This is a genomic window from Arthrobacter sp. NPDC058192, from assembly GCF_042883665.1.
Lineage (GTDB): Bacteria > Actinomycetota > Actinomycetes > Actinomycetales > Micrococcaceae > Arthrobacter.
In genome coordinates this window covers 57,243-112,496 of sequence record NZ_JBHVVJ010000016.1, presented here as the reverse complement: position 1 = coordinate 112,496, position 55,254 = coordinate 57,243, and the positions used below count along the sequence as shown (strand labels likewise).

60 protein-coding genes and 1 tRNA gene (2 of these 61 running past the window's edge) are annotated in these 55,254 nt (G+C 65.0%); 49 read left to right on the top strand and 12 right to left on the bottom strand.

Features of this window, described 5'->3' with window-relative positions:
- The 3 genes from ACFVVK_RS16320 to ACFVVK_RS16310 form a co-directional block, all read right to left on the bottom strand.
- A protein-coding gene (locus ACFVVK_RS16320; RefSeq protein ID WP_390269060.1) for an RNA degradosome polyphosphate kinase crosses the window boundary here: on the bottom strand, positions 1-177 show its 5' portion. The gene continues 2,088 nt to the left of window position 1, outside the view; 177 of the gene's 2,265 nt are visible here — the first part of the coding sequence; its start codon is at positions 175-177; its stop codon lies beyond the left edge, outside the window.
- A gap of 136 nt (positions 178-313) precedes the next feature.
- On the bottom strand, positions 314-1,285 hold the full coding sequence (mshD, locus tag ACFVVK_RS16315) for a mycothiol synthase (protein WP_390269057.1): 972 nt from the start codon (positions 1,283-1,285) through the stop codon (positions 314-316).
- Positions 1,286-1,514: 229 nt separating this feature from the next.
- A complete protein-coding gene (locus ACFVVK_RS16310; protein ID WP_390269054.1) occupies positions 1,515-2,213 on the bottom strand; it encodes a winged-helix domain-containing protein in 699 nt (232 codons plus the stop codon).
- Between the two features lie 243 nt (positions 2,214-2,456).
- On the opposite strand from ACFVVK_RS16310, the gene ACFVVK_RS16305 reads away from it, so the two are divergent.
- From ACFVVK_RS16305 to ACFVVK_RS16275, 7 genes are all read left to right on the top strand, one after another.
- Positions 2,457-3,191, top strand: coding sequence for a permease (locus ACFVVK_RS16305; protein WP_390269051.1), 735 nt, complete (start codon positions 2,457-2,459; stop codon positions 3,189-3,191).
- Positions 3,192-3,363: 172 nt separating this feature from the next.
- The gene (locus tag ACFVVK_RS16300) at positions 3,364-3,978 is read left to right on the top strand and encodes an FABP family protein (RefSeq protein ID WP_390269048.1); all 615 of its coding nucleotides are present in this window, start codon (positions 3,364-3,366) and stop codon (positions 3,976-3,978) included.
- Positions 3,979-4,076: 98 nt separating this feature from the next.
- Positions 4,077-4,805, top strand: a complete 729-nt coding sequence (locus ACFVVK_RS16295; protein WP_390269137.1) for a flavodoxin family protein — start codon at positions 4,077-4,079, stop codon at positions 4,803-4,805.
- Between the two features lie 90 nt (positions 4,806-4,895).
- Complete coding sequence (locus ACFVVK_RS16290; protein WP_390269045.1) at positions 4,896-5,978, top strand: YgfZ/GcvT domain-containing protein; 1,083 nt, start codon at positions 4,896-4,898, stop codon at positions 5,976-5,978.
- A complete protein-coding gene (locus tag ACFVVK_RS16285; RefSeq protein ID WP_390269042.1) occupies positions 5,975-6,403 on the top strand; it encodes an ankyrin repeat domain-containing protein in 429 nt (142 codons plus the stop codon). The genes ACFVVK_RS16290 and ACFVVK_RS16285 overlap by 4 nt, the downstream gene beginning before the upstream one ends.
- A gap of 111 nt (positions 6,404-6,514) precedes the next feature.
- Entirely contained in the window at positions 6,515-7,078 is a 564-nt protein-coding gene (locus ACFVVK_RS16280) for a PadR family transcriptional regulator (protein ID WP_390269039.1), read from the top strand.
- A gap of 92 nt (positions 7,079-7,170) precedes the next feature.
- Positions 7,171-8,715 (top strand): DHA2 family efflux MFS transporter permease subunit, encoded by a 1,545-nt coding sequence (locus ACFVVK_RS16275; RefSeq protein WP_390269036.1) that lies wholly within the window; start codon positions 7,171-7,173, stop codon positions 8,713-8,715.
- A gap of 60 nt (positions 8,716-8,775) precedes the next feature.
- Here the strand turns inward: ACFVVK_RS16275 and ACFVVK_RS16270 are convergent, their stop codons facing one another.
- From ACFVVK_RS16270 to ACFVVK_RS16250, 5 genes are all read right to left on the bottom strand, one after another.
- Positions 8,776-9,486 (bottom strand): GNAT family N-acetyltransferase, encoded by a 711-nt coding sequence (locus tag ACFVVK_RS16270; protein ID WP_390269034.1) that lies wholly within the window; start codon positions 9,484-9,486, stop codon positions 8,776-8,778.
- A 63-nt stretch (positions 9,487-9,549) separates the two neighbouring features.
- Positions 9,550-10,575: a 6-phosphofructokinase gene (locus tag ACFVVK_RS16265; RefSeq protein WP_390269031.1), complete on the bottom strand. Its 1,026-nt coding sequence runs from the start codon at positions 10,573-10,575 to the stop codon at positions 9,550-9,552.
- A gap of 220 nt (positions 10,576-10,795) precedes the next feature.
- Positions 10,796-11,050 (bottom strand): PspC domain-containing protein, encoded by a 255-nt coding sequence (locus ACFVVK_RS16260; protein ID WP_390269028.1) that lies wholly within the window; start codon positions 11,048-11,050, stop codon positions 10,796-10,798.
- A gap of 3 nt (positions 11,051-11,053) precedes the next feature.
- Positions 11,054-11,317: a hypothetical protein gene (locus ACFVVK_RS16255; RefSeq protein ID WP_390269025.1), complete on the bottom strand. Its 264-nt coding sequence runs from the start codon at positions 11,315-11,317 to the stop codon at positions 11,054-11,056.
- Position 11,318: 1 nt separating this feature from the next.
- A complete protein-coding gene (locus ACFVVK_RS16250) occupies positions 11,319-12,998 on the bottom strand; it encodes a PspC domain-containing protein (protein WP_390269022.1) in 1,680 nt (559 codons plus the stop codon).
- 124 nt (positions 12,999-13,122) lie between these two features.
- On the opposite strand from ACFVVK_RS16250, the gene ACFVVK_RS16245 reads away from it, so the two are divergent.
- Together ACFVVK_RS16245 and ACFVVK_RS16240 are read left to right on the top strand one after the other, a co-directional pair.
- Entirely contained in the window at positions 13,123-14,547 is a 1,425-nt protein-coding gene (locus ACFVVK_RS16245) for a PspC domain-containing protein (protein WP_390269019.1), read from the top strand.
- Positions 14,548-14,609: 62 nt separating this feature from the next.
- A complete protein-coding gene (locus ACFVVK_RS16240) occupies positions 14,610-15,242 on the top strand; it encodes a LuxR C-terminal-related transcriptional regulator (RefSeq protein ID WP_390269134.1) in 633 nt (210 codons plus the stop codon).
- Between the two features lie 385 nt (positions 15,243-15,627).
- Here the strand turns inward: ACFVVK_RS16240 and ACFVVK_RS16235 are convergent, their stop codons facing one another.
- Entirely contained in the window at positions 15,628-16,845 is a 1,218-nt protein-coding gene (locus ACFVVK_RS16235) for a pyridoxal phosphate-dependent aminotransferase (protein ID WP_390269016.1), read from the bottom strand.
- A 277-nt stretch (positions 16,846-17,122) separates the two neighbouring features.
- Here ACFVVK_RS16235 and ACFVVK_RS16230 point away from each other — a divergent pair.
- The 9 genes from ACFVVK_RS16230 (at position 17,123) to rplL (ending at position 23,921) form a co-directional block, all read left to right on the top strand.
- Positions 17,123-17,195 (top strand) — tRNA-Trp (locus tag ACFVVK_RS16230).
- Between the two features lie 79 nt (positions 17,196-17,274).
- On the top strand, positions 17,275-17,559 hold the full coding sequence (gene secE, locus ACFVVK_RS16225) for a preprotein translocase subunit SecE (RefSeq protein WP_390269013.1): 285 nt from the start codon (positions 17,275-17,277) through the stop codon (positions 17,557-17,559).
- A gap of 113 nt (positions 17,560-17,672) precedes the next feature.
- A complete protein-coding gene (gene nusG, locus ACFVVK_RS16220; protein WP_390269010.1) occupies positions 17,673-18,512 on the top strand; it encodes a transcription termination/antitermination protein NusG in 840 nt (279 codons plus the stop codon).
- Positions 18,513-18,641: 129 nt separating this feature from the next.
- The gene (gene rplK / locus ACFVVK_RS16215; protein ID WP_043483056.1) at positions 18,642-19,070 is read left to right on the top strand and encodes a 50S ribosomal protein L11; all 429 of its coding nucleotides are present in this window, start codon (positions 18,642-18,644) and stop codon (positions 19,068-19,070) included.
- A gap of 235 nt (positions 19,071-19,305) precedes the next feature.
- Complete coding sequence (rplA, locus tag ACFVVK_RS16210) at positions 19,306-20,013, top strand: 50S ribosomal protein L1 (RefSeq protein ID WP_390269007.1); 708 nt, start codon at positions 19,306-19,308, stop codon at positions 20,011-20,013.
- Positions 20,014-20,240: 227 nt separating this feature from the next.
- Positions 20,241-21,347: a GNAT family N-acetyltransferase gene (locus tag ACFVVK_RS16205; protein ID WP_390269004.1), complete on the top strand. Its 1,107-nt coding sequence runs from the start codon at positions 20,241-20,243 to the stop codon at positions 21,345-21,347.
- A 93-nt stretch (positions 21,348-21,440) separates the two neighbouring features.
- Entirely contained in the window at positions 21,441-22,550 is a 1,110-nt protein-coding gene (locus ACFVVK_RS16200; protein ID WP_390269001.1) for a GNAT family N-acetyltransferase, read from the top strand.
- Positions 22,551-22,872: 322 nt separating this feature from the next.
- Complete coding sequence (gene rplJ / locus ACFVVK_RS16195; protein WP_208749506.1) at positions 22,873-23,466, top strand: 50S ribosomal protein L10; 594 nt, start codon at positions 22,873-22,875, stop codon at positions 23,464-23,466.
- Positions 23,467-23,543: 77 nt separating this feature from the next.
- A complete protein-coding gene (rplL, locus tag ACFVVK_RS16190; RefSeq protein ID WP_102973696.1) occupies positions 23,544-23,921 on the top strand; it encodes a 50S ribosomal protein L7/L12 in 378 nt (125 codons plus the stop codon).
- A gap of 114 nt (positions 23,922-24,035) precedes the next feature.
- Here rplL and ACFVVK_RS16185 read toward each other — a convergent pair whose 3' ends face one another.
- The gene (locus tag ACFVVK_RS16185; protein ID WP_390268996.1) at positions 24,036-24,524 is read right to left on the bottom strand and encodes an aminoacyl-tRNA deacylase; all 489 of its coding nucleotides are present in this window, start codon (positions 24,522-24,524) and stop codon (positions 24,036-24,038) included.
- Positions 24,525-24,601: 77 nt separating this feature from the next.
- Entirely contained in the window at positions 24,602-25,801 is a 1,200-nt protein-coding gene (locus ACFVVK_RS16180; RefSeq protein WP_390268993.1) for an acetyl-CoA C-acetyltransferase, read from the bottom strand.
- Positions 25,802-26,261: 460 nt separating this feature from the next.
- Between ACFVVK_RS16180 and rpoB the strand changes: the two genes are divergently transcribed.
- The 7 genes from rpoB (at position 26,262) to ACFVVK_RS16145 (ending at position 38,949) form a co-directional block, all read left to right on the top strand.
- The gene (rpoB, locus tag ACFVVK_RS16175) at positions 26,262-29,777 is read left to right on the top strand and encodes a DNA-directed RNA polymerase subunit beta (RefSeq protein WP_390268990.1); all 3,516 of its coding nucleotides are present in this window, start codon (positions 26,262-26,264) and stop codon (positions 29,775-29,777) included.
- Positions 29,778-29,897: 120 nt separating this feature from the next.
- Entirely contained in the window at positions 29,898-33,797 is a 3,900-nt protein-coding gene (locus tag ACFVVK_RS16170) for a DNA-directed RNA polymerase subunit beta' (RefSeq protein ID WP_390268987.1), read from the top strand.
- Positions 33,798-34,205: 408 nt separating this feature from the next.
- A complete protein-coding gene (gene rpsL, locus ACFVVK_RS16165; RefSeq protein WP_003803830.1) occupies positions 34,206-34,580 on the top strand; it encodes a 30S ribosomal protein S12 in 375 nt (124 codons plus the stop codon).
- Position 34,581: 1 nt separating this feature from the next.
- On the top strand, positions 34,582-35,052 hold the full coding sequence (gene rpsG / locus ACFVVK_RS16160) for a 30S ribosomal protein S7 (protein WP_026531948.1): 471 nt from the start codon (positions 34,582-34,584) through the stop codon (positions 35,050-35,052).
- Between the two features lie 69 nt (positions 35,053-35,121).
- Positions 35,122-37,236, top strand: coding sequence for an elongation factor G (gene fusA, locus ACFVVK_RS16155; RefSeq protein ID WP_390268983.1), 2,115 nt, complete (start codon positions 35,122-35,124; stop codon positions 37,234-37,236).
- A 265-nt stretch (positions 37,237-37,501) separates the two neighbouring features.
- On the top strand, positions 37,502-38,692 hold the full coding sequence (gene tuf / locus ACFVVK_RS16150) for an elongation factor Tu (RefSeq protein WP_018773660.1): 1,191 nt from the start codon (positions 37,502-37,504) through the stop codon (positions 38,690-38,692).
- 131 nt (positions 38,693-38,823) lie between these two features.
- Positions 38,824-38,949 carry a hypothetical protein gene (locus tag ACFVVK_RS16145; protein ID WP_390268980.1) on the top strand — a complete coding sequence of 42 codons (126 nt, stop codon included), beginning with the start codon at positions 38,824-38,826 and terminating at the stop codon, positions 38,947-38,949.
- 30 nt (positions 38,950-38,979) lie between these two features.
- Here the strand turns inward: ACFVVK_RS16145 and ACFVVK_RS16140 are convergent, their stop codons facing one another.
- Positions 38,980-40,413 carry a GH1 family beta-glucosidase gene (locus ACFVVK_RS16140; protein ID WP_390268977.1) on the bottom strand — a complete coding sequence of 478 codons (1,434 nt, stop codon included), beginning with the start codon at positions 40,411-40,413 and terminating at the stop codon, positions 38,980-38,982.
- A 399-nt stretch (positions 40,414-40,812) separates the two neighbouring features.
- Between ACFVVK_RS16140 and rpsJ the strand changes: the two genes are divergently transcribed.
- The 24 genes from rpsJ to ACFVVK_RS16020 form a co-directional block, all read left to right on the top strand.
- Positions 40,813-41,121: a 30S ribosomal protein S10 gene (gene rpsJ, locus ACFVVK_RS16135; RefSeq protein WP_003803825.1), complete on the top strand. Its 309-nt coding sequence runs from the start codon at positions 40,813-40,815 to the stop codon at positions 41,119-41,121.
- A gap of 17 nt (positions 41,122-41,138) precedes the next feature.
- Positions 41,139-41,789, top strand: coding sequence for a 50S ribosomal protein L3 (gene rplC / locus ACFVVK_RS16130; RefSeq protein WP_024366134.1), 651 nt, complete (start codon positions 41,139-41,141; stop codon positions 41,787-41,789).
- A 4-nt stretch (positions 41,790-41,793) separates the two neighbouring features.
- A complete protein-coding gene (gene rplD / locus ACFVVK_RS16125; protein WP_390268974.1) occupies positions 41,794-42,414 on the top strand; it encodes a 50S ribosomal protein L4 in 621 nt (206 codons plus the stop codon).
- Positions 42,411-42,716, top strand: coding sequence for a 50S ribosomal protein L23 (gene rplW / locus ACFVVK_RS16120; protein ID WP_090950936.1), 306 nt, complete (start codon positions 42,411-42,413; stop codon positions 42,714-42,716). Before rplD ends, rplW begins: the two co-directional genes overlap by 4 nt.
- Positions 42,717-42,746: 30 nt before the next feature.
- Positions 42,747-43,586 (top strand): 50S ribosomal protein L2, encoded by an 840-nt coding sequence (rplB, locus tag ACFVVK_RS16115; RefSeq protein WP_090950934.1) that lies wholly within the window; start codon positions 42,747-42,749, stop codon positions 43,584-43,586.
- Positions 43,587-43,598: 12 nt separating this feature from the next.
- The gene (rpsS, locus tag ACFVVK_RS16110; protein WP_018773666.1) at positions 43,599-43,880 is read left to right on the top strand and encodes a 30S ribosomal protein S19; all 282 of its coding nucleotides are present in this window, start codon (positions 43,599-43,601) and stop codon (positions 43,878-43,880) included.
- 38 nt (positions 43,881-43,918) lie between these two features.
- A complete protein-coding gene (gene rplV, locus ACFVVK_RS16105) occupies positions 43,919-44,284 on the top strand; it encodes a 50S ribosomal protein L22 (RefSeq protein WP_003803798.1) in 366 nt (121 codons plus the stop codon).
- On the top strand, positions 44,285-45,130 hold the full coding sequence (gene rpsC, locus ACFVVK_RS16100; RefSeq protein WP_390268969.1) for a 30S ribosomal protein S3: 846 nt from the start codon (positions 44,285-44,287) through the stop codon (positions 45,128-45,130).
- Positions 45,131-45,547: a 50S ribosomal protein L16 gene (gene rplP, locus ACFVVK_RS16095; protein ID WP_018773668.1), complete on the top strand. Its 417-nt coding sequence runs from the start codon at positions 45,131-45,133 to the stop codon at positions 45,545-45,547.
- A gap of 2 nt (positions 45,548-45,549) precedes the next feature.
- Positions 45,550-45,879 (top strand): 50S ribosomal protein L29, encoded by a 330-nt coding sequence (gene rpmC, locus ACFVVK_RS16090; RefSeq protein ID WP_390268966.1) that lies wholly within the window; start codon positions 45,550-45,552, stop codon positions 45,877-45,879.
- Positions 45,876-46,184 carry a 30S ribosomal protein S17 gene (rpsQ, locus tag ACFVVK_RS16085; RefSeq protein WP_090950925.1) on the top strand — a complete coding sequence of 103 codons (309 nt, stop codon included), beginning with the start codon at positions 45,876-45,878 and terminating at the stop codon, positions 46,182-46,184. Before rpmC ends, rpsQ begins: the two co-directional genes overlap by 4 nt.
- Positions 46,185-46,862: 678 nt before the next feature.
- Entirely contained in the window at positions 46,863-47,231 is a 369-nt protein-coding gene (gene rplN, locus ACFVVK_RS16080; RefSeq protein ID WP_003803789.1) for a 50S ribosomal protein L14, read from the top strand.
- 3 nt (positions 47,232-47,234) lie between these two features.
- The gene (rplX, locus tag ACFVVK_RS16075; protein WP_066436866.1) at positions 47,235-47,594 is read left to right on the top strand and encodes a 50S ribosomal protein L24; all 360 of its coding nucleotides are present in this window, start codon (positions 47,235-47,237) and stop codon (positions 47,592-47,594) included.
- A complete protein-coding gene (rplE, locus tag ACFVVK_RS16070; RefSeq protein WP_208749469.1) occupies positions 47,594-48,175 on the top strand; it encodes a 50S ribosomal protein L5 in 582 nt (193 codons plus the stop codon). Before rplX ends, rplE begins: the two co-directional genes overlap by 1 nt.
- Positions 48,176-48,269: 94 nt before the next feature.
- Positions 48,270-48,668 (top strand): 30S ribosomal protein S8, encoded by a 399-nt coding sequence (gene rpsH / locus ACFVVK_RS16065; protein ID WP_090950922.1) that lies wholly within the window; start codon positions 48,270-48,272, stop codon positions 48,666-48,668.
- 18 nt (positions 48,669-48,686) lie between these two features.
- A complete protein-coding gene (gene rplF, locus ACFVVK_RS16060; protein ID WP_390268960.1) occupies positions 48,687-49,223 on the top strand; it encodes a 50S ribosomal protein L6 in 537 nt (178 codons plus the stop codon).
- A 2-nt stretch (positions 49,224-49,225) separates the two neighbouring features.
- Positions 49,226-49,609: a 50S ribosomal protein L18 gene (gene rplR / locus ACFVVK_RS16055; RefSeq protein ID WP_018773674.1), complete on the top strand. Its 384-nt coding sequence runs from the start codon at positions 49,226-49,228 to the stop codon at positions 49,607-49,609.
- A gap of 26 nt (positions 49,610-49,635) precedes the next feature.
- On the top strand, positions 49,636-50,316 hold the full coding sequence (gene rpsE, locus ACFVVK_RS16050; protein WP_390268957.1) for a 30S ribosomal protein S5: 681 nt from the start codon (positions 49,636-49,638) through the stop codon (positions 50,314-50,316).
- Positions 50,317-50,319: 3 nt separating this feature from the next.
- On the top strand, positions 50,320-50,526 hold the full coding sequence (gene rpmD / locus ACFVVK_RS16045) for a 50S ribosomal protein L30 (protein WP_056626615.1): 207 nt from the start codon (positions 50,320-50,322) through the stop codon (positions 50,524-50,526).
- Positions 50,527-51,018: a 50S ribosomal protein L15 gene (rplO, locus tag ACFVVK_RS16040; protein ID WP_090950911.1), complete on the top strand. Its 492-nt coding sequence runs from the start codon at positions 50,527-50,529 to the stop codon at positions 51,016-51,018.
- 187 nt (positions 51,019-51,205) lie between these two features.
- Positions 51,206-52,516 (top strand): preprotein translocase subunit SecY, encoded by a 1,311-nt coding sequence (secY, locus tag ACFVVK_RS16035; protein ID WP_390268954.1) that lies wholly within the window; start codon positions 51,206-51,208, stop codon positions 52,514-52,516.
- A gap of 5 nt (positions 52,517-52,521) precedes the next feature.
- Positions 52,522-53,091, top strand: coding sequence for an adenylate kinase (locus tag ACFVVK_RS16030; protein WP_390269131.1), 570 nt, complete (start codon positions 52,522-52,524; stop codon positions 53,089-53,091).
- Between the two features lie 220 nt (positions 53,092-53,311).
- Positions 53,312-54,139, top strand: a complete 828-nt coding sequence (gene map, locus ACFVVK_RS16025; RefSeq protein WP_390268951.1) for a type I methionyl aminopeptidase — start codon at positions 53,312-53,314, stop codon at positions 54,137-54,139.
- Between the two features lie 36 nt (positions 54,140-54,175).
- Positions 54,176-55,254, top strand: the 5' portion of a protein-coding gene (locus ACFVVK_RS16020) for a P1 family peptidase (RefSeq protein ID WP_390268948.1). The gene runs 40 nt beyond the window's last position; only the first 1,079 of its 1,119 coding nucleotides appear in the window; it begins with the start codon at positions 54,176-54,178; the stop codon falls past the right edge of the window.

The following is a 55,254-nucleotide window of genomic DNA, read 5'->3' as shown; positions in this document are numbered from 1 at the left end:
CGGGCTGATGTCGCCTTCCGGTTCCAGGTTCGGCGCGAACTCGGGTATGTCGATGCGGTCCTGCGTGGCGCGTGAGGCCGGAACTTCGGAGGAACCAAAGCGGGCCCGTACCGGGCGCGCCCCCTTATCCGGACTAGCGTGTTCGGATGTTGATGTCCGGGCAGTGTCCCGTGGCATGGTGTCTCCTCAATGCTGGCGCGATGTAGCCTCAACCTTACAAGCAATACGGCCCGATGACCCCAGATTTCGGCCCGTACGGGCCCGGGGGTCCCGGGCTGGGCGACGCCCGTCCGCGGGCCGGAACGGGCTCGGGTCAGCCGCGGGGGAGCGGGGCGTACATGACATCGACGTCCCAGCGGGTGAAGCCGAGGCGGCGGTAGAGCGAGAGGGCCGGGACGTTGTCGGCGTCGACGTACAGCATCACCGCACGGAGCCCGAGGCCCTGCAGATGCCTGATGCCGGCGACGGTGAGGGCCTTGCCGAGCCCGGAGCCCTGGGCCTCCGGGGTCACACCCACCACATAGACCTCGCCCATCATCGGGTGGTCGCCGCGCCGGGGGTGCACCTTGGTCCAATGGAAGCCGAGAATCCGGTCCTCGGCGTCCACGGCCAGCAGGAAGCCTGCCGGATCAAACCACGGCTCGGCCATCCGGGCGTCCAGGTCTGCGCGGGTCATGTTGCCCTGTTCCGGGTGGTGGGCGAAGGCGGCCTTGTTGGCGGCGAGCCAGGCGTCCTCGTCCCGGCCCGGCACGAAGGCTCGAATTTGTACGTCCACAGGGAGTTCGACCTCCGGCAGTGCTGCCGACGCCGTCATGAGCCGCATTTTCCACAGTTCGCGCACCGCGCCGTAGCCGTAGCGTGCCGCGAGGTCCGCCGCGGCCTCGTGGTTGCCGTGGGACCAGGCGTTCAGGCCGGTGAAGCCGCGGATGCCTTTCAGTTCCCCCACCAGGCGGTCGCCCACGCCCTGGTTGCGGTAGCTGGGGTGGACGGCGATCTCCAGGATTCCGGTTCCGTCGGGTTCGCCAATGACGACGGCGACGCCGGCCAGGTCCTGTGCCGTCGCAGGATCCGAGTCCTCGTCCGGGGCGTACAAGGCCAGTGCCAAGACCGAATGATCGCCGGAATCGGCGGCGCGTAGCGTGACGAGGGTCTGTTCGGACAACGGCGGATTGCCGTCGGACTCTTCAGCCGCGACGACCAAGGCAGTGATGTCCCGCAGCAGTCCGCCCTCCACGGTTCCCTTGAGGGCAAGTACGGGCCAGTTTTCCGGGTGCGCAGGACTCATGGCCCAAGGCTATCAGCGGCCGATTTGGTTCAACTCCGGCCGCCGCGTATAGTCGTTATCTCATCCGGCGTTACACCGGATGCGAGGGGGATCCACCACTGGGGTGGCCTCGATACGTTCGACCCGTATGTCCTCCACTGAAGAACGAAGGCCCCCTACTCTGAATTCAGAGTAAGGGGCCTTCGGCGTTCAGGTGTTGGCGTTTCAGAGCGCGGCCGTGCCGGCCCGCTCAGGCTTCGCTGAGTTCGTCCTCGGGCTGCCGGACCAGGGTCAGGCGGTAGCCGACGTTGCGGACGGTGCTGATCAGGTTCTCGTGGTCGGCGCCCAGCTTGGCCCGGAGCCGCCGGACGTGGACATCGACCGTGCGGGTGCCGCCGTAGTAGTCGTAGCCCCAGACCTCGGTCAGCAGCTGCTGGCGGGTGAAAACCCGGCCCGGGTGCTGGGCCAGGTATTTCAGAAGTTCGAATTCCTTGAAGGTCAGGTTGAGCGCCGCGCCGTTGACCCGCGCCGTGTAGCTGGCCTCGTCAATCACGACGCCGGCGGCGCGGATTTCGCTCGGAGCTTCGTCCTGGTCGGGAACGGCGCGCGCAACGCCGAGGCGGATCCGGGCTTCGACCTCTGCCGGGCCCGCGGATTCCAGGAGGATATCGTCCACGGACCACGCCGAGGAGACTGCCGCCATGCCGCCCTCGGTAAGGATGAGCATCAACGGGGCGCTGAGGCCGGTGGCTTTGAGCAGCTGGGTAAGGGAACGTGCGCCGACCAGGTCCTTGCGGGCGTCCAGCAGCACAATGTCGCAAGGGTCGGTCTCGAGCAAGGCAGTGGGCTCGGCCGGCAGGATGTGCACCCGGTGGTTCAGCAGCTCAAGAGCAGGCAGGACGTCCACGGATGTTCCGGTGCTGTTAGTCAAAAGCAGGATGTGCGACATTGTTCCTCCAAGGGGTGTCCGCGCATCGTTGGGCGTCGGTGGTGCTGACCTTGAGTATACCTAAAGGCCCCTTTCCGGCCATGGTCCCGTCACGTTCGCCCAGTCCCTTTGCGACACATACGGTTCACATAAGGCAGGATTGAATCGTCAGGGCCGCGGCCCGTCGAAATTTAGCCGAGTCGAATTGGGGTCCGCAGTGAGCGAAGGTATGACCATGGCGGGTCTGCCGGCGGTGAGGCAACAATGAAGCCGTGGAGCGTCGGGATTGTCGGCCTGGCCGGTCTCGCAGCCATTGTCGCCGGCGCCTACTCCTCGCCCGAGGTCCTTTTGGCCGTCGCTGCCCTCACCGCCGCCGGCATCGGCATAGGCTGGCCCCATTTCCTTGGCATCCCTGCCAAGAAGACTCTCGCAGCACTGATCGGCCTGCCGGGCGTGGGCTCCGCGGTGGCCGCAACCTATCTTCCGGCTCCCGCCTTCCTGGACTGGACGCCGTCGTTCTTGGCGGTCGGCGTCATGGCGATCTTCGTCATGCAGCTCATCCGGGGCACCGGCCAGGCCCAGCGCCTCGAATCCACGCTGGGCTCGTGCGCGGGCGTCCTCCTGTCCTGCCTGGGCGCTGGGTGGATTGCGAGTTCGCGCTTCAACGGGGTCCGCGAAATGCTCCTCGTGGCAGCCGTCAGCGCTGCGATCGCCCTGATGGCAGGACTGATCCGGTGGCCTGACCGGATCGTCGCGCCGCTGGGCATCGTCAGTGCCGCGCTCGCCGGGCCGCTGGCGGGCCTGGTGTTCTCCGATATTGCCGTGTTGCCCGCCGCCCTCGCTGGCGCCGTCGTGGGCGCGGTGCTGGTGAGCTTCCGCCGTCTCGTGATCCTCAGCGGTGAAGGCCTGACCGTTTTGGCGGCCGTGGGCATGGGGCTGGGCCCAGTGTCGGCGGTCGGGTCCCTGGCCTACTTCATAGACAAATTACTCATCTACTAGGCGTTAGGATGGCATCATGTCCGTACTTGCATATGAGATCTTCTTCCTTGTCCTGCTCGGCGTGGCCGGCCTGTCCATGGCGTGGTTTGCCGGCTTTGTCGTCTACCGCCTCTTCAGAGGCCAGAAGTAACCGGTACTTTCCAAGACCCCGTAGTTTCCAGAGGTAGTTGCTGTGCCGATTGAAATTCCTACTGATCTGACCCCCGAAATCGTCCCGCTGTCCTGGCTCATTGGTGAGTGGGAGGGCCGCGGCCGGCTGGGAGCCGGGGATGAGGATTCGGAGCACTTCCTGCAGCACGTGTCGTTTACGCACAACGGCCTGCCGTACCTGCAGTACCGTGCCGAGAGCTGGCTGACCGACGACGAGGGCACCAGGCTGCGTCCGCTGACGGTCGAGACCGGCTTCTGGGCGCTGGAGCGCAAGCAGCGTGAGGAAGACGGCGGGCCCGGCCTGATTCCGGCGGACATCGTCCCGGTGCTCAAGAGCGCCGACGAGGTCGAGGCCCTGCGCAACAGCGACGGCGGTTTCGACATCTCGGTCTCCATCGCCCATCCCGGCGGTATCTCCGAGCTCTACTACGGCCAGATCAAGGGACCCCAGATCCAGCTCAGCACCGACATGGTGATGCGCGGCAGCCACTCCAAGGAGTACACGGCGGCCACCCGGATCTTCGGTCTTGTGGAAGGAAACCTGTTGTGGCGCTGGGATGTGGCCACGGGCAAAGCCTCGACGTCCGGCGGCGGTTTGGAAGCCCACGCCTCGGCGATCCTCGCCAAGGTACGCTAAGCGCACGGTCTCACTGATTTTTCCGTTGTCCGCACCGACCAGGGAGAAAAGCCGTGAACGACCCAGCCTTTGGCAATGACACCGCCAACGAGACAGGCATTGACACCGCCAGCGACACAGGTAAGTCCGGCTACGCCGACCTTAAAGCCGTGTATTTCAACGGCACCCTCAAGAGGTCCCCGGAGTCGTCCAACACCCAGGGCCTGATCGACGTGAGCCGCCGGATCATGGAAAAGCAGGGCGTCACCACCCGCGTGATCCGTACCGTGGACCACGACGTCGCCAGCGGGGTCTACCCCGATATGCGCGACCATGGCTGGGCCACCGACGAATGGCCGGAACTCTACCCGGCCGTTAAGGAAGCGGACATCGTCGTCGTCGCCGGGCCCATCTGGCTCGGGGACAACTCCTCGCAGACCAAGAAGCTCATCGAACGGCTCTACGCCCACTCCGGGCAGCTGAACGCCAAAGGCCAGTGGGCGTTCTATCCAAAAGTGGGCGGCTGCCTCATCACGGGCAACGAGGACGGCATCAAGCACTGCTCGATGAATGTCCTGTACAGCCTCCAGCACATCGGCTTCACGATCCCGCCCCAGGCTGACGCGGGGTGGATCGGTCCCGTGGGGCCGGGGCCAAGCTACCTGGACGAGGGGTCCGGCGGCCCGGAGAGCGATTTCACCAACCGCAACACCACCTTCATGACCTGGAACATGCTGCACCTGGCACGGATGCTCAAGAATGCCGGCGGCATTCCCGCTTACGGGAATCTCCCCGAGGCCTGGAAATCAGGCACCCGCTTCGACTTTGAAAACCCCGAATACCGCTAGGACGGGCTGGCAATTCGAACGGGCAGGGCAGGGCCGGCTCGTCGAACCGCGGACCGGAATACGCACAGAGTTAAGGACGTTCCTTTCAATATGACTATCAAAAGCCCGCTGTTGTCGCGCCCGGCTGCCGTTGAGGGCGCCGGTGCCGACGCCGGCGTCGCCGCCCACTACGGCGAGCCGCTGCGGGAGCAGCGCGCCCTCGCCGCCGGCGCCGCCGTCGTCGATCTCTCCAGTCGCGGCGTCGTGACGGTCAGCGGGCCCGACCGGCTCAGCTGGCTCAACACCCTCTCGTCCCAGCAGCTCACCGGCCTGGCCCCCGGCCAGTCCACCGAACTGCTGCTGCTGAGCGTCCAGGGCCGGATTGAATTCGATGCCCGCGTGGTGGACGACGGCGAGACCACCTGGCTGATCGTCGAGGCGGCCGAGGCCGCGCCCCTCGCCGAATGGCTGACCAGGATGAAGTTCATGCTCCGGGTCGAGGTCGCCGACGTTTCCGCCGACTGGGCCGTGCTGGGATCCACCCGCCGGATTCCGGAGTGGACGCAGCTGCTGGTCTGGGAGGACCCGTGGCCGCACGTGGGTGCGGGCGGCTACTCCTACGCAGTGGTGGGCGAGGACGCCCATCCCGGACTGGAACGGCCCTGGTTCGAGTACCTCGTGCCCGCGGCCGAGCTGGCCGCCACGGTGGGGGAGCGGGCCCTCGCCGGCACCATGGCGGCGGAGGCGCTGCGGGTCGCCGCCTGGCGGCCCCGGTGGGGCGCGGAAACCGACGACAAGACCATCCCGCACGAGCTCGACCTCTTGCGCACCGCCGTGCACCTGGCCAAGGGCTGCTACAAGGGCCAAGAGACGATCGCCCGCGTCCATAACCTGGGGCATCCGCCGCGGCGGCTCGTCTTCCTCCAGCTCGACGGGTCGCAGCACACCCTGCCGGCCGTCGGCAGTGAAGTCCGCGTCGGTGACCGCAAAGTGGGCACTGTGACCTCGGTGGCGCAGCACTACGAGATGGGCCCGGTGGCACTGGCCGTCATTAAGCGCTCGGCCGCCCCGGACGAGGACCTGACCGTCGTCGACGGCGACGAGATCTACGCCGCCGCCCAGGAACCCATTGTGGCGCCCGACGCCGGGCAAGTCGTGGGCCGCCAGACCGGTTTCCTGCGGGGCCCCCGATGAGCGCCGGGTCCCCGCTGAGCGGGTCAGTACCCGACAACTCGGGAGCCGCGCCGGATGAGGACACGCTGGCGCTGGCCCATGCGCTCCTGGATGCGGCCCGCGAAGGCAACTCGGCACTGCTGGGCAGCTATCTGGCCGCCGGAGCGCCCGCCACGCTGACCACTTCCTCCGGCGACTCGCTCCTCATGCTGGCGGCCTACCACGGTCACGCCGGCACGGTCCGGCTCATTCTGGCCCATGGCGGGGACGCCAACACCCCCAATGATCGTGGCCAGACGCCGCTGGCCGGGGCCGTCTTCAAGGGCTACACGGACGTGGTCCGCGAGCTTCTGGACGCCGGGGCAGACCCCGACGCCGGCGCCCCCTCCGCTCGGGCCGCCGCGCAGATGTTCGCCCGGACGGACATCCTGGCCCTGCTCGGCTGACGGGCCCCGGGCCGGGGCCGACTGGTTCGGGGTGCGGTTGCCGCCAATTATTCCGCGTGGAATAATCGGTGCGGAGTAATCACCCCACCGCACCCGAGGAGGACACGGCCGATGGCCCGGGCAACCCCATTGACACCGCTGGGCGTCGCCGCCCTCTCCCTGCTCGTGGAAGAGCCGATGCATCCCTACGAGATGTACCAGCTCCTGGTTTCCCGGCACGAGGACCGGCTGGTCAAGGTCCGGCCCGGAACGCTGTATCACGCCGTCGGCCGGCTCGAAGACCAGGGCCTCGTCGCGGTCACAGGAACGGACCGGGGAGGCAACCGCCCGGAGCGCACCACGTACGAGATCTCAGCGGCCGGCCGTGAAGCGTTCACGAAGTGGCTGCAGGAAATGCTTGCCGCCCCAGTCAACGAGTACCCGTCCTTTCCGCTGGCGATCTCGGAGGCCTACAACCTGCCGGCGGCCGTCGTCGTCGAACTCCTGGACCGGCGGCTCCAGGCGTTGCAGGAGCAGCTCGAGCGCCTGGCCTCGGGCGACGAACTGCTCCGAAAAAAGGGCGTGGAACGGAAGTACTGGATCGATGTCCGGTACCAGCAGAGCATGCTGCAGGCGGAAATCGCCTGGATCCGCGGTTTGCAGGACCAGCTCCGCTCCGGCGACCTGCCGTGGTGACACCTTGCCCGGCCCCGGCCTTAACCCGGCCGCCCACAACTTCGACCACGCAACAACATTGACGTCCCAGCACCCAGACCCTAAGGAACCCCATGGAAAACGTAGCCCGGCCATGGCCGGCACTCTGGTCCCTGGTGATCGGCTTCTTCATGATCCTGATCGACACCACCATCGTCTCAGTGGCCAATCCGAGCATCATGGAAGGCCTCAACACTGACATCAACTCGGTCATCTGGGTCACCAGCGCCTACCTGCTCGCCTACGCCGTGCCGCTGCTGATCACCGGCCGGCTGGGTGACCGCTTCGGACCAAAGAAGCTCTACCTGTCCGGACTCGTCGTCTTCACCCTGGCCTCGCTGTGGTGCGGCCTCTCGGGGGACGTGCAGACCCTCATCGCGGCACGCGTGGTCCAGGGGCTTGGGGCGGCCATGATGACACCGCAGACCATGGCTGTCATCACCCGGATCTTCGCGCCGGACCGCCGCGGAGCGGCCATGGGCATCTGGGGCGCCACGGCCGGCGTCGCGACGCTGGTGGGCCCGATCCTTGGTGGCGTCCTGGTGGACGGCCTCGGCTGGGAATGGATCTTCTTCATTAACATTCCCGTCGGCATTGTCGGCTTCATCCTTGCCCTGCGCTACGTCCCGACGCTCAGCACCCACCCGCACAGGTTCGATATCCCCGGCGTGCTGCTCAGCGCCCTCGGGCTCTTCCTCGTGGTCTTCGGCATCCAGGAGGGCGAGACGTATGACTGGGGCACCATCGCCGGACCTATCACGGTCTGGGGCCTGATCATCAGCGGCATCGCCGTGCTGGTGGTCTTCGTCCTGTGGCAGCGGTTCAACAAGGGTGAGCCGCTGCTGCCCCTGTCCCTTTTCAAGGACCGGAACTTCTCGCTCGCCAACATCGCGATCACCACCGTGGGCTTCACCGTCACGGCGTTCGGCCTGCCGCTGATCTTCTACTACCAGATCGTCCGCGGCCTGACCCCCACCCAGTCGGCGCTCATGATGGTGCCGATGGCGCTGATCTCGGGCGGCCTCGCCCCCGTCGTCGGCCGGATCATCGACAAGGTCAACCCGAAATTCATCACCGCGACAGGCCTGGTCCTCATGTCCGTGGCGCTGTTCTGGAACTCACTGCTCATGCACCCGGACACCCCCATCTGGCTGTTCCTGCTTCCGAGCGCGGTGCTGGGCTTCGCCAATGCGGGCATCTGGGCGCCGCTGAGCTCCACCGCGACCCGCAACCTGCCGCCCCGGCAAGCGGGGGCCGGCTCGGGCGTCTACAACACGACGCGCCAGATCGGCGCCGTGCTCGGCAGCGCCGCCATCGCCGTCCTCATCCAGGCGCGGCTGGCTGCCGAGCTTCCCGCCCGTCCGGGAGCGGGCGGGGAGGCCAGCCCGCTGGGCTTCGGCGGCGCGTTGCCCGAGGCGCTGCATGAGGGATTCTCGACGGCGATGGGCCAGTCCATCCTGCTGCCGGCGGCGGTCATCCTGCTCGGCGCGGCGGTGGCTCTCTTCTTCGCCAAGCCCAAGCCGGTCCAGGGCTGGGGCGCGCCGGAAGGCGCGGCTGCCGGCGCAACTGCGGACGCAAAGCAGGCTGAGGCAAAGCAAGCCGGTGCAGAGCGCCGCTGACCCGGCCTGCTAGCCCGGCCGGGCCGCCGGCGCGGCCGCCAACTCCGGCCGGCGTCCGGATCAGCCCAGCAGCACGCTGGTCTGGATGCCGCCGGCGGAGAAGCCCAGGCTCCGGGCCAGCGCGAGCGAGCCCTTGTTGCTGACCTCGGAGCGCCACTGCAGCGTCAGCCCGGCAGCAAGTGCCTCGTGGGCGGCTATTGAGGCGGCCAGTTTCCCCAGGCCGCGGCGCCGCCAGTCCGGTGCCACCAGCACCCCCAGGTGGGCCAGGAGCCCTTCCCACTCGGTGTAGGCGCCGCAGGCCACGGGCGTCCGGTGCCCATCGTCCAGGTGCATGACCGTGAAGCGGTGTTCGAGGTCCGCGAGACCCACCTCATTGATGTCATCGGGCGGGCAGAAAGTCTCCAGTTCGATCGCCTCCGGGTTGCCCTGCGAGACGGTCAGCTCTTCGGAAGGCTGCTGCAGGGGGAGGTCGTCGGCGAAGAACAGCGCGGCAGCCCCCAGCCCGTGGCCGCCGTGGCCGCGGGTGATGGTCAGCAGCGTCACGTGCTGGGCGAGCTCCTCATCGGCGTAGCCGGCAGCGGCATCGAGCGCCCACTGCGGGCCCACGAGGGCGGAGTTGCCGAACAGGCGGATGAAGTGCACGGCCCGGGCGGACTCATCGGCCCGGGTGAGGCGTTCCCCCGCGGCGGCCGCGAAGGCGCCGTCGTCGAACCCCAGGCGGCGCGCCCAGGCGAGCTGGACGATTTCGGCGGAACCGGGCTCAAGAGTCATGCATCAACCCTACCCACCGCCGCCCGGGGCTCCGGCCGCAGGCGGGGCGCACCCACCGGCAGGTCAGCCGAAGAGGACAGCGGCCTCTTCGTAGCGGCTCTCCGGCACTGACTTGAGGTTGCCGAGCGCGGCGTCGAAACCGACGTGCACAATATCCGTGCCGTGCAGCGAAACCATCGTTCCCCAGCGGTTGTCCACCACCGAATCGATCGCTGCCATGCCCAGGCGGGTGGCCAGGACGCGGTCGAACGCCGTCGGGACGCCGCCGCGCTGGATGTGGCCAAGGACCGTGGCCCGGGTCTCGATCCCGGTGCGGGCCTCGAGCTCGGGCGCCAGCATCTCGGCGATGCCGCCGAGGCGCGGCCGGCCGAACGTGTCCAGGCCCCGCTCCGAGTGCGGGGATTCCTGGCCTTCGGGCACGAATCCTTCGGCGACCACAACCAGCGGGGCGCGGCCGCGGTCGCGGGCCGAGACGACCCACTCGGCGATCTGGTCCATGGAGGCCTTCTGCTCCGGGATCAGGATGGCGTGGGCGCCGGAGGCCATGCCGGCGTGCAGGGCAATCCAGCCCACGTGCCGGCCCATGACCTCGGCGATCATGCAGCGGTGGTGGGACTCTCCGGTGGTCCGCAGCCGGTCGATCGCCTCGGTGGCGATTTCCACGGCGGTGTCGAAGCCGAAGGTGTAGTCAGTGGCGTCGAGATCGTTGTCGACAGTCTTGGGCACGCCGACGATCTTGAGGCCGGCGTCGGTGAGGCGCTTCGCGGCGGCCAGGGTGCCCTCGCCGCCGATGGCGATCATGGCGTCAATCCCGAGCCGGTCCATGTTTTCTTTGATGACCTCGGGGCCGCCGTTGTTCTCAAACGGGTTGGTGCGGGACGTGCCGAGGATGGTGCCGCCCTGCTTGGCGATGCCGCGGACCATGGTGCGGGGAATCTCGACGATGTCGCCCTCCACAACGCCGCGCCAGCCATCCCGGAATCCTACGAACTGCTGGCCGTGGACGGCGATGCCTTTGAGAACGGCGCCGCGGATGACGGCGTTCAGTCCGGGGCAGTCTCCGCCGCTGGTGAGGATTCCAATTTTCATGTTTTGGCTCAAATCCTGGTTTGAAGGTTTTTACAGGCAGAGCGCCACGCTGAGCTCACGTAGAGTCTAGTGGCGGGTGTGGGGAAGGACACAAACGGTTACAGAAAGGTGCCCCCGCCGGGAGGGCAGGGGCAGCTTCCTTGTGGTGTTTTTGTCCCGCTTTTGACGCTGTTTTCTGTGCTGTCTTGTGCCTGTATTTTGCGCTGTGGCGCCGTGCCGGCTACGGCCTGGCGGAACGCCGCGCGAGGAGGGTCTGGAGGGCGATCTGGTTGCGCTGGTCCGGGAGGAGGAGCCACGCCACGACGTAGAGGACGAAGGCCGGACCGGGCAGCAGGCTCAGCAGCAGGTAGGCAATCCGGACATAGGCCACATCAACGTTGAGTTTGTCGGCAATTCCGCCGCACACGCCGCCCACCCAGCGCTGCGGACCACGTTTCAGGCCCAGGCCCCGGACGGTGTTGAAGAATTTTTCCATGGTTCAAGACTTCCCTGAAGTTGATTTGTTGTCACGCCTGTGCGCCGAGACCAGGCCGCCTACGATCAGGGCGGCCCCCGCTCCGATCATCAGACCGATCAGCACGTAGGTGCCGTTGAGGGCCACGATGCCGAGTTGGGAAATGATGATCAGCGCGGCCAGCGCCACCACGATCAGTCCCCAGACCACGGTGCCCACCCGGGCGGGGGAACCCACCAGTTCCGGCTCTTGCCCGGCGGCCAGTCGGGAGTCGTCATAGCTGCTCATGTCAGTTGCCTTCCTTGATGGTCACGTTGCTGACCGTGCCGGAGATCGGCAGGACCAGCCGGGCGCCCGGCTTCGAGGTGTTGTAGTCGCTTTGCTGCTTGGTGATGCCGCCGCGGTCCTGGTTGCCGTCGTGGAGGTTGCCCATGGTCATGTCCGCCTGGATCTGTACGGGCACAGTGGCGGGGATGATGACGGTGAGGTTGCTGGCCGTCGCGTCAATCGGAACGACGACGTCGGAGCCCAGCGGCGGATTCAGCGCCAGCTTGGTCAGGTCCACCGTCCCGGTACCGCCGGTGATCTCGAAGCCGCTGCGGGCCTGCTCAATGCTGGCCGGCGTCCAGTCCGCGTTCTGGAGACGGAACCGGTCACCGTGCGGGACCACGCTGAAGACGGCGCTGACCAGCAGGGCCAGGACGGCGAAGAAGCCCAGGATCCCCGAGGTCCGGCCCCGCAGTCCGGAAAACAGGATGCCGAGTCCCAGGATGGCCGCGCCGGCGGCCCAGACCAGGGCGTTGCCGGAGTCACCAAGATCGATGACGTTGGCAGCGTCCAGGGCCTTGATGCCGCCGCCAACGAGGAGGGCGGAACCGACGGTGACGGCAACGGCCGGAGTGCCCGGGCCGGGGTTGCGCGGCGCTGCCGGCGGGGGAGGAGTGGCGCCCGCCCCGTAGTCGCCAGAACCATTGTTGCCGCCACCGTAGCTGCCAGTGCCGTAGGTGCCAGAACCATAGCCGCCAGGGCCGAAGCCGCCGGGACTGTCGTCACCGGGACCGTAGCCGCGGGGACCGTCGACGGGTGCAGTTGCACCGGACGGTGAGCCCCAAGCCGGGCCCGCGTCCGAGGGGGAGCGCTGCGCGGTGGACTCCTGGCCGCCGGCGCGGGCGGTGCCCGCATACGGCGCGGTGCCGGCCGGGCTGCTGAATTCGTAACGCGGTGAGATGGGTGCGGCTCCGTTCCGGGCCTTGCTGCGTTGGGTCAGGTAATAGACCAGGGCAATTGCGCCGCCCACCCAGAAAACGGTCCAGATGAAGGCGCCCAGGCCGAAGCGGTCCCAGCCCCAGACGCCGGTGCCGAGGCCCGGGAAGCCAATGATCGTGGTGATGAGGGCGCCGGTCATGCCGGCAGTCCACCGGCCCCTGGCAGCCTCCTGGACGTGGATCCGGCCGTCGGGTTCGGGCAGCAGGGCCCAGGCGAGGCCGTAGGCGAGGACGCCGATGCCGGCGAAGATCGTCAGGACAATCAGGACACCGCGGATGATCAGGGGGTCGACGCCGAGCCGGTGGGCTATGCCGCTGGCTACGCCGCCAACCCACCGGTCACGGCCACGGTAGATCCCTTGGCCGCGGACCCAGTCGAAGAAGTTCTGCGGCTGGGCTGCCTGGCGCGCCTGTTCGTGCGGCCCTGGGATGCCTGGCGTTGGTTCGTTCTGGTGGGGCGTCCGGCCATAGTCCGGCGGGGCGTAGGGCCCGTTCGGGTCGCCGGCCTGGTAGAGCAGGGGCGGCTCCGGCGGCGCTTCACCGTCAGCCGGGGCGCCGGCGGGCTGAGTTGCTTCGGGAGAGCCTGCGCTCGGCCGGGACGGGCCGGGTAGGCCCGTATCGGGAAGGTCCGGATCTGTTGGATCCGTGCGTGGCCGGTCTGCGGAGGTCCGGTCGTCATCGGGGTGCGGGGTGTGCGGGTTCATATTTCGATCCTTCCCGTTCCCGGCGTGCGGCTCTACTGGGGGATACCCTGAACGGTCCCTGAGTGACCCCCGGTTCAGCCGCAAAACGCGTCCGGGGAACCCCGATCCGTGCTTGGATTGATGCATGACAACCGCGCCTGCCCGCCCGCCGCTGGTCCGCAGCAGCGACCGCGTCATCGCCGGCGTTTGTGCAGGCCTTGCCAACCACCTGGGCTGGCCCGTGCACATGGTCAGAATCGGCATGGCGGTGGCCGCGCTCGCCGGCGGAGCCGGGGTGGCCTTCTATGCCTGGCTCTGGATCATGGTTCCCACCGCGGACGAAAACGCCAGGCGCAACGCCCGCCGTCCGGCGTCGCCCATCGCTCCGGCAGTCAGCGACCCCGCCGGGCCCGCAAAACCGGGCACGCCTGGCACCCGAAGGACCGGACCGCACGGGCCCGGACCGCAAGAGACGGGACGGCAGGAGGCGGGACCGGAGGGGACCGGCCCCCAAGGGGCAGCGCCACGGGGGTCTTGGTGGTCCAAGGCTCCGGGCCTGCCCTTCGGCAAAGAGATCCTGCTGGGCGCGGGCCTGCTGCTGGCCGCCGGCATCCTGATTGCCCGGCTCCTCGGCGTTGACGTGCCGCTGGGCACCCTGATCCCCGTAGCCGCCATCCTGGGCGGCGCCGCAATCGCCTGGATGCAGCTGGACGAGACGCGCCGCGCCGGGCTCGTCGACAAAACCAAGGCCGACCAGGCCGGCGGCTGGGCGCGACTCGCGGCCGGGCTCGCGCTGGTGGTGGCAGGCGTGCTGGTGATGGTGTCCGGCTCGGGATCCTGGGAACAGACCTGGCTGGCCCTGTTGGCCTCGGTGGCCGTACTCGGCGGCGTGGCCCTGGTGCTGCTGCCCTGGGGGCTGAAGTTCTGGCGGGACCTGGAAACCGAGCGCGCGGGACGTGTCCGTGCCACCGAGCGTGCCGAGATCGCCGCGCACCTGCACGACTCCGTGCTCCAGACCCTCGCCCTGATTCAGCGCCGGGCCGGCAATGAGCACGACGTCATCCGGCTGGCCCGGGCCCAGGAGCGCGAACTGCGGGCCTGGCTGTACCGGGATGCCGACAAGGAATCCGGCAAGCTGTCCGAAGGCCTCAAGGCCGCGGCGGCGGAAGTCGAAGATGCCCTGGGGCAGGCGGTGGAAGTGGTCAGCGTGGGCGACTGCGTCATGACCCAGCGCCATGAGGCCCTTGTCCAGGCAGCCCGCGAAGCCATGCTGAACGCCGCCCGCCATGGCGGCGGCACCGTCTCCGTCTACCTGGAAGTCGCCGACGACGCCGCGGAAATTTTCGTCAAGGACCGGGGCCCGGGCTTCGACCCGGATTCGGTTCCTTCTGACCGGCTTGGCGTGCGGGAGTCGATCATCGGGCGGATGAACCGCCACGGCGGCGCGGCCGCGATCATCAGCAGCCGGGACGGCACAGAGGTGAGGCTCAGGCTGCCCCTCACCACCGCCGCAGCTGCCGGAACTGCGGCGGCTGCCGCCAACCAGACCAACGGAGAGGCCACACCGTGACCAGCCCAGCCCCGGAAACCCGTGCCGGAACGCCCGCAGCCGGGAACCCTGCCCCGACCCGGGTGGTGATCGTGGACGACCATGCCATCTTCCGCTCCGGGCTGAAGGCGGACCTTGATCCGGACATCGTCGTCGCCGGCGAGGCCGGCACCGTGGAAGAGGCCGTGGCCGTCATCGCAGCCCAGCTACCCGACGTCGTGCTCCTGGACGTCCACCTTCCCGGCGGCCGCGGCGGTGGCGGCAGGGAGGTGTTGGCGGGTTCGGCGCCGCTGCTGGGCGCGACACGGTTCCTGGCCCTGAGCGTCTCCGACGCGGCGGAAGATGTGGTGTCCGTGATCAGGGCGGGTGCCCGCGGCTATGTCACCAAGACGATTTCCGGGGAGGAGATCAGTGCCGCCGTCCGGCGGGTCGCAGGCGGCGACGCCGTCTTTTCGCCCCGGCTGGCCGGCTTTGTCCTGGACGCCTTTGGCACCGCCCCCGCCGACATCGCGGACGACGAGCTGGACAAGCTCTCGGCGCGGGAGCTTGAAGTGATGCGCCTGATTGCCCGCGGCTACAGCTACAAGGAAGTGGCCAGGGAACTGTTCATCTCGATCAAGACAGTGGAAACCCACGTTTCAGCGGTGCTGCGCAAGCTCCAGCTCTCCAGCCGCCATGAGCTCACCAGGTGGGCCGCCGAACGCCGCCTCCTCTAGCGATGCTCCCGCACGTCCGGCGCCTTTACACCGGACGCTCCCGCACGTCCGGCGCCTTAACGCCGGTCGCTCCCGCACGTTTGGGGTCTTAACGCCGGACGCTCCCGCACGTTTGGCGTCTAAACGCCGGACGCTCCCGCACGTTTGGCGTCTAAACGCCGGACGCTCCCACAGGTCCGGCTCGCTAACGACCGACGCTCCCGCACGTCCGGCGCCTTCACGCGGGACGCTCCCGCACATCCAGGTGCGGGAGGGTCGGGCTGGAACACGCCAGAGGTGCGGGAGGGTCGGGTTGGAACAGGCCACAGGTGCGGGAGGGCCGGGTTGGAACACGCCACAGGTGCGGGAGCGTCCGTGATTTTCCTGCGAAAAGTGAGGGAGGGTCCTATTTGGCCTTGCCCAGGAAGTCCTGCAGGCGGTTGACGCCGGTGGCCAGGTCTTCGTCTCCCAGTGCGTAGGACAGGCGCAGGTAGCCGGACGGGCCGAAGGCCTCGCCCGGAACCACCGCCACCTCAACCTCGTCGAGGATCAGCGTCGCAAGTTCGGCCGAGGTGGCCGGGCGGACCGGACCGTTCGCGGACGGGAACTCCTTGCCCAGCAGCGCGCGGACGTCGGCGTACACGTAGAAGGCGCCCTTCGGCGTCGGGCATTCAACGCCCTCAATGGCGTTCAGGCCCGCCACGATCGCCTTGCGGCGGCGGTCAAAGGCCACCTTCATCTCATCGACGGCGGTCAACGGCCCGGACACCGCGGCGAGGGCGGCGATCTGGGGAATGTTGGACACGTTCGACGTCGCGTGGGACTGCAGGTTGGTGGCGGCCTTGATGACATCCGCCGGCCCGATCATCCAGCCCACCCGCCAGCCGGTCATGGCATAGGTTTTAGCCACACCGTTGAGGATGACCACCTTGTCGCCGAGCTCGGGCACGGCAGTGGCGATCGACGTGAACGGCACGCCGTCGTAGGTCAGGTGTTCGTAGATCTCGTCCGTGACAACCCACAGGCCCTTGGACGCCGCCCACTGGCCGATCTCCTTGACCTGCTCCGGCGAGTACACGGCCCCCGTGGGGTTGGAGGGGGAGACGAAGAGGAGGATCTTGGTGCGGTCGGTGACGGCGGCTTCCAGCTGGTCCACCGAGACGAGGTATTCCTGTTCCGGGCCCGCGAAGACCTCCACGGGCACGCCGCCGGCCAGCCGGATGGCCTCCGGGTAGGTGGTCCAGAACGGGGTGGGAACAATGACCTCGTCGCCCGGATCCAGGAGGGTGGCGAACGTGTTGTAAACGGCCTGCTTGCCGCCGTTGGTCACCAGCACCTGGGCGGCCTCGGCCTTGTACCCGGAGTCGCGGAACGTCTTGTCCGCGATGGCCTGCTTCAGCTCCGGCAGGCCGCCGGCGGGGGAGTAGCGGTGGTACTTCGGCTGGCTCGCGGCCTCGATGGCGGCCTGCACGATGTAGCCCGGGGTCGGGAAGTCGGGCTCTCCGGCGCCAAAGCCAATGACCGGCCGGCCGGCTGCCTTCAGCGCCTTCGCCTTCGCGTCGACGGCCAGAGTGGCGGATTCGGCAATAGCGGAAATGCGCTGGGAGATGCGGGCAGCAGACATGGGCGGGTCCGTTCTTCGCTTGCAGCTGGAAGGCTGGATGTGGGATTCGACGAGATCTACTCTATGCTGTTCACCGGATCCCCCGCGGAGCCAAAACGGAAATGTGACTGACGGTTGTTGGTTGTTTTTGTGAGGCGTGCAGGGGTCCGGATGAGGGCCGGTTCGACGTAGGCGCAGTTGTTGCGTAGACTGGTTCTCCGGTGTTGAAAACACGATGATGGCCTGCGCCTCAGGGAAGCCTGCGGAACGTATCGGCCGGAGCGGATTTTCGCCCCGAAGGGTAGTGGCGCAATTGGTAGCGCAGCGGTCTCCAAAACCGCAGGTTGCAGGTTCGAGTCCTGTCTGCCCTGCGCATGCTGTTCCGGATCAACCGGAACAAGCGCAGCAACCATGGTTCAGTTCCGAGCCGGGTATCCGATCATTGCGAGGATGAGTGAGGACCAGGTGACCGAAACAGCTGCCAGCAGCTCCAAAGGCCGCCCCGCCAAGAATGCCGCCAAGCCCGGCTTCTTCGCTCGCATCGCGATCTTCATCCGCCAGGTCATTGGCGAGCTGAAGAAGGTCGTCGCACCGACCCGCAAAGAACTGATCAACTACACGCTCGTGGTGCTGGTGTTCGTGACCATCATGATGGTGATCGTCACCCTGCTGGACCTGGCCTTCGGGACCGCGGTCGGCTGGGTCTTCGGCGGCGGCGGCGCCACGAACAGCTAAGGCGACCGGTCCGCAGACCGCGTGGAGGCCCCGGGAAACCGGAAAGTCCGCGGGGTGTGCGGAATTGAGCCATTTAAATAGGCATGTTAGGCAATGAGGAAGCAGGAGACCAAGTGTCTGAGCAGGAGCTCGAGGTAACTGAGACTGAGCTGGATAAAAGCCAGGACGCCACGGCGGAAGCCGTGGAAGAGTCCGAGGCCGTGTCTGCTGCGCCCGAATCCGACGTCACTGACGAGGCCGTAGCCGCGGACGAAGACGCAGAGACTGCAGAAGCCGACGACGTCAACGCTGAAGAAGGCGCTGACGCTGAAGAGGACACCGACGTGCTGGCAGCGGCGGCCGCCAAGGCCGACGTCGACCCCGCCGAGGAATTCAAAGGCAAGCTGCGCCGCCAGGAGGGTGACTGGTACGTCATCCACTCCTACGCCGGCTACGAGAACCGCGTCAAGGCCAACCTTGAGACCCGCATCCAGACCCTGGACATGGAAGACTACATCTTCGAAATCCAGGTTCCGATGGAGGAAGTCGTTGAGATCAAGAACGCTCAGCGCAAGGTCATTAACCGCGTCCGCATCCCCGGTTACGTCCTGGTCCGGATGGACCTGACGGACGCTTCCTGGGGCGCCGTCCGCCACACCCCCGGCGTCACCGGCTTCGTGGGCAACGCCCACAACCCGGTCCCGCTGCGCCTCGATGAGGTCTTCTCCATGCTCGCCCCGGTCTTCGAGGAAGAGCAGGCCGAGAAGGGCAAGCCGGTCAAGCACGCGGCCGCCCAGGTGGATGTCGACTTCGAGGTTGGCGAATCCGTCATCGTCAAGGAAGGCCCGTTCGAGACCCTCCCCGCCACGATCTCCGAGATCAAGATCGATTCCCAGACCCTCGTGGTGCTGGTTTCCATCTTCGAGCGCGAGACGCCGGTCACCCTGGCGTTCAACCAGGTCAGCAAGATCTAGCTGACCCCCTAGAATTCGCCCCGGGCTGCCCGCTTAGCAGCCGCGGAGCGGCCGGCCGCCTTGCCATGGCGGCCACCAACCTGAGGCACGCTCCTGTGCCCCAGGACGTATTTGAGAGAAGGACCTACATTGGCTCCCAAGAAGAAGGTCACCGGCCTCATCAAGCTGCAGATCCAGGCAGGTGCCGCTAACCCGGCCCCGCCGATCGGTCCTGCGCTTGGCCAGCACGGTGTCAACATCATGGAATTCTGCAAGGCGTACAACGCTGCAACGGAAGCCCAGCGCGGCAACGTCATCCCCGTGGAAATCACGGTCTACGAAGACCGTTCGTTCACGTTCATCACTAAGACCCCGCCGGCTGCAGAGCTCATCAAGAAGGCTGCAGGCGTCGCCAAGGGTTCGGCTACCCCGCACACCGTCAAGGTTGCCAAGCTGACCCAGGCCCAGGTCAACGAGATCGCCTCCACCAAGATGGAAGACCTCAACGCCACGAGCCTCGAAGGCGCAGCGAAGATCATTGCCGGCACCGCCCGCTCCATGGGTATCACCGTCGAATAGTCGAGGAATGAACGGACGGTGAGGGCTGAGGAACGAAGCACTCGCCGGAAGTGAGTCCCGCAGACTTTCGACAAGTCAGATGCCGTCGAAGGCTAATAGCCTTCCCCGCCGGGCAACCGGCACCACCTAAACATTGAAAAGCGGGAACCCGGAACGGAAAACCGGCCGGAATCCCGCCTGTGGCAGGGCCCAGCGCGGTCCGCAGACCACAACTGCACAAGGAGAAATAAGCAGCATGGCAAAGCGCAGCAAAGCATATGAGGCAGCCGCCGCCAAGATCGACGCGGAGAAGTTCTACGCGCCGTTCGAGGCAGTGACGCTCGCCAAGGACACCAACCCGTCCAAGTTCGATGCCACCGTTGAGGTAGCTTTCCGCCTGGGCGTTGACCCGCGTAAGGCCGACCAGATGGTCCGCGGCACCGTCAACCTGCCCCACGGCACCGGCAAGGTCGCCCGCGTCCTCGTTTTCGCAACGGGCGACAAGGCTGAGGCAGCAATCGCAGCCGGCGCCGACTTCGTTGGTTCCGATGACCTGATCGAAAAGATCGCCGGCGGATGGACCGACTTCGACGCCGCCGTTGCCACCCCCGACCTCATGGGCAAGGTTGGCCGCCTGGGTAAGGTTCTGGGCCCGCGTAACCTGATGCCGAACCCGAAGACCGGCACCGTGACCGCTGACGTCGCCAAGGCCGTCAACGACATCAAGGGCGGCAAGATCGACTTCCGCGTCGACAAGCACTCGAACCTGCACTTCATCATCGGCAAGGTGTCCTTCGACGCCATCAAGCTGGCCGAGAACTACGCCGCAGCACTGGAAGAGGTCCTGCGCCTCAAGCCGTCCGCTGCCAAGGGCCGCTACATCCAGAAGGCCACCGTGGCCACCACGTTCGGCCCCGGCATCTCGGTTGACCCCAACGTCACCAAGGTCCTGACCGAGGCTTAAGCCTCAAGGATCGACGGCGTCTGCCGTACCAAGCGAAAGGCCGTCCCGCTACCGCGGGGCGGCCTTTCGCCGTTTCCGGCGCGGTCGCCCGCCGTCGTGCTTCCCGACGCCGGCGCGGTCACCCGCCGTCATGCTTCCGCTGCGGGCCCGACCGGCGGGCCGGCCGGCCGCCGCCAGCCAGCCACGGGGGCTTGGGTGTGTCCTGGCGTGCCAGTTAAGCTGTGCCGGTGACTAAGCCGCCTTACTTCATCGAGGAACTAACTCTGCCCGCTTCGGCGGAGGGCCCCGACGCAGCGGAGTTCCGCGAATTCTCGGAACTCTGCGATGAGCTCGAGCTGCAGACCTGGGGGAACCTGGACCGTGCAGCCTCAGCGGCAGCCCGGCTCCAGTTCTGGCGGGACACCCCTTACAGCCGCGTGAGGCTCTTTTTCGTCCGAGTCGACGGGCGGATGGCGGCCCGTTCGTGGGTCCGCTGCGAATTGCAGGACAACCTTGGCAGCGCGCTGCTGTATGTGAACGTCCTCGATTCCTTCGCCGGGCGGGGGATCGGGCGGGCGCTGCTACAGCACGCCGAGGCCCTGGCTGCCGCCCACGGCCGCACGATTCTGCAGACCTTCACGGAGCACCCGGCCGATTTCGACGTCGACGGCCCGAACCTCATCAAACCCGCGACCGGGACCGGCGCGCTTCCCGCCGGTGCCCGCAGCGTAAGGTTCGCCGGGCAGGCCGGATACCGACTGGAGCAGGTGGAGCGGTTCAGCTCGCTTGAGATTCCGTGCGCCGCGGACCTCGACGCCCTGGAGCGGGACGCCCGGGCCCGCGCGGGGGACTACGAACTCCTGCACTGGACCGATGCCTGTCCCGATGAACACGCCGCCCAGCTCGCCGTGCTGATGTCCCGCATGAGCACGGACGCCCCCACCGGCGCGCTGAGCTACGAGCCGGAAACCTGGGACGTCGCGCGGGTGCGCCACGTCGAGGACACATGGCGGCGGGCGGGCCAGTCCTCCCTAGTGGCGGCGGCCCGGCGCCGGTCCACAGGCGAGCTGGCCGCCTACACTGTCCTCCATGTTGCGGCCGACAAACCCTGGCTGGCGGACCAGGACGACACCCTTGTCGCGGCCGGCCACCGGGGCCGCCGGCTGGGCATGTTGATCAAGATCCTCAACCTGCGCCGACTGCAGGACGGCCACCCCGCCGTGCGGCGCGTCATCACCTTCAATGCCGCCGAAAACGACCATATGCTCGGCATCAACATCGCGCTGGGGTTCAAACCCGCCGGCTACGACGGCGAATGGCAACGGAGCACCAATGACGGGAAACCAATGGAATAGGGGACTAAACCAGCATATGCTGGCGGTTGAAGGCCCGGTTTGTGCCGGGCCGAACCGGTGGTGGGCGGCAGAACGGCTGGGGTGGTGCCCTCTATGGCAAGCGAAGTACGGATTGAGCAGCTCTGGATCCCCGATTCCCTTGACGGGCCCGACGCCGCCGACTTCCTCGCCGCCGTCGAGGTGGGACGTAGGGTCCGGATGCAAACCTGGGGCACCGATGACCTCGCGTACGCGCCGCTGGAAAAGCTGCTGGAAATGGCCGACCCGTATGAACGCCAAGTAATCCTCGTGGCCAAGATCGACGGCGAAATCGTCGGGACGGCGGACATCGCCTTGCCGCTCGTGGACAACCTCGACCTCGCGGAGTTCACCCTCGACATCCTGCCGGAATTCCGGCGCCAGGGGGTGGGGCGGCAGCTGCTCGAAGCCGCGGAGCATCTCGCCCGGGACGAAGGCCGCCACACGATTCTGATCGACACCAATCACCCGGGATCGACGCTGACAGATCCCGATGCCGAACAGCTCGTGCCCGGCAGCGGCGTCGGGTTCGTGCCACTGGGGAGCCGCGAGGTGGAATTCGCCCGCCACACCGGCTACACCCTGCAGCACATTGAACAGTTCAGTTCCTGCGCCCTGCCGCTGGACAGCAAACTCGTCGCCGAACTGGAGACGGAGGCCGAGGAAGCCAACGCCGGCCGCTACCGGCTGCACCACTGGACGGACCGCTGTCCGGACCAGTGGCTGGAGGCCGTCGCAGCCCTGGAGAACCAGGCAGGCGAGGACGAAGTGCCGGGGCCGGACGCCGAGGATATGGTGTTCGACGGCGGCATCCTCCGGGAGGCGGAGGAGGTCACCATCGCGCAGGGGCGCCGGACTGTGGTGACCGCCGTCGAACACATCGCCAGCGGAACGCTGGTGGGCCTGACCACCATCAGTGTGCTGGCGCTGCGCCCCGACGTCGTGTTCCAGGACGACACCGTGGTGCTGCAGGAACACCGCGGCAACAAGCTTGGCTTGCTGATCAAGGTCTCCAACATGGAACGGCTCAGCGAACAGTTCCCGGATGCGCGGGTACTGTACACGTGGAACGCCCCGGAGAACCGCTACCTCTTGAAGGTCAACCAGCAGCTCGGCTTCACCACGGCCGGCGTGACTGGGCTCTGGCAGAAAGAACTGCCCGACTTCGGCCCGTCTGTCAGCTGAGGGCCCGCCCGAAGCGAGCGGGAGCCGACCCGATTTGGACCACACGCGCGTGTCCCGTAAGCTTGAACTACCAAAGACCGTCGGTTGTTGGAAATCCACTCTCCCAAGCAAGGCTCACTTCTGCAGCCGCGCCGGGAGAACGCAGTGGGTTTCCGGACGAAGGACCCTGAACATAGGGCGGCCGGCGCAGGTGAACGAAGCAAAGCTCCGCGGTCATGGACTGCGTCGAGACAAGCCCCGTGCATCTGCGCGGGGCGTTTTTAGTTTTAGCTCTCTTGAGCGGGGACCCGGACACACCGGCACTATCCCCGGAAGGAGGGTTATGGCAACGCCTAGCAAGGTTTCAGCAGTAGCTGAGATCACTAACGATTTCAAGGAATCGACCGCCGCTGTCCTGACCGAATACCGCGGGCTCACCGTTGCACAGCTCAAGCAGCTGCGTGTTTCTCTCGGCCAGGAAACCAAGTTCTCGGTCGTCAAGAACACCCTGACCGCCATTGCAGCCAAGGAAGCTGGTGTCGAAGCATTCGACGGTCAGCTCGCCGGCCCCACTGCAATCGCGTTCATCAAGGGTGACGCAGTTGCCGCTGCCAAGAGCCTGACGGATTTTGCCAAGGCCAACAAGCAGCTGGTCATCAAGACCGGTTACTTCGAGGGCAAGGCACTGAACGCCAGCGAAGTTGCTGCCCTGGCAGCACTCGAGTCCCGTGAGCTGCAGCTCGCCAAGGTTGCAGGTGTCCTCAAGGCTCCCGCTGCCGCTGCTGCACGCATCATCGACGCACTGCGCCTCAAGCTTGAAGAAGAGAACGGTGCACCGGCAGCTGCCGAAGCACCCGCCGCTGAAGAAGCTCCCGCAGCAGATGCAGCAGCCGAGGCCGAAGCACCGGCCGAAGCCGCAGCCCCCGAAGAGAACTAATCCTCTTCTCCAAAAGACTCCGGTGCCACTGCGAGCCCTAGGGCCGCCGGGCACCACTATAGGAAGGACGCCACACCATGGCGAAGCTCAGCAACGAAGAGCTCATTGAAGCTTTCAAGGAACTGACCATCATCGAGCTCTCCGAGTTCGTCAAGCTCTTCGAAGAGACCTTCGAAGTTACCGCTGCTGCTGTTGCAGTCGCCGGCCCCGCCGGTGGCGGCGCCGCTGAGGAAGCCGAAGAGAAGACCGACTTCGACGTCATCCTCGAAGCTGCTGGCGACAAGAAGATCGCAGTGATCAAGGAAGTTCGCGCCATCACCTCCCTGGGCCTCAAGGAAGCCAAGGACCTGGTTGACAGCGCACCCAAGGCTGTTCTCGAAGGCGCCACCAAGGAAGCTGCCGAGAAGGCTAAGGCTCAGCTCGAAGAAGCTGGCGCCACCGTTACCCTCAAGTAACTCTTGCCGTCCGGATCCTCGCGGTCCGCACTGCTTACAGGAAACCCCGTCCACCTCAGGTGGGCGGGGTTTCCTGCGTCCGGGGATAGCAACGCGGCTTTTAACCCGCGCGGGCTAGCTGGGTTCGGTGATATCAGCGACGACGGCGCCCAGTGCCGCCGTTAGGGCGTCGGCGTCCACGAAGGCGCTGTAGCCGTGTTCCCCGGCGCCCATGGAGATCCGCCGGCCCGTGATGGTCCGGTCGGCATACACCGGCCAGGGGCGGCTGCTGCCCAGCGGCGTGATGGTCCCGCGCTCGTACCCCGTGGCCTCGAACGCGGTGTCCGCCGCCGGGAGCGAGAGCTTGTTGACGCCCAGCAGCGCCCGCAGCTTGGGCCAGGAGATCTGCCGGTCGCCGGGGACCAAAGCGAACAGGAAGCTGCCGTCCTTGTGCCTGACCACGAGGGACTTCACGATATCCGCGGGGCGGATCCCGAGGATCCCGGCCGCTTCCTCGAGGCTGCGGGCCGCAAGGCGTTCGACGATCTCGACTTCCAGGCCGCGGGCCGCGGCGTCGGCGAGGAACCGCTCGCGGCCGCCGCCCGGTGTTCTCTGCTCTGCCATTCCGGTTAAGGCCTCTTCCTGGCTCTCCTGCGCTGGTTCGCCTGCTCTGGCATGGCTGCTTTGACTCGGCTGTCGGTCTAGTCGCGGTATAGCAGCAGCGCCTCGCCCTGGCCCCCTCCGCCGCACAGCGACACGGCCGCCTTGCCGGTGCCCCGGCGCCTGAGCTCGTGGGCCGCGTGCAGGGCCAGCCGGGCGCCGGAGGCGCCGATCGGGTGGCCGAGGGCGATGGCCCCGCCGTGGATGTTGCACCGTTCGAGCGGGTAGTCGAGGTCCTTCAGCGACTGCACCGCCACGGAGCCGAAGGCCTCGTTGATCTCAATGAAATCGAGGTCGGCGGCGGACCAGCCGGCCTTGTCGAGGGCGCTCTTGATGGCGTTGGACGGCTGGGAGTGCAGTGAATTGTCCGGCCCGGCGACCTGGCCGGGCTTGCCGACCACCGCGAGGTAGTCAAGGCCGTGGTCCTCGGCGAATTTCCGGCTGCTGAGCACCAGGGCGGCGGCGCCGTCGGACAGGGGAGAGGAGTTGCCCGCGGTGATGGTCCCGTCCGTGGCGAAGGCGGCACGCAGACCGGCCAGTGATTCAACCGTGGTGTCCGGTCGGACCCCCTCGTCGGAGGTGACGGCGATCGGGTCGCCCTTGCGCTGCTGGACGCTCATCGCGACGATCTCGCCGTCGAAGACGCCGTCCTTCGCCGCCCGGGCCGCCCGCTGGTGCGACGCGGCCGCCACTTCGTCCTGGGCAGCCCGGTCGATGCCGAGGACCAGGTTCTTGCTCTCCGTCGACAGCCCCATCGACTGCCCGTCGAAGGCGTCGGTCAGCCCGTCGTGCGCGGCGGCGTCGAGGGCCTGGACCGTGCCGTAGGCCCAGCCCTGGCGGGAACCCGGCAGCAGATGCGGCGCGCGGGTCATGGACTCCTGGCCGCCGGCCACCACCACCGTGGCGTCCCCGCTGCGGATCATCCGGGCTGCGTCGATCACCGCGGTCAGGCCCGACAGGCAGACCTTGTTGATGGTGACGGTGGGAACGTTCCAGCCGATGCCGGCACCGACGGCGCTCTGGCGCGCCGGATTCTGACCGGCTCCCGCCTGCAGGACCTGGCCCATGATCACGGTGTCCACCTGGTCTGCTGCGACGCCGCTGGCGGCCAGGGCCGCCCGGATGGCATGGGTGCCAAGTTCGACGGCGGTGAAGGTGGCCAGCTGTCCGTTCAGGCGTCCCTGGGGGGTGCGGGCGGCGGCGAGGATCACAACATCGTTGTTGTCTGCAGGATTGCTCATGGTCTTCTCTTCCGATCTACGAACGACTTAACAGCTACGTTAGCGTGGGCCGGATCACCTATCCATTCGTTCGCGGCCGGGGGCGCCGGTGTCCTCACGGCGCGCGTCCGGCGCGCCGGCATCCCCGCCGCGCGGTCCGCCGACAGTCCCGCCGCCGACCCTGCGGGACGCCCGCCAAAACTTCGTGCTTGCAATCCCGCCGGAAGTGGGGTAGACAAGTAGGTTGCTTTGCCGTATCGTAGATATTTGCGTCTTCCCTGTTTACCTTCAGCCTTCATATAGCGGTGGGCTTAGCCTGACAGCTGTTCCATCAATGTGCCGTCTACAACGTGCACCAGCATGGGCGGTGCGGGTCCCGGGTCATATAGCGGAACCGGACTGGTAGCACTGCGGAGTCATTCCGCAGGGTACATAACGGGGGAGATCTGACAACGCCTGAAGGTCTGTGGAAGGATCCCTCTTGGTCGCCTCGAGCACCTCTAATGTAAACAACGCTACCGCTATCAATGCCGACAGCACCGACGGTGCAACTCGCCGGCTCTCATTCGCAAAGATTCACGAACCCCTTGATGTTCCGAATCTGCTCGCCCTGCAAACCGACAGCTTTGACTGGCTGGTCGGAAACGAACGCTGGCAGGCGCGCGTTGCGAAGGCCGTCGAAGAAGGCGACCTCAGCGTCGCCACCACGTCGGGTCTGTCTGACATCTTCGAAGAGATCTCCCCGATCGAAGACTTCCAGGGCACCATGTCCCTGAGCTTCTCCGAGCCGGAGTTCGCTGACCCCAAGTACACGATGGCCGAGTGCAAGGACCGGGACGCAACGTACTCGGCTCCGCTGTACGTCAAGGCCGAATTCATGAACAACAACACGGGCGAAATCAAGCAGCAGACCGTGTTCATGGGTGACTTCCCGCTGATGACCGAGAAGGGCACCTTCGTCGTCAACGGCACCGAGCGTGTCGTCGTCTCCCAGCTGGTCCGCTCCCCGGGCGCCTACTTCGAGCGCACCGCGGACAAGACCAGTGACAAGGACATCTTCACCGCGAAGATCATCCCCTCCCGCGGCGCCTGGTTCGAACTTGAAATCGACAAGCGCGACCAGGTCGGCGTCCGTCTTGACCGCAAGCGCAAGCAGTCCGTCACCGTACTGCTGAAGGCCCTCGGCTGGACCGAAGGCCAGATCCTCGAGGAATTCGGCCAGTACGACTCCATGCGTGCCACGCTGGAGAAGGACGCTACCGAGACCCGCGAAGACGCGTTGCTGGATATCTACCGGAAGCTGCGCCCGGGCGAGCCGCCCACGGTTGAGGCTGCCCAGTCCCTGCTGGACAACCTGTACTTCAACTCCAAGCGCTACGACCTGGCCAAGGTTGGCCGTTACAAGATCAACCGCAAGCTTGGCATCGACCGCTCCCTTGGCGACAAGGAAGCTTCGGTCCTGCACGTTGAAGACATCGTGGCCATGATCAAGTTCCTGGTTGCGCTGCACGCCGGCGAGAAGACCCTCATGGGCAAGCGCGACGGCCAGGACCACGAGCTGCGCGTCGAGATCGATGACATCGACCACTTCGGCAACCGCCGCATCCGCGCCGTCGGCGAGCTCATCGAGAACCAGGTCCGCACCGGCCTGTCCCGCATGGAGCGCGTTGTCCGCGAACGCATGACGACCCAGGATGTCGAGGCCATCACGCCGCAGACCCTGATCAACATCCGTCCCGTGGTGGCAGCCATCAAGGAGTTCTTCGGAACCTCCCAGCTGTCCCAGTTCATGGACCAGAACAACCCGCTCTCCGGCCTGACCCACAAGCGCCGCCTGTCCGCGCTGGGCCCGGGCGGTCTGTCCCGTGACCGTGCCGGCATGGAAGTCCGTGACGTGCACCCGTCCCACTACGGACGCATGTGCCCCATCGAAACTCCTGAAGGCCCGAACATTGGCCTGATCGGTTCGCTGGCTTCCTACGGACGCATCAACCCGTTCGGCTTCATCGAGACCCCGTACCGTACGGTCGCCGAAGGCGTCGTTTCCGATGAGGTCAGGTACCTCACGGCCGACGACGAGGCCGAGGTCCTGATCGCCCAGGCCAACGCACCCCTCGACGAGAACAAGCGTTTCGCCGAAGAGACCGTCCTGGTCCGTGCCCGCGGTGGTGGAGGCGAGCCCGTGCTGGTTCCGGCCGCCGACGTCGAGTTCATGGACGTTTCCCCGCGCCAGATGGTGTCCGTGGCTACCGCCCTGATCCCGTTCCTCGAGCATGACGATGCCAACCGTGCACTCATGGGTGCCAACATGCAGCGCCAGGCCGTGCCGCTGGTCCGTTCCGAGGCACCGTTCGTCGGTACCGGCATGGAACGCGCCGCCGCCGTCGACGCCGGTGACGTTGTCATCGCGAAGAAGGCCGGTGTGGTCACCGAGGTCTCGGCTGAGCTGGTCATCATGCTCAACGACGACGGCACGGAAACCAACTACCGCATCAACAAGTTCGCCCGCTCCAACCAGGGCAACTGCTACAACCACCGTGTCCTGGTAAACGAAGGCCAGCGCCTGGAAGTCGGCGGCATCATCGCCGACGGCCCGGCAACGGACCAGGGCGAGCTCGCCCTCGGTAAGAACCTGCTCGTGGCATTCATGTCATGGGAAGGCCACAACTTCGAGGACGCCATCATCCTCTCCCAGCGCATCGTGGCCGAGGATGTCCTGTCCTCCATCCACATCGAGGAGCACGAGATCGATGCCCGCGACACCAAGCTTGGTGCCGAGGAAATCACCCGTGACATCCCCAACGTGTCTGAGGAGGTCCTGGCGGGCCTGGACGAGCGCGGCATCATCCACATTGGTGCCGAAGTTGAAGCCGGCGACATCCTGGTCGGCAAGGTCACTCCCAAGGGTGAGACCGAACTGACCCCGGAAGAGCGCCTGCTGCGGGCCATCTTCGGCGAGAAGTCCCGCGAAGTGCGCGACACCTCCCTGAAGGTTCCGCACGGCGAGTCCGGCACCGTGATCGGTGTCCGCGTCTTCGACCGCGACAACGACGACGAGCTGCCCCCGGGCGTCAACCAGCTGGTGCGCGTGTACGTGGCCGCCAAGCGCAAGATCACCGACGGCGACAAGCTCGCCGGCCGTCACGGCAACAAGGGTGTTATCTCCAAGATCCTGCCGGTCGAGGACATGCCCTTCCTTGCTGACGGCACCCCCGTTGATATCGTCCTGAACCCGCTGGGTGTTCCGGGTCGTATGAACGTCGGCCAGGTGCTGGAAACGCACCTCGGCTGGGTTGCCAAGACCGGCTGGAAGATCGAAGGCGAGCCCGAATGGGTCAAGCAGCTGCCGAACCTGCCGCGCGAAAGTGGCCAGACCACTGTCGCAACGCCGGTCTTCGACGGTGCGCGTGAAGAGGAAATCACGGGCCTGCTCGATTCCACGAACGTCACCCGCGACGGCGACCGCCTGATCAACTCCTCGGGCAAGACCCGCCTGTTCGACGGCCGCTCCGGCGAGCCGTTCCCGGATCCGATCTCGGTCGGCTACATGTACATCCTGAAGCTCCACCACCTGGTGGACGACAAGATCCACGCGCGCTCAACCGGCCCGTACTCCATGATCACGCAGCAGCCGCTGGGTGGTAAGGCACAGTTCGGTGGCCAGCGCTTCGGTGAAATGGAAGTGTGGGCGCTCGAAGCTTACGGCGCCGCCTACACGCTCCAGGAGCTCCTCACGATCAAGTCGGATGACATCCACGGTCGTGTGAAGGTCTACGAAGCCATCGTCAAGGGCGAGAACATCCCGGAGCCGGGCGTTCCTGAGTCCTTCAAGGTCTTGATCAAGGAAATGCAGTCGCTGTGCCTGAACGTGGAAGTACTTTCCACGGACGGAACCACAATTGAAATGCGTGACTCTGATGACGCAGTCTTCACGGCTGCGGAAGAACTGGGCATCGATCTGTCTCGTGCAGAGCCCAGTTCCGTAGAAGAGGTCTAGTCAGGCGGCGTACGGGGAAAAGCAAGCGGCACCACCGCGCTGTCTTTTCCCCGGCGTCACCTCCCTCTTCCCGTAACCCAAGACTTCAGAATTTAGAGAACAAGAGAGAACAGGGACCATATGTCCAGCGAATCCTCCTTCGGCCTCATGCAGATCGGCCTCGCCACCGCGGAAGACATCCGCGGCTGGTCGTACGGCGAGGTTAAGAAGCCGGAAACCATCAACTACCGCACGCTCAAGCCCGAGAAGGACGGACTCTTCTGCGAGAAGATCTTCGGCCCGTCCCGCGACTGGGAATGCTACTGCGGCAAGTACAAGCGCGTGCGCTTCAAGGGCATCATCTGCGAGCGGTGTGGCGTTGAGGTCACCCGCGCCAAGGTCCGCCGTGAGCGCATGGGCCACATCGAGCTGGCCGCCCCGGTCACGCACATCTGGTACTTCAAGGGTGTTCCGTCCCGTCTGGGCTACCTCCTTGACCTGGCACCGAAGGACCTCGAAAAGGTCATCTACTTCGCCGCCTACATGATCACGAGCGTCGACGCCGACAGCCGCCACGAAGAACTGCCCAACCTCCAGGTTGAGCACGACATCGAGAAGAAGCAGCTGATCGACAACCGCGACTCGGACATCGCCACGATCGCCCGCGACCTCGAGAACGAGCTCGCCCGCCTCGAAGGCGAAGGCGCCAAGGCTGCCGACAAGAAGAAGGCCCGCGACTCCGCCGACCGCCAGATGGCGAACGTGCGCAAGCGTGCCGACGCCGAAATCGAGCGACTCGAGCAGGTCTGGGACCGCTTCAAGAACCTCAAGGTCGCAGACCTCGAAGGCGACGAAGGCCTGTACCGCGAACTGCGCGACCGCTACGGCATGTACTTCGAAGGCTCCATGGGTGCCGAAGCCATCAAGAAGCGTCTTGAGAGCTTCGACATGCAGGCCGAGTCCGACATGCTGCGCGACATCATCGCCAACGGCAAGGGCCAGCGCAAGACCCGCGCCCTGAAGCGGCTCAAGGTGGTCAACGCCTTCCTGACCACCAACAACAGCCCGCTCGGCATGGTGCTGGACGCCGTCCCGGTGATCCCGCCGGAACTGCGCCCGATGGTCCAGTTGGACGGTGGCCGCTTCGCGACCTCCGACCTCAACGACCTCTACCGCCGCGTGATCAACCGCAACAACCGCCTCAAGCGCCTGCTTGACCTCGGCGCCCCGGAGATCATCGTCAACAACGAGAAGCGCATGCTTCAGGAAGCTGTTGACAGCCTCTTCGACAACGGCCGCCGCGGCCGTCCGGTCACCGGACCGGGCAACCGTCCGCTGAAGTCCCTGAGCGACATGCTCAAGGGCAAGCAGGGCCGTTTCCGCCAGAACCTCCTCGGCAAGCGCGTCGACTACTCGGGCCGTTCGGTCATCGTCGTCGGCCCGCAGCTGAAGCTGCACCAGTGTGGTCTGCCGAAGCAGATGGCCCTGGAGCTCTTCAAGCCGTTCGTGATGAAGCGCCTGGTTGACCTCAACCACGCACAGAACATCAAGTCGGCCAAGCGCATGGTCGAGCGTTACCGCCCGCAGGTCTGGGACGTTCTCGAAGAGATCATCACCGAGCACCCCGTGCTGCTGAACCGTGCACCTACCCTGCACCGTCTCGGCATCCAGGCGTTCGAGCCGCAGCTCGTCGAAGGCAAGGCAATCCAGCTGCACCCGCTGGTTTGTGGCGCCTTCAACGCCGACTTCGACGGCGACCAGATGGCAGTCCACCTGCCGCTGAGCCCCGAGGCCCAGGCCGAGGCCCGCATCCTCATGCTGTCCTCGAACAACATCCTGAAGCCGTCTGACGGCCGCCCGGTGACCCTGCCGTCGCAGGATATGATCATCGGCCTCTACCACCTGACCACCAAACGTGTCGGTTCAGCTGGCGAAGGCCGGGTCTTCTCCTCGGTTGCGGAAGCCATCATGGCCTACGACCTGCACGAGCTGCACCTGAACTCCAAGGTGAAGATCCGCCTCGAGGGCTTCGTGCCCTACGCCGGCTGGGAAGCACCGGAGGACTGGGAGCCGGGTCAGACCGCACTGGTCGAGACCTCCCTCGGCCAGGTCATCTTCAACCAGACGCTGCCCGCGGACTACCCGTGGGTGGAGGATGTTGCCGACAAGGGCGAGCTGTCCCGGATCGTGAACGACCTCGCCGAGCGCTACCCGAAGGTCGTCACCGCGGCAACGCTGGACAACCTGAAGGACGCCGGTTTCTACTGGGCAACCCGTTCAGGCGTCACCGTCGCCATCTCCGACATCGAGGTGCCCAAGTCCAAGCCGGAGCTCCTCGCCGGTTACGAGACCATGGCCGCCAAGATCCAGGGCCAGTACGACAAGGGCCTGATCGACGACGACGAGCGTCGCCAGGAACTGATTGAGATCTGGAACAAGGCAACCAACGAGATCGCCCAGGCGATGCGCGACAGCCTGTCGCCGATGAACACCATCAACCGCATGGTGTCCTCCGGTGCACGTGGTAACTGGATGCAGGTCCGCCAGATCGCGGGTATCCGTGGCCTGGTGGCCAACCCGAAGGGTGAAATCATCCCGCGTCCGATCAAGTCCTCCTACCGTGAGGGCCTGTCGGTGCTGGAATACTTCATCGCCACGCACGGTGCCCGTAAGGGCCTGGCCGACACCGCCCTGCGTACCGCCAACTCGGGTTACCTGACCCGTCGTCTGGTGGACGTTTCGCAGGACGTCATCGTCCGCGAAGAGGACTGCGGCACCGAGCGCGGCCTGATGACCGCGATCGCCGTCGCAGACGCCAACGGCGAGCTCGTCCTGGACGAGAACGTCGAGAACAGTGCGTACGCCCGCACCCTGGCCGTGGACGTCGTCGACGCCTCGGGCAAGGTCCTGGCAGCAGCCGGCACCGACTGCGGCGACGTCGTCATTGCCGAACTGTTCGCAGCCGGCATCACCGAGGTCAAGGTCCGCTCCGTGCTAACGTGTGAGTCCAGCGTCGGCACCTGCGCCCTGTGCTACGGCCGTTCGCTGGCCACGGGGAAGACCGTCGACATCGGCGAAGCCGTGGGCATCATCGCGGCACAGTCGATCGGTGAGCCGGGTACCCAGCTGACCATGCGTACGTTCCACACCGGTGGTGCAGTGTCCGCCGGCGGCGGCGACGACATCACCCAGGGTCTGCCCCGTATCCAGGAGCTCTTCGAAGCCCGTACTCCGAAGGGTGTTGCACCGATTGCTGAAGCAGCCGGCCGCATCGCCATCGAGGAGACCGAGCGGCAGATGCGCCTGGTGATCACCCCGGACGACGGATCCGAAGAGATCGCCTACCCGGTGCTGCGCCGTTCGCGTCTGCTCATCGAAGACGGCGATCACGTCAGCGTCGGCCAGAAGCTCATCAACGGCCCGGTCGACCCCAAGCAGGTGCTGCGCATCATGGGTCCCCGTGCCGCGCAGAAGTTCCTGGTGGACGAGGTCCAGGGCGTGTACCGCAGCCAGGGCATCGGTATCCACGACAAGCATGTCGAGGTTATCGTCCGCCAGATGCTGCGCCGCGTCACGGTCATCGAGTCCGGTGATTCGGACCTGCTGCCCGGCGAGCTTGCCGAACGCAGCCGCTTCGAAGATGCCAACCGCCGCGTTGTGTCCGAGGGCAAGGCGCCGGCCTCCGGCCGTCCCGAGCTCATGGGCATCACCAAGGCGTCCCTGGCGACCGAGTCCTGGCTGTCCGCAGCTTCCTTCCAGGAGACCACCCGCGTCCTGACGCAGGCGGCCATGGAAGGCAAGAGTGATCCGCTGCTCGGCCTCAAGGAAAACGTCATCATCGGTAAGCTCATCCCGGCCGGCACTGGTCTGCCGCGCTACACCGAGGTCACCGTGGAGCCCACTGAAGAAGCAAAGGCCAACCTGTTCACCGGCCCCAGCGCATTCAGTGACTTCTCCTACGACACCCTGGGTGGCGACGGAGCTCCCGAGTTCCACGCCATCCCGCTGGATGACTACGATCTCGGCAGCGACTTCCGCTAACCGTTAGCTGAGTGAATGAGAGGCCCCGTTCCCACCCCTGGTGGGAACGGGGCCTTCTAGTTGGGGAGAGGGGCCCCGATTAAGGGCTGGGGCCCGTCCGTGTTAGACTTGAGACTAATTGTTATTGTGGCAGTGGATGAGTGCGCCGGTTTTAGTCAGACAGCTTGCAGCTGAAAGATATGACCAGGACGACGTTTCCGGTTTGCAGGGTTCTTGTGCAACGTATGCCACATTTTCGCATGCCTAGGGGCGGTTCGGGATCGAAAGTCCTTGAGCCCCGGCGTGCGGTCCGACTATTAAGGCTTCGCCTCAGCTGCTCTGGAGAGAACTTCAAAGCTCGGGCGGCGAGGCGCAGCGACAAGAGAGCGGCCGCCAACGGCCGCTCCGGATAAAACGGAGAACACGAGAGTGCCTACGATTAACCAGCTGGTCCGCAAGGGCCGCACGCCTAAGGTCTCCAAGACCAAGGCCCCCGCGCTTAAGGGCAGCCCGATGCGCCGCGGTGTTTGCACCCGCGTTTACACGACCACCCCGAAGAAGCCGAACTCGGCTCTGCGTAAGGTTGCACGTGTGCGCCTCAACGGTGGCATTGAAGTCACCGCTTACATCCCCGGTGTAGGCCACAACCTGCAGGAGCACTCCATTGTGCTCGTCCGCGGCGGCCGTGTGAAGGACCTCCCGGGTGTCCGCTACAAGATCGTCCGTGGCGCCCTCGATACCCAGGGTGTCAAGAACCGTAAGCAGGCCCGCAGCCGCTACGGCGCAAAGATGGAGAAGAAGTAATATGCCTCGCAAGGGTCCGGCCCCCAAGCGGCCGCTCGTTCTAGATCCCGTTTACGGCTCCCCGCTGGTCACCCAGCTCATCAACAAGGTGCTGGTTGACGGCAAGAAGTCCACTGCAGAGCGCATCGTTTACGGTGCCCTCGAAGGTGCTCGCGCCAAGTCCGGCGGCGACCCCGTTGCAGCCCTCAAGAAGGCCATGGACAATGTCAAGCCCTCGCTTGAGGTTCGCTCCCGCCGCGTTGGTGGCGCCACCTACCAGGTTCCGGTTGAGGTCAAGCCCGGCCGCTCCACTGCCCTCGCTCTGCGTTGGCTGGTCGGCTACTCCAAGGCCCGCCGCGAAAAGACGATGACCGAGCGCCTCCAGAACGAGATTCTGGATGCCTCCAACGGTCTCGGTGCCGCTGTGAAGCGTCGCGAAGACACCCACAAGATGGCCGAGTCCAACAAGGCCTTCGCACACTACCGCTGGTAATACTTCCCGGACGCCGCCGGCTCGACTGAGCCGGCGGCGAACGTGCAGTCCATCCGAAAGGGAGACACCGTGGCACAGGACGTGCTTACCGACCTTAGCAAGGTCCGCAACATCGGCATCATGGCCCACATTGATGCCGGCAAGACCACCACTACCGAGCGCATCCTGTTCTACACGGGTGTGAACCACAAGATCGGCGAAACGCACGACGGCGCTTCGACGACTGACTGGATGGAACAGGAAAAGGAACGCGGCATCACCATCACGTCTGCCGCCGTGACCTGCTTCTGGGAAAACAACCAGATCAACATCATTGACACCCCCGGCCACGTTGACTTCACGGTCGAGGTTGAGCGCTCCCTGCGCGTCCTCGACGGCGCAGTCGCTGTGTTCGACGGCAAGGAAGGCGTGGAGCCGCAGTCCGAGACTGTCTGGCGCCAGGCGGACAAGTACAACGTTCCGCGCATCTGCTTCGTCAACAAGATGGACAAGCTCGGCGCTGACTTCTACTTCACCGTCGACACCATCGTCGGCCGTCTCGGTGCCAAGCCGCTCGTCATGCAGCTGCCGATCGGCGCCGAGAACGACTTCATCGGCGTCGTCGACCTCCTCTACATGCGTTCGCTGGTTTGGCCCGGCGACGCCAAGGGTGACGTCACCATGGGTGCCAAGTACGAGATCCGCGAGATCCCGGCTGACCTCAAGGAAAAGGCTGAAGAGTACCGCGCAACGCTCGTTGAGACCGTTGCAGAGTCCTCCGAGGAACTCATGGAGAAGTACCTCGAGGGCGAAGAGATCACCATCGATGAGCTCAAGGCCGGCATCCGCAAGATGACGATCAACTCCGAGCTCTACCCGGTCTTCTGTGGTTCTGCCTTCAAGAACCGCGGTGTCCAGCCGATGCTCGACGCAGTGGTTGACTACCTGCCGAACCCGCTCGACGTCCCGCCGATGATCGGTCACGATCCCCGCGACGAAGAGAAGGAACTGACCCGCAAGCCTTCCTCTGAAGAGCCGTTCTCCGCGCTGGCCTTCAAGATCGCCGCACACCCCTTCTTCGGCCAGCTCACCTTCATCCGCGTGTACTCCGGTCACGTGGAAGCAGGCGCGCAGGTGGTCAACTCCACCAAGGGCAAGAAGGAGCGCATCGGCAAGCTGTTCCAGATGCACGCCAACAAGGAAATGCCCGTTGAGGGCGCTACCGCCGGCCACATCTACGCAGCGATCGGCCTGAAGGACACCACCACCGGTGATACCCTGTGCGATTCGTCCAACCAGATCGTCCTCGAGTCCATGAGCTTCCCGGAGCCCGTGATCTCGGTTGCCATCGAGCCGAACACCAAGGGTGACCAGGAGAAGCTCTCCACGGCCATCCAGAAGCTCTCCGCTGAGGACCCGACCTTCCAGGTCTCCCTCAACGAAGACACCGGCCAGACCATCATCGCCGGCATGGGCGAGCTCCACTTGGACATCCTGGTGGACCGCATGCGCCGCGAATTCAAGGTCGAGGCCAACGTTGGCAAGCCGCAGGTTGCTTACCGCGAGACCATCAAGCGGACTGTAGAGCGTCACGACTACACGCACAAGAAGCAGACCGGTGGTTCGGGCCAGTTCGCAAAGATCCAGATTGCGATCGAGCCGCTGGACACCGCCGAAGGCGAGCTGTACGAGTTCGAGAACAAGGTCACCGGTGGCCGCGTTCCGCGCGAATACATCCCGTCCGTTGACGCGGGTATCCAGGATGCGCTGAACGACGGCGTCCTGGCCGGTTACCCGGTTGTCGGCATCAAGGCGACGCTGATCGATGGCGCCTACCACGATGTTGACTCCTCGGAAATGGCGTTCAAGATCGCCGGCCGTATGGCTTTCAAGGAAGCCGCACGCAAGGCGAACCCTGTCCTGCTCGAACCGCTGATGGATGTCGAGGTCCGCACCCCTGAGGAATACATGGGTGAAGTTATCGGTGACCTCAACTCCCGCCGTGGCCAGATGCAGTCCATGGAAGATGCCCAGGGCGTCAAGGTCATTCGCGCGCACGTTCCGCTGTCCGGCATGTTCGGCTACATCGGTGACCTGCGCTCGAAGACCCAGGGCCGCGCTGTGTACTCCATGACGTTCAACAGCTACGCCGAGGTCCCGAAGGCAGTTGCCGACGAGATCATCCAGAAGAGCCGCGGCGAGTAGTCCTCAGGACGCATCGCAGCAGCAAAAACTCGGATGCGTTTCCGCCAGCGGAGACTCATCTGGTGCAAGTGGCCGGACTCCGGTCAGCTGTAATCCGGCCAGGCCGGAGCCAGGCCGCCTGCACGAACAGGCTCTAGGCACTAGCATTAGTACCTGAATCTGCAATTTCACCAATCCAAAGCCCCCCAAGTAGACTTACTGGAGTTTCTGCCGCGACAAGCGCGGTCGAAGGGTAAGTCATTTGAAAACGTTCTAGGAGGAACCTGTGGCAAAGGCAAAGTTCGAGCGGACTAAGCCGCACGTTAACATCGGTACCATTGGTCACGTTGACCACGGTAAGACGACGCTGACGGCCGCCATTTCCAAGGTGCTGTACGACAAGTACCCGACTCTCAACGAGAAGCGTGACTTCGCGTCGATCGACTCTGCTCCCGAAGAGCGTCAGCGCGGCATTACCATCAACATCTCCCACGTTGAGTACCAGACCGAGAAGCGCCACTACGCACACGTAGACGCTCCGGGTCACGCTGACTACATCAAGAACATGATCACCGGTGCAGCCCAGATGGACGGTGCAATCCTCGTGGTTGCGGCCACTGACGGCCCGATGGCTCAGACCCGTGAGCACGTTCTGCTCGCCCGCCAGGTTGGTGTTCCCTACCTGCTGGTCGCGCTGAACAAGGCTGACATGGTCGACGACGAGGAACTCCTCGACCTCGTCGAAATGGAAGTTCGTGAGCTGCTCAGCTCGCAGGGCTTCGACGGCGACGAAGCTCCGGTTGTCCGCGTTTCGGGCCTGAAGGCTCTGGAAGGCGACCCGGTTTGGGTCAAGTCCGTTGAGGACCTGATGGCTGCTGTCGACGAGTCCGTTCCGGACCCCGTACGTGACCGCGACAAGCCGTTCCTGATGCCGATCGAAGACGTCTTCACGATCACCGGCCGTGGCACCGTTGTTACGGGCCGCGCCGAGCGTGGAACCCTCGCCATCAACTCCGAGGTCGAGATCGTCGGCATCCGCCCGGTCCAGAAGACCACGGTTACCGGTATCGAGATGTTCCACAAGCAGCTCGACGAAGCATGGGCCGGCGAGAACTGTGGCCTCCTGCTCCGCGGTCTGAAGCGCGACGATGTCGAGCGTGGCCAGGTTGTCGTCAAGCCGGGTTCCATCACCCCGCACACCGACTTCGAGGCTAACGTCTACATCCTCTCCAAGGACGAAGGCGGACGTCACAACCCGTTCTACTCCAACTACCGCCCGCAGTTCTACTTCCGCACCACGGACGTCACCGGCGTTATCACCCTGCCGGAAGGCACGGAAATGGTTATGCCCGGCGACAACACTGAGATGACCGTTGCGCTCATCCAGCCGATCGCAATGGAAGAGGGCCTCGGCTTCGCTATCCGCGAAGGCGGCCGCACCGTTGGTTCGGGACGCGTCACCAAGATCATCAAGTAGTACTTGCTGATCACGGTTATCCTGGCCGCCTGACGGCCACGGAAAACTCAGGAAGGGCCCCGCTGCACCTGCAGCGGGGCCCTTTCGTTTAACTTCCTGCTACCTTTGCAGATAGGGGAAAGGAGCTCACCATGGGCTGGTTCATTTTTCTGCTGCTCGTCGTCGCCGCAGTGGTCGTTTTCTTTTGGGTGAAGAAAAACTTCCGCCAGGAGATCGAGCGCGCCAAGCGCATCAATCGGGCAAAACGCGACCAGTAGCCGCCTGCGGCACGGCAGCGGCCGGGCACGTCAGCTCCGCCGCCGCTTCCGGGCCCTCGCCAGCGCCTGGTACCAGTAGTACGAATCCTTCGGGGTGCGCTGCAGCGTGGTGAAGTCCACGTGCACCAGGCCGAAGCGCTGGGAGTATCCGGCCGCCCATTCAAAATTGTCCATTAGGGTCCAGACGTAGTAGCCGAGCAGGTCGACGTCGTGCGCGATGCCGCCGGGGGAGGTGGCCTCCACCGCCTGGCCGAGGTGGGCGGCGAGGTAGCTGATCCGCTCCGCGTCGGGGATAGGGCCGGAGACGTGGTCCGGTTCGGGGAAGCTCGCCCCGCTCTCGGTGATGTACAGCGGCGGCAGCGACTCGCCATAGCGGTCCTTCATCTCGCGGAGCAGGATCCCGAGGTGGTCCGGAGCGACCGGCCAGCCGAACCCCGTGAGCTCGTATTCGGGGAAAGTGGCGAAATGGAACGGCACTTTCAGCATGGCCTCCGTTTTGCCGGTGGGGCTGTCGGCGCGGCGCCCGGCGGCGACCTTGACCGGGTAGTAGTAGTTCAGGCCGTAGAAGTCCAGCGGCTGGTGGATGGTGGCCAGGTCCGCATCGGTGACTCTGCCCAGGGAGCGGAACCACGGCCGGGCGATCAGCGGCGGCCGGGGAAAGCGGCCCAGGAGGATCGGGTCCGCGTAGAAGCGGTTCAGGACGAGATCGAACATCCTGGCGAGCAGCCGGTCGGCCAGTGAACCTGACGCCGGCCGGACCGGGGCGTGCAGGTTCGTGACGCCGACGGCGCCGTTGACACCTGCCGCCCGCAACGCCTGCACGGCCAGGCCGTGGCCCAGCAGCTGATGGTGCACCGAGGGCAGGGCGTCGAAGAGCAGGCCGCGCCCCGGTGCGTGGACGCCCAGGGCGTAGCCGTTGAGGGTGACCGAAGCCGGTTCGTTCAGGGTGACCCACTGCGCGACCCGGTCGCCGAACCGCTTGGCGGCGGCGGCGCAGTACTCGGCGAACCGTTCCGCCGTCGAACGGCTCATCCAGCCGCCCCGGTGTTCGAGGGGGAGCGGGGTGTCCCAGTGGTACAAGGTGGCCATGGGGGAGATGCCGGCGGCGAGCAGCCGGTCGATCAGGCGGTCGTAGAAGTCCAAGCCCGCCGCGTTGAAGCGGCCGGTGCCCTCCGGCTGGATCCGGGGCCAGGAGATCGAGAACCGGTAGGAGTCAATCCCGAGTTCGCGCATGAGCCCGACGTCTTCGGCCGCGCGGTTGTAGTGGTCGCAGGCGACGGCGGGGGAGTGCCCGTGCAGGATGTTCCCCGGCTTCTCCGCAAACGCGTCCCACCCGGACGGCCCGCGGCCGCCGGCCTTCAGGCTCCCCTCGATCTGGAAGGCCGCGGAGGCAACTCCCAGGGTGAACCCGGGACTCAGGCGCGCGGCGAGGGCCTGAACTGCCACAGCATCCTGCACAGTCATGGCCCTATCATCCATGCGAGGGCGGCGCAGGACAATGCCGGGCCGGCCGCTTCAAGGGGCTGATTCGCTTCTGCCCGTAAATTCCGGCATACTAGATGAGTTGTTCAAGCGCTCTTTCGCGTCCCGATCCGGATAATGCCGGATGCCAGGGTCCAGGTAAGAGACCAAACATAACCCACTCCCTCCGGAATCGCGGGCGCGCACGTGCGAAATTGTGCGACACGCCCGACCGCGGGGGTCGGTTACGTCGGCAGGTTGAGGAACCCGGGGTTTCCCGGATTCAGCTTGTGCGGCGGGTGGTAGTTACGACTTCAAATGCTTCGGCAGCCACATGCAACACGCAAGTAAACAGGGCAGCCCCAAACAGGGGAAGCACAGACTGAAAGAGAGTCAGGCGACATGGCGGGACAAAAAATCCGCATCCGGCTGAAGTCATACGACCACGAGGTCATTGACGTTTCAGCACGGAAGATCGTTGAGACGGTCACGCGCGCAGGCGCAACGGTAGTGGGCCCCGTGCCGCTGCCGACGGAGAAGAACGTGTACTGCGTTATCCGCTCTCCGCACAAGTACAAGGACAGCCGCGAGCACTTCGAAATGCGCACGCACAAGCGTCTGATCGACATCATCGACCCCACGCCCAAGGCTGTTGACTCGCTCATGCGTCTCGACCTGCCGGCCGACGTGAACATCGAAATCAAGCTGTAGGGAGGTGCTGAGAGACTATGACCGCAACCCGTAACGTAAAGGGCCTGCTGGGCACGAAGCTCGGCATGACCCAGGTCTGGGACGAGAACAACAAGCTCATCCCCGTCACTGTGGTCCAGGCAGACTCAAACGTCATCACTCAGCTGCGCAATGCAGACACTGATGGCTATGTCGCCGTTCAGATCGGCTACGGCCAGATCGATCCCCGCAAGGTCACCAAGCCGCTGGCTGGTCACTTTGAAAAGGCAGGCGTCACGCCTCGCCGCCACGTCGTAGAACTGCGCACTGCAGATGCTGACTCTTACGAGCTGGGCCAGGAGCTCTCCGTAGAGCTCTTCGAAGCCGGCCAGAAGATCGACGTCGTTGGCACCACCAAGGGTAAGGGCTTCGCCGGTGTTATGAAGCGTCACGGCTTCCACGGCGTTGGAGCTTCCCACGGTGCCCACAAGAACCACCGTAAGCCCGGTTCTATCGGTGGAGCATCCACCCCGAGCCGCGTCTTCAAGGGCATGAAAATGGCCGGCCGCATGGGCGCCGTTCGTCACACCACGCTGAACCTCACGGTCCACGCGGTTGACGTCGAGAAGTCGCTGCTCCTTATCAAGGGCGCCGTTCCCGGTGCCCGCGGCCAGGTCGTACTCGTACGCACCGCCGTGAAGGGAGCCTAGTTCAATGACTAGCACTGTCAAGGTTGACCTGCCTGCAGAGATCTTCGACGTACAGACCAACGTGCCGCTGCTGCACCAGGTTGTCGTTGCCCAGCTCGCTGCTGCTCGCCAGGGTACCCACAAGACCAAGACCCGCGCCGAGGTTTCCGGTGCAGGTCGCAAGCCGTTCAAGCAGAAGGGCACCGGCCGCGCCCGTCAGGGTTCCATCCGTGCTCCTCACATGACCGGTGGTGGCGTTGTCCACGGCCCCACGCCGCGTGACTACAGCCAGCGCACCCCCAAGAAGATGATTGCTGCTGCACTGCGCGGCGCACTCTCGGACCGCGCCCGCAACGGCCGCGTCCACGTCGTTGCTGAACTGGTTGCCGGCTCCAAGCCGTCCTCCAAGGAAGCACTGGCAACCCTGCGCGGAGTTTCCGAGCGCAAGAACCTGCTCGTTGTCATTGAGCGCGCCAACGACGTTGCTGCACTGTCCGTGCGCAACCTCGAGGAAGTTCACGTTCTGTACGCAGACCAGCTGAACACCTACGACGTTCTCGTTTCCGACGACGTAGTCTTCACCAAGGCTGCCTACGAAGCATTCGTTGCTGACAAGGCTGCAAAGAACGAGGAGGATGCCAAGTGAGTGCAGCCACCATCAAAGACCCGCGCGACGTCGTGCTTGCACCCGTCGTCTCGGAAAAGAGCTACGGCCTGATCGACGAGGGCAAGTACACCTTCCTGGTGGACCCCCGCTCGAACAAGACCGAGATCAAGCTGGCCGTGGAGAAGATCTTCTCCGTCAAGGTCGAATCGATCAACACCATCAACCGTGCCGGTAAGCGCAAGCGCACCAAATTCGGCTGGGGCACCCGCAAGAGCACCAAGCGTGCCATTGTGAGCCTCAAAGAAGGCACTATCGACATCTTCGGCGGTCCGCTTTCCTAAGCGGAGACCACTTTAACGAGGAAATAAATTATGGGAATCCGTAAATACAAGCCGACTACCCCGGGCCGTCGTGGCTCGAGCGTAGCGGACTTCACTGAAATCACGCGGTCGACGCCGGAAAAGTCGTTGGTACGTCCCCTCCCGAAAAAGGGTGGCCGTAACAACACCGGTAAGATCACGACCCGTCACAAGGGTGGTGGCCACAAGCGCCAGTACCGTCTGATCGACTTCCGTCGCCACGACAAGGACGGCGTCAACGCCCGCGTTGCCGAAATCGAGTACGACCCGAACCGTACGGCTCGCATCGCACTGCTGCACTACGTTGATGGCACCAAGCGTTACATCATCGCCCCGAACAAGCTGTCCCAGGGTGACTTCGTAGAGGCCGGCGCCGACGCTGACATCAAGCCCGGCAACAACCTGCCGCTGCGCAACATCCCCGTCGGTACCGTTATCCACGCAGTTGAACTGCGTCCGGGTGGCGGCGCCAAGATGGCCCGTTCCGCTGGCGCTTCCGTTCAGCTCGTCGCCAAGGAAGGCCGTTTCGCCCAGCTGCGTCTGCCCTCCGGCGAAATCCGCAACGTTGACGTGCGCTGCCGCGCAACCGTCGGCGAGGTCGGCAACGCTGAGCAGTCGAACATCAACTGGGGCAAGGCCGGCCGTATGCGGTGGAAGGGCGTCCGCCCGACCGTCCGTGGTGTCGCCATGAACCCGGTTGACCACCCGCACGGTGGTGGTGAAGGCAAGACCTCCGGTGGTCGTCACCCGGTCAACCCCAACGGTAAGCCTGAAGGCCGTACCCGCCGCCCCAACAAAGAGAGCGACAACCTTATTGTGCGTCGCCGTCGTACTGGCAAGAACAAGCGATAGGAGCCTGGACACATGCCACGCAGCCTGAAAAAAGGTCCTTTCGTTGACCAGCACCTCTTTGTGAAGGTAGCCAGGGAAAACGAAAAGGGCACCAAGAACGTCATCAAGACCTGGTCCCGCCGTTCGATGATCGTCCCCGACATGCTCGGCCACACGATCGCCGTGCACGACGGACGCAAGCACATCCCGGTGTTTGTCACTGAGTCGATGGTCGGGCACAAGCTCGGCGAATTCGCTCCCACGCGGACATTCCGCGGCCATGTCAAGGACGACCGTAAGGGCAAGCGCCGCTAGGCGCCTGCACTTACGTCAAAGACGAGAGAAGGAAAGCAATGGAAGCCAAGGCAATTGCGCGTCACATCCGCGTAACGCCTATGAAGGCCCGGCGCGTCGTCAACCTTGTTCGTGGTAAGCAAGCGAATGAGGCTCTGGCAATTCTGAAGTTTGCCCCGCAGGCAGCTTCGGAGCCGGTATTCAAGGTAGTTCAGTCGGCAATCTCCAACGCCCGGGTCCTCGCGGACCGCGACGGCGTGGCGTTTGACGAAGGTGACCTCATCATCAGCGAAGCGTTTGTTGATGAAGGCCCGACCATGAAGCGGTTCCAGCCGCGTGCCCAGGGTCGTGCATTTCAGATCAAGAAGCGCACGAGCCACATCACCGTGGTAGTCGCTACCCCGGAGAAAGAGGAGGCTCGCTAAGTGGGACAGAAAGTTAACCCGCACGGGTTCCGACTCGGCATCACCACCGATCACGTATCGCACTGGTTTGCTGACAGCACCAAGTCCGGCCAGCGGTACAAGGACTTCGTTCGCGAAGACATCCGCATCCGCCAGCTCATGTCCACGGGCATGGAGCGCGCCGGTATCGCCAAGGTCGAAATCGAGCGCACCCGCGACCGTGTCCGCGTGGATATCCACACGGCACGTCCGGGCATCGTTATCGGCCGCCGCGGCGCTGAAGCAGACCGCATCCGCGGCGAGCTCGAAAAGCTCACCGGCAAGCAGGTCCAGCTGAACATCCTCGAGGTCAAGAACCCCGAGATGGAAGCACAGCTTGTCGCCCAGGGCGTTGCAGAGCAGCTGACTTCCCGCGTGGCTTTCCGCCGCGCGATGAAGAAGGCCATGCAGTCCGCACAGCGTGCCGGTGCCAAGGGCATCCGTATCGCTTGCTCGGGTCGACTGGGCGGCGCAGAAATGTCCCGCTCGGAGTTCTACCGCGAAGGCCGTGTGCCCCTGCACACCCTGCGTGCGAACATCGACTACGGCTTCTACGAGGCCAAGACCACCTTCGGCCGCATCGGCGTGAAGGTCTGGATCTACAAGGGCGACGTCACCGCCAAGGAACTGGCTCAGCAGGCAGCTGCTGCTCCGTCCCGCGGCCGTGCCGGCGACCGCCCGGGCCGCCCGGGTGGCGCCGACCGTGGTGACCGCCGCCGTCGTACCGAACGCCCCGCAGCTGACGCAGCACCTGCTGCTGCCGAAGCTCCGGCAGCTGAAGCAGCTTCTGCCGCACCGGCACAGGCAGCAGAAGGAGGACAGGCTTAAATGCTTATCCCACGTCGAGTCAAGCACCGTAAGCAGCACCACCCGGGTCGTTCCGGCGCTGCTACGGGCGGCACCCAGGTCTCCTTCGGTGAGTGGGGCATCCAGGCTCTGAGCCCGGCCTACGTCACGAACCGTCAGATCGAATCTGCCCGTATCGCGATGACCCGCCACATCAAGCGTGGCGGAAAGGTCTGGATCAACATCTACCCGGACCGTCCGCTGACGAAGAAGCCTGCCGAAACCCGCATGGGTTCCGGTAAGGGTTCTCCGGAATGGTGGGTCTCAAACGTCAAGCCGGGCCGGGTTCTCTTCGAACTCTCCGGTGTCAGTGAAGAGGTAGCTCGCGAGGCCCTGCGCCTGGCAATCCACAAGCTGCCGTTGAAGGCACGCATTGTGCGTCGCGAAGGTGGTGAGTAGAAATGGCAGTAGGATCCAAGGAACTTGCATCCGCACAGCTGGACGGTTTCGACAACGAGCGTCTCGTTGAAGAACTCCGCAAGGCCAAGGAAGAGCTGTTCAACCTGCGTTTCCAGTCCGCCACCGGTCAGCTGGAGAACCACGGTCGTCTGCGCGCGGTAAAGAAGGACATCGCCCGCATCTACACCGTTCTCCGTGAGCGCGAGCTGGGCATTCGTGCCGAGGTTGCCGCACCGGTTGTGGAAGCCAAGGAAGAAAAGAAGTCCAAGAAGGCTGCAGCCAAGAAGGCCGACAAGGCTGAAACGGTTGAAGCCGAGGAGGATGCCAAGTGAGTGAAAAGGACGAGAACGTGACGGAAACTGTTTCCGGCGCAGCCCAGGCTGACGAGCGCGGTTACCGTAAGACGAAGCGCGGCTACGTCGTCTCGGACAAGATGGAAAAGACCATCGTTGTCCAGGTCGAAGACCGCGTGAAGCACGCCCTCTACGGCAAGGTCATCCGCCGCAACGCCAAGATCAAGGCTCACGACGAAGAGAACAGCGCCGGCATCGGCGACCTCGTGCTCCTCGCCGAGACCCGCCCGCTGTCCGCTACCAAGCGGTGGCGCCTGGTCGAGATCCTCGAAAAGGCCAAGTAACACCTGCAGCCCTGCTGCCCGGTGATACAGCAGAAGCCCTCGTTCCCCTTTGGGGGAGCGGGGGCTTCCGCGTTAACGGGGCGGTGGCTGGCGGTCTCGCTGCCGCTGCCGGCGGGCCAAAAGACTGTCCTGCGTGCCGCCGTCGTCGCCTTATCCCGACGCTCCCTCACTTGCGGCGCGCAATTTACGGTCGCTCCCTCACTTTCGGCTGCTTCCCGATGACGCTCGAGCAGTCCTGCATGAAGCCCCGCAGGACGTGCGGGAGCATTGGGGGAGCGCGCGCAGGAAGTGAGGGAGCGTCGCCGGAACGCCTGCAGGATGTGAGGGAGCGTCGCCGGAACGCCTGCCGGACGTGAGGGAGCGTCCGCCGGGTGGGTGCGCTCCTGCCGCCGGGCTGTGATATGGGGATACGGCGGAAACGTGCTAAGATTTTGAGTTTGTATGGCGCCTTTTGCGCGCCATCATCAACCTCGTAAACAATCGTGCCACGGCATAGTGCCCCCTTGCGCCCCGATCCGTCGGGATCCGCCTGGGAAGCAAATGTTGCTGGCACGGGAGTTTAGGCCTGGTCTGGCAAAATCCAGGCAGGTCAAGAGACACCCCGATCAACCGTTCCGCAAGGCTCATTCCGTAGGAAGATTTTCGGTCTGAGAACCAGCGCGACGCAAGGAGTAAATAGTGATTCAGCAGGAGTCGCGACTCAAGGTCGCCGACAACACGGGTGCTAAGGAAATCCTTACCATTCGCGTTCTCGGTGGATCTGGCCGTCGCTACGCAGGCATTGGCGACGTGATCGTCGCTACCGTCAAGGATGCAATTCCGGGCGGCAACGTAAAGAAGGGCGACGTCGTCAAGGCTGTCATCGTCCGTACCAAGAAGGAACGCCGCCGTGCGGATGGTTCCTACATCAAGTTTGACGAGAACGCAGCCGTCATCCTGAAGAACGACGGTGACCCCCGCGGTACCCGTATCTTCGGACCGGTTGGTCGTGAACTTCGCGACAAGAAGTTCATGAAGATCGTTTCTCTGGCTCCGGAGGTGCTCTAGTCCATGGCTAAGATCAAGAAGGGTGACCTGGTTCAGGTCATCACTGGCGCCAAGGCTGAGCGCGGCGGCGACCGTGGCAAGCAGGGCAAGGTTCTGCGCGTGTTCCCCGAGACCAACCGCGTGCTGGTCGAAGGCATCAACCGCGTCACCAAGCACACCAAGGTCGGTCAGTCGCAGCGCGGCACCAAGACCGGTGGCATCGAGGTCGTAGAGGCTTCAATCCACATCTCCAACGTGGCTCTGGTTGACCCGTCCACGAAGAAGCCCACCCGCGTCGGGTTCCGCACCGAAACCGTTGAGCGCGATGGCGTGAAGCGTGAAGTGCGCGTCCGCGTGGCCAAGAGCTCCGGGAAGGACATCTAATGACTGAGACTCTCGAGACTCCGGCAGGCAAGATCGTTCCTCGTCTGAAGACCAAGTACGCCGATTCCATCAAGAACACGCTGACTGAGGAATTCAAGTACCAGAACGTCAACCAGGTTCCCCGCCTGGTCAAGGTCGTTGTGAACATGGGTGTTGGAGATGCCGCCAAGGACTCCAAGCTGATCGACGGCGCTGTCCGCGATCTGACCCTGATCACCGGCCAGAAGCCCCAGGTAACCAAGGCCCGCAAGTCGATCGCACAGTTCAAGCTGCGCGAAGGCATGCCGATCGGTGCACACGCGACCCTGCGTGGCGACCGCATGTGGGAATTCCTGGACCGTCTGGTCACGCTGGCACTGCCCCGTATCCGCGACTTCCGCGGCCTCAGCGGCAAGCAGTTCGACGGCAACGGCAACTACACCTTCGGTCTGACCGAGCAGGTTATGTTCCACGAAATCGACCAGGATTCCATCGACCGCGTACGCGGCATGGACATCACTGTCGTGACCACTGCCAAGACTGACGACGAAGGCCGCGCGCTGCTCAAGGCGCTTGGCTTCCCGTTCAAGACCGAAGACTAATCTAGCTACATAAAAGGTCCGGCTGCGCTCCCGCCTGAATTTATTCGGGAAGAGAGTGCGGCGGAAACCGTTATGAGGAAGGGCAAGAGCCCAAATGACTATGACAGATCCTGTCGCAGATATGCTTACGCGTCTGCGCAACGCTAACTCGGCATACCACGACACCGTGAGCATGCCGTACAGCAAGCTCAAGGCACGCGTTGCCGACATCCTGAAGGCCGAAGGCTTCATCGCCTCCTGGAAGGAAGAAGACGCGGAGGTCGGCAAGAAGCTGACCATCGAGCTCAAGTTCGGTCCGAACCGCGAGCGTTCCATCGCTGGCGTTCGTCGTATTTCCAAGCCGGGACTGCGCGTTTACGCAAAGTCCACCAACCTGCCGCACGTGCTCGGTGGCCTGGGTGTCGCAATCCTGTCCACCTCTTCCGGCCTCCTGACTGACAAGCAGGCCGGCAAGAAGGGCGTGGGCGGCGAAGTCCTCGCTTACGTCTGGTAACGGGAAAGGAAGAGAATAATGTCACGTATTGGACGTCTCCCCATCACCGTTCCTGCCGGCGTTGAGGTCAAGGTTGACGGCTCTGTCGTCAGCGTCAAGGGTTCCAAAGGCGAGCTGAGCCACACTGTGGCCAGCCCGATCGAGGTTTCCCTGGAAGATGGCACCCTGACTGTCGCCCGCCCGAACGACGAGCGCGCCTCACGTTCGCTGCACGGCCTGACACGCACCCTGATCGCCAACATGATCGAGGGCGTCACCGCAGGCTACGAGAAGAAGCTTGAGATTGTCGGTACCGGTTACCGCGTCCAGGCCAAGGGTTCGGACCTGGAGTTCGCTCTGGGCTACAGCCACCCGGTCAACGTCTCGGCACCGAACGGCATCACCTTTGCAGTTGAGACCCCGACCAAGCTCTCTGTTTCAGGCATCTCCAAGCAGCAGGTCGGCGAGGTTGCTGCCAACATTCGCAAGCTGCGGAAGCCGGACCCCTACAAGGGCAAGGGCATCCGTTACGCAGGCGAAGTCATCCGCCGCAAGGTCGGAAAGGCTGGTAAGTAACCATGGCGATCGCAATTAACAAGAAGCGTACGAACAAGAGCAAGTCTGCCCAGCGCAGCCGCCGCCAGCTTCGTATCCGCAAGCGCATCTCCGGCACGGCTGTACGCCCTCGTCTGGTCGTCAACCGCTCCGCACGTCACGTATTCGTCCAGGTTGTCGATGACACCAAGGGCCTGACCGTGGCAAGCGCCTCCACTCTGGAAGCCGACCTTCGTGCATTCGACGGTGACAAGACCGCCAAGGCCAAGCGCGTTGGCGAACTGGTCGCCGAGCGTGCCAAGGCTGCCGGTATCGAAGCAGTAGTCTTCGACCGCGGTGGTAACAAGTACCACGGCCGGATCGCCGCCGTCGCCGACGGCGCACGTGAAGGTGGGCTGGCACTGTGACCGAAAATAACGAAAAGGACATTCAGGTGACTGAAGCTGTAGCTGCTCCGGCAACTGAGACCGCTGCGCCTGCGACCACCGATGACCGCCGTGGTGGCGCTCGTCGTGGTGAGCGCGGCGATCGCGGCCAGGGCCGTGGCGACCGTGGCGGCCGTGGTGGCCGTGACGGCGGCCGCGAAGCCGAAAAGAGCCAGTTCGTAGAGCGCGTCGTAACCATCAACCGCGTTTCCAAGGTCGTCAAGGGTGGTCGTCGCTTCAGCTTCACCGCCCTCGTCGTCGTCGGTGACGGCAACGGCATGGTCGGCGTCGGCTACGGCAAGGCTAAGGAAGTTCCTGCCGCTATCGCGAAGGGCGTTGAAGAGGCCAAGAAGTCCTTCTTCCGCGTTCCCCGCGTCGGCAACACCATCCCGCACCGTGTTCAGGGTGAAGCGGCTGCAGGCGTCGTAATGCTGCGTCCGGCTTCCGCCGGTACCGGTGTTATCGCCGGTGGCCCGGTCCGTGCAGTACTGGAGTGCGTGGGCATCCACGACATCCTCTCCAAGTCGCTCGGTTCCTCGAACGCCATCAACATCGTTCACGCGACCGTTGATGCACTCAAGCGCCTCGAAGAGCCGGCAGCAGTGGCAGCACGCCGCGGCCTGCCCCTCGACGAGATCGCTCCGCCGGCACTGGTGAAGGCTCTCTTGAACCAGAAGGCAGGTGTCTGAGTCATGGCTAAGAACCTGATTCCCTCCGACGCTCAGTTGGAGATCACCCAGATCAAGTCCGCCATTGGCGGCAAGCAGAACCAGCGCGACACCCTGCGGTCCCTCGGCCTGAAGCGGATCGGACACACCGTTGTCCGCACCGCCGACGCCGTGACCGTCGGAATGCTCAACACGGTTCCGCACCTGGTAAAGGTAGAGGAGGCGAAGTAAATGGCAGAGAAGAACACCGCCGAAAAGGCACAGGGCGCCGCTGAGAAGCAGAACGCACTGAAGGTTCACCACCTGCGTCCCGCCCCGGGTGCTAAGACCGCCAAGACCCGTGTTGGTCGTGGTGAAGCATCCAAGGGTAAGACCGCCGGTCGCGGTACCAAGGGTACGAAGGCCCGTTACCAGATCAAGGCTGGCTTTGCCGGCGGCCAGCTGCCGCTGCACATGCGCCTGCCGAAGCTGCGCGGCTTCAAGAACCCGTTCCGGGTCGAGTACCAGGTGGTAAACCTGGACAAGCTCAACGAGCTGTTCCCGGAAGGTGGCGCAGTCACCGTGGAGAACCTGGTCGAAAAGGGTGCCGTTCGCAAGAACCAGCCCGTCAAGGTGCTGGGCACCGGCGACATCACCGTCAAGGTTGACGTCACCGTCCACGCATTCTCGGCCAGCGCCGCTGAAAAGATTGCCGCAGCAGGCGGAAGCACCACCGCCCTCTAACGAGGCGGCGGGGCGGTTGCCCGTTGTTTGCGACTCCCGGCACCGGGGGCTCAGGCCCCCAGTGCCGGGAGTTTTTTCCATTTCCCGGCCTCACCGATTGTTCGCCGGGCGCATCCAACCGTTAGACTCGGTTGTTGGGTTAATTTGACCTGTCTCACACGACTTTACTTATTACTCAGGAGGACGCTTGCTTAGCGCATTTGGCCGGGCCTTTCGCACGCCTGATCTGCGGCGCAAGTTGTTGTTCACGCTGGGAATCATCACAATCTTCCGCTTGGGTGCTTTCATCCCCTCGCCCGGTGTGAGCTACCAGAATGTCCAGCAGTGCTTGCAGAACGGTCAGACCTCGGGCGGGATCTACCAGCTCGTCAACCTGTTCAGCGGCGGTGCACTGCTGCAGGTCTCAATCTTCGCCCTCGGCATCATGCCGTACATCACGGCGAGCATCATCGTCCAGCTGCTCCGGGTGGTCATTCCCCGCTTCCAGCAGCTGTACGAGGAGGGGGCGTCCGGTCAGTCGAAGCTGACCCAGTACACCCGCTACCTCACGATCGCCCTCGGCCTGCTTAACGCCACGACGCTGGTGTCGCTGGCACGCTCAGGCCAGTTGCTGCCGAACTGCCAGCTGCCCATCATCCCGGACACCTCGATCGTCACCACGGTCCTGATCATCATCACCTTGACGGCCGGCACCGGCCTGATCATGTGGATGGGCGAGCTCGTCACGGAGAAGGGTGTCGGCAACGGCATGTCCCTGCTCATCTTCACGTCCATCGCGGCGGGCTTCCCGGGCTCGCTCGGGGCGATCTGGAAGGCTCAGGGTCCCGGCACGTTCTTCCTGGTCCTGATCATCGGCCTGCTTACCGTGGCCCTCGTGGTCTTCGTGGAGCAGTCCCAGCGCCGGATTCCGGTGCAGTACGCCAAGCGCATGATCGGGCGCCGCACCGTCGGCGGTACCAGCACCTACATCCCCATCAAGGTGAACATGGCCGGCGTCGTGCCCGTCATCTTCGCCTCGTCCATGCTGTATCTGCCGGGTCTGATCGCACAGTTCAACCAGCCCAAGGCCGGCGAGCAGATGGCCCCCTGGGTTGAGTGGATCAACAACAACCTGACCAAGGGCGACCACCCGATCTACATGGCGCTGTATTTCGCCATGATTGTGTTTTTCACCTACTTCTATGTTGCGATTACATTCAACCCGGAAGAGGTCTCGGACAACATGAAGAAGTATGGCGGCTTCATTCCGGGCATCCGCGCCGGCAAGCCGACGGCGGACTATCTTCAGTACGTCCTATCCCGGATCACCCTGCCCGGCGCCTTCTACCTCGGCTTCGTGGCACTGATCCCGCTGGTTGCACTGGTTTTGATCAACGCGAACCAGAACTTCCCGTTCGGCGGCACCTCCATCCTGATCATGGTGGGCGTCGGTCTGGAGACCGTGAAGCAGATTGATGCGCAACTACAGCAACGTCACTACGAAGGGCTTTTGCGATGACGAGAATGTTGATTATCGGACCCCCCGGCTCCGGCAAGGGAACCCAGGCGGAGCGCATTTCCGAACGCCTCGGCGTCGTTGCCATCTCCACGGGGGACATCTTCCGCGCCAACGTCAAGGGTGAGACGCCGCTGGGCGTCGAGGCCAAGAAGTACATGGACGCCGGCGACTTCGTTCCCGACAGCGTGACCAACAAGATGGTGCGCGACCGTCTCGGCGAGAACGACGTCGAGGAAGGCTTCCTGCTCGACGGCTACCCCCGCACCACGGCGCAGGTGGACTACCTCGACTCGATCCTCGCCGACGGGGACCAGAAGCTCGACGTCGTCCTGCAGCTCACCGCGGACGATGAGGAACTGGTCAAGCGTCTCCTGGGACGCGCGAAGGAGACCGGCCGCAGCGACGACAACGAAGGCGTTATCCGTCACCGGCTGGACCTCTACCACGAGCAGACTGAGCCCGTCGTGGCGAAGTACGCCGAGCGCGGCATCCTGACCCAGGTCGATGGCATCGGCGGCATCGATGAAGTCACCGAGCGCGTCATGGAAGCGATCAAGTCGGCCCAAGCCGCCTGATCCGCACCGGTGCTCCCCGAAAGGCGCGTCCCGTACCCTCGAGTACGGGACGCGCCTTTTCGTTGTCTGCGGCGGCTGCCCCGGTCCGCGGTCCTGCCGCCCGGTCCAGGACGGCCGCGGCGGTGCGGGAGAATAGAAGCAGAACACTTGGACAGCACACCCGTAGTGAAGGCCCGGGACGAACCACGCCCCGGCCGCGAGACGAAGCACTGAGGTATCGATGGCATTCGGCCAGCCCCGCATTGAATACAAGACCAACGCCCAGATGCGCACCATGCACGAGGCCGGACTGGTCCTGAGCCGGGCACTGGATGCGGCCGTCGCCGCCGCTGCACCCGGCGTCACCACGGCCCGGCTGGACGAGGTGTTCGCGGCAGTGCTCCAGGACGCCGGCGCCAAGTCCAACTTCCTCGGCTACCACGGCTTCCCGGCCACCATCTGCACCTCGGTGAACGAGGAAGTGGTGCACGGCATCCCCGGCGGCCGGGTCCTGGCGGACGGCGACATCATCTCGATCGACGGCGGCGCAATCGTGGACGGCTGGCACTCCGATTCCGCGCGGACAGTCATTGTCGGCACGCCGGATCCCGAGGACGTGCGCCTGTCCCAGGTCACCGAGGAAGCCATGTGGCGTGGCATCGCGGCCCTGGCCACCGGCAAGTTCGTGGGCGATGTCGGCAACGCCGTGGACGATTACGTTTCCTCGGTGCCCGGCAAGCCGCTGGGGATCCTGGAGGACTACGTCGGCCACGGGATCGGCTCCGAGATGCACATGGCCCCGGACGTGCTCAATTACCGCACCAGCCACCGCGGGCCGAAGATCCGCCCGGGCCTGTGCCTCGCGATCGAGCCCATGCTGGTCCGCGGCAGCATCGACACCGCAGTCCTGGACGACGACTGGACGGTTGTCACCACCGACGGCAAGCGCTCCTGCCAGTGGGAACACTCCGTCGCCGTACACGAGAAGGGGATCTGGGTCCTCTCGGCACCCGACGGGGGAGCGGCTAAACTCAAGCCGCTCGGCGTCGTGCCCGTCCCGATTCCCTAACGCCACCGCCGCGCCGGCAGGGCGCACAATGGAGCCATGGAAGCAGCGGGAGCAACAGGGTCGATCACCGACGTCGCCGGGATCCGGGTGGGTCATGTCCAGAAGTCCGACGACGGCTGGCTGACCGGGGTGACAGTGATCCTCCCGCCGCCCGGGACAGTGGGCTCGGTGGACGTTCGCGGCGGCGGCCCGGGAACACATGAGACCGACGCCCTGGACCCCACCACGCTGACCTCGACCGTGGATGCCGTGGTTCTGACCGGCGGAAGCGCTTTTGGCCTCGCGGCCGCCCACGGCGCCCAGCGCTGGTGCGAGGAGGACGGCCGCGGCTTCGCCGTTACCGGCGGCCTGGTCCCGATCGTGCCGGCGGCCGCGATCTTTGACCTGGGCCGCGGCGGGGACTTCTCCGCCCGCCCCGGCGAGGCGATGGGCTACGCGGCAACGGCCGCCGCCGCCGCGCAAGTAGAAGGGGCCGACGTCGAACGCGGCAACGTCGGCGCCGGCACCGGAGCAGCAATCGGCCGGGGCACCTACAAAGGGGGAGTAGGCACAGCCTCCCTCACCCTAGAAAATATCTCCCCTGACGGGCCGGTAGTTGTAGGAGCAATAGCGGTGGTCAATGCCCTGGGACTGCCGTTTGGCACATCGCCGGACCGGGGGGAAGCCGGCAGCGTGCGTCTAAGCTGGGGCCACGACGGCGGGGTTCCCTCACCGAGCTTGCGAGGCGAGGGGGCCGGTGGGGAGGAACGAGCGAGCACGCAGAGGGTTTCGGCCGCTGCGGCGAAAGCCGCCCCGGGCACCGTGGGGACTGACGGCGCTGATGATACCGCCCCGCCCCTGAACACCACGCTCGTCGTCGTCGCGACCAACGCCGCGCTGGACAAGGCGGAGTGCAAGCGCACGGCCTCGGCCGCCCACGCCGGCCTGGCCCGGGCGCTGAATCCTAGCCACACCCTCGCCGACGGCGACACCGTCTTCGCGCTGGCCACGGGCACCGTGGTGCTGGACCGCAGCAGCCCGGTGGCCCGGCAAATAAGCCTCGTCGCCCTGCAGAGCGCGGCAGCCGACGTCGCCCGGCTGGCCATCCTCGACGGGATCGCGCGGTCGGAGGAAGT

Excerpts from the sequence above, each read along its gene's own strand:
- rpsH (WP_090950922.1), top strand. The coding sequence starts at position 48,270 with ATGACTATGACAGATCCTGTCGCAGATATGCTTACGCGTCTGCGCAAC.
- secE (WP_390269013.1), top strand. The coding sequence starts at position 17,275 with ATGAGTGAGGACCAGGTGACCGAAACAGCTGCCAGCAGCTCCAAAGGC.
- rplC (WP_024366134.1), top strand. The coding sequence starts at position 41,139 with ATGACCGCAACCCGTAACGTAAAGGGCCTGCTGGGCACGAAGCTCGGC.
- rplX (WP_066436866.1), top strand. The coding sequence starts at position 47,235 with ATGGCTAAGATCAAGAAGGGTGACCTGGTTCAGGTCATCACTGGCGCC.
- rplJ (WP_208749506.1), top strand. The coding sequence starts at position 22,873 with ATGGCAACGCCTAGCAAGGTTTCAGCAGTAGCTGAGATCACTAACGAT.
- ACFVVK_RS16245 (WP_390269019.1), top strand. The coding sequence starts at position 13,123 with ATGACAACCGCGCCTGCCCGCCCGCCGCTGGTCCGCAGCAGCGACCGC.
- ACFVVK_RS16235 (WP_390269016.1), bottom strand. The coding sequence starts at position 16,845 with ATGTCTGCTGCCCGCATCTCCCAGCGCATTTCCGCTATTGCCGAATCC.
- rpmD (WP_056626615.1), top strand. The coding sequence starts at position 50,320 with ATGGCTAAGAACCTGATTCCCTCCGACGCTCAGTTGGAGATCACCCAG.
- ACFVVK_RS16275 (WP_390269036.1), top strand. The coding sequence starts at position 7,171 with ATGGAAAACGTAGCCCGGCCATGGCCGGCACTCTGGTCCCTGGTGATC.
- map (WP_390268951.1), top strand. The coding sequence starts at position 53,312 with ATGGCATTCGGCCAGCCCCGCATTGAATACAAGACCAACGCCCAGATG.
- ACFVVK_RS16270 (WP_390269034.1), bottom strand. The coding sequence starts at position 9,486 with ATGACTCTTGAGCCCGGTTCCGCCGAAATCGTCCAGCTCGCCTGGGCG.
- ACFVVK_RS16200 (WP_390269001.1), top strand. The coding sequence starts at position 21,441 with ATGGCAAGCGAAGTACGGATTGAGCAGCTCTGGATCCCCGATTCCCTT.
- ACFVVK_RS16185 (WP_390268996.1), bottom strand. The coding sequence starts at position 24,524 with ATGGCAGAGCAGAGAACACCGGGCGGCGGCCGCGAGCGGTTCCTCGCC.
- rplB (WP_090950934.1), top strand. The coding sequence starts at position 42,747 with ATGGGAATCCGTAAATACAAGCCGACTACCCCGGGCCGTCGTGGCTCG.
- ACFVVK_RS16280 (WP_390269039.1), top strand. The coding sequence starts at position 6,515 with ATGGCCCGGGCAACCCCATTGACACCGCTGGGCGTCGCCGCCCTCTCC.
- ACFVVK_RS16145 (WP_390268980.1), top strand. The coding sequence starts at position 38,824 with ATGGGCTGGTTCATTTTTCTGCTGCTCGTCGTCGCCGCAGTGGTCGTT.
- rplP (WP_018773668.1), top strand. The coding sequence starts at position 45,131 with ATGCTTATCCCACGTCGAGTCAAGCACCGTAAGCAGCACCACCCGGGT.
- ACFVVK_RS16140 (WP_390268977.1), bottom strand. The coding sequence starts at position 40,413 with ATGACTGTGCAGGATGCTGTGGCAGTTCAGGCCCTCGCCGCGCGCCTG.
- ACFVVK_RS16180 (WP_390268993.1), bottom strand. The coding sequence starts at position 25,801 with ATGAGCAATCCTGCAGACAACAACGATGTTGTGATCCTCGCCGCCGCC.
- rpsG (WP_026531948.1), top strand. The coding sequence starts at position 34,582 with ATGCCTCGCAAGGGTCCGGCCCCCAAGCGGCCGCTCGTTCTAGATCCC.
- rplE (WP_208749469.1), top strand. The coding sequence starts at position 47,594 with ATGACTGAGACTCTCGAGACTCCGGCAGGCAAGATCGTTCCTCGTCTG.
- ACFVVK_RS16260 (WP_390269028.1), bottom strand. The coding sequence starts at position 11,050 with ATGGAAAAATTCTTCAACACCGTCCGGGGCCTGGGCCTGAAACGTGGT.
- rplO (WP_090950911.1), top strand. The coding sequence starts at position 50,527 with ATGGCAGAGAAGAACACCGCCGAAAAGGCACAGGGCGCCGCTGAGAAG.
- rplV (WP_003803798.1), top strand. The coding sequence starts at position 43,919 with ATGGAAGCCAAGGCAATTGCGCGTCACATCCGCGTAACGCCTATGAAG.
- rplF (WP_390268960.1), top strand. The coding sequence starts at position 48,687 with ATGTCACGTATTGGACGTCTCCCCATCACCGTTCCTGCCGGCGTTGAG.
- rplR (WP_018773674.1), top strand. The coding sequence starts at position 49,226 with ATGGCGATCGCAATTAACAAGAAGCGTACGAACAAGAGCAAGTCTGCC.
- rplA (WP_390269007.1), top strand. The coding sequence starts at position 19,306 with ATGGCAAAGCGCAGCAAAGCATATGAGGCAGCCGCCGCCAAGATCGAC.
- rplD (WP_390268974.1), top strand. The coding sequence starts at position 41,794 with ATGACTAGCACTGTCAAGGTTGACCTGCCTGCAGAGATCTTCGACGTA.
- rplL (WP_102973696.1), top strand. The coding sequence starts at position 23,544 with ATGGCGAAGCTCAGCAACGAAGAGCTCATTGAAGCTTTCAAGGAACTG.
- ACFVVK_RS16170 (WP_390268987.1), top strand. The coding sequence starts at position 29,898 with ATGTCCAGCGAATCCTCCTTCGGCCTCATGCAGATCGGCCTCGCCACC.
- ACFVVK_RS16265 (WP_390269031.1), bottom strand. The coding sequence starts at position 10,575 with ATGAAAATTGGAATCCTCACCAGCGGCGGAGACTGCCCCGGACTGAAC.
- ACFVVK_RS16305 (WP_390269051.1), top strand. The coding sequence starts at position 2,457 with ATGAAGCCGTGGAGCGTCGGGATTGTCGGCCTGGCCGGTCTCGCAGCC.
- rpsJ (WP_003803825.1), top strand. The coding sequence starts at position 40,813 with ATGGCGGGACAAAAAATCCGCATCCGGCTGAAGTCATACGACCACGAG.
- ACFVVK_RS16285 (WP_390269042.1), top strand. The coding sequence starts at position 5,975 with ATGAGCGCCGGGTCCCCGCTGAGCGGGTCAGTACCCGACAACTCGGGA.
- rpmC (WP_390268966.1), top strand. The coding sequence starts at position 45,550 with ATGGCAGTAGGATCCAAGGAACTTGCATCCGCACAGCTGGACGGTTTC.
- rpsS (WP_018773666.1), top strand. The coding sequence starts at position 43,599 with ATGCCACGCAGCCTGAAAAAAGGTCCTTTCGTTGACCAGCACCTCTTT.
- ACFVVK_RS16030 (WP_390269131.1), top strand. The coding sequence starts at position 52,522 with ATGTTGATTATCGGACCCCCCGGCTCCGGCAAGGGAACCCAGGCGGAG.
- ACFVVK_RS16310 (WP_390269054.1), bottom strand. The coding sequence starts at position 2,213 with ATGTCGCACATCCTGCTTTTGACTAACAGCACCGGAACATCCGTGGAC.
- mshD (WP_390269057.1), bottom strand. The coding sequence starts at position 1,285 with ATGAGTCCTGCGCACCCGGAAAACTGGCCCGTACTTGCCCTCAAGGGA.
- ACFVVK_RS16290 (WP_390269045.1), top strand. The coding sequence starts at position 4,896 with ATGACTATCAAAAGCCCGCTGTTGTCGCGCCCGGCTGCCGTTGAGGGC.
- ACFVVK_RS16250 (WP_390269022.1), bottom strand. The coding sequence starts at position 12,998 with ATGAACCCGCACACCCCGCACCCCGATGACGACCGGACCTCCGCAGAC.
- ACFVVK_RS16255 (WP_390269025.1), bottom strand. The coding sequence starts at position 11,317 with ATGAGCAGCTATGACGACTCCCGACTGGCCGCCGGGCAAGAGCCGGAA.